The organism is Bradyrhizobium sp. CCBAU 11430 (assembly GCF_028128855.1).
GTDB lineage: Bacteria > Pseudomonadota > Alphaproteobacteria > Rhizobiales > Xanthobacteraceae > Bradyrhizobium > Bradyrhizobium ottawaense.
This window is the reverse complement of sequence record NZ_LBJV01000069.1, coordinates 112432-168375: the sequence shown is the minus strand read 5'-3', so window position 1 is coordinate 168375 and position 55944 is coordinate 112432. Positions and strand designations below refer to the sequence as shown.

At 64.7% G+C, this 55944-nt stretch carries 55 protein-coding genes (2 of these 55 cut by a window edge); 30 read left to right on the top strand and 25 right to left on the bottom strand.

Annotated features, from left to right (window positions below):
• Nucleotides 1-1104 carry the 5' portion of a molecular chaperone DnaJ gene (dnaJ, locus tag XI04_RS29175; protein WP_028139412.1) on the bottom strand. It extends 24 nt beyond the left edge of the window, so only the first 1104 of its 1128 coding nucleotides appear in the window; it begins with the start codon at nt 1102-1104; its stop codon lies beyond the left edge, outside the window.
• 245 nt (nt 1105-1349) lie between these two features.
• Nucleotides 1350-3251 carry a molecular chaperone DnaK gene (gene dnaK, locus XI04_RS29170; RefSeq protein WP_028139411.1) on the bottom strand — a complete coding sequence of 634 codons (1902 nt, stop codon included), beginning with the start codon at nt 3249-3251 and terminating at the stop codon, nt 1350-1352.
• Nucleotides 3252-3644: 393 nt separating this feature from the next.
• Here dnaK and XI04_RS29165 point away from each other — a divergent pair, with 393 nt between their 5' ends.
• Both XI04_RS29165 and pncA read left to right on the top strand, forming a co-directional pair.
• Nucleotides 3645-4586 (top strand): hypothetical protein, encoded by a 942-nt coding sequence (locus XI04_RS29165; RefSeq protein WP_028139410.1) that lies wholly within the window; start codon nt 3645-3647, stop codon nt 4584-4586.
• Nucleotides 4587-4891: 305 nt separating this feature from the next.
• Nucleotides 4892-5617: a bifunctional nicotinamidase/pyrazinamidase gene (gene pncA, locus XI04_RS29160; protein ID WP_028139409.1), complete on the top strand. Its 726-nt coding sequence runs from the start codon at nt 4892-4894 to the stop codon at nt 5615-5617.
• A gap of 116 nt (nt 5618-5733) precedes the next feature.
• Here the strand turns inward: pncA and grpE are convergent, their stop codons facing one another.
• The gene (grpE, locus tag XI04_RS29155) at nt 5734-6351 is read right to left on the bottom strand and encodes a nucleotide exchange factor GrpE (protein ID WP_038948645.1); all 618 of its coding nucleotides are present in this window, start codon (nt 6349-6351) and stop codon (nt 5734-5736) included.
• A gap of 96 nt (nt 6352-6447) precedes the next feature.
• Nucleotides 6448-7536, bottom strand: coding sequence for a heat-inducible transcriptional repressor HrcA (gene hrcA, locus XI04_RS29150; protein WP_028139407.1), 1089 nt, complete (start codon nt 7534-7536; stop codon nt 6448-6450).
• Between the two features lie 181 nt (nt 7537-7717).
• Here hrcA and rph point away from each other — a divergent pair, with 181 nt between their 5' ends.
• From rph to hemW, 3 genes are read left to right on the top strand one after another with little or no spacing between them, the layout of a single operon-like run.
• The gene (rph, locus tag XI04_RS29145; protein ID WP_018323503.1) at nt 7718-8431 is read left to right on the top strand and encodes a ribonuclease PH; all 714 of its coding nucleotides are present in this window, start codon (nt 7718-7720) and stop codon (nt 8429-8431) included.
• Between the two features lie 11 nt (nt 8432-8442).
• On the top strand, nt 8443-9078 hold the full coding sequence (gene rdgB / locus XI04_RS29140) for an RdgB/HAM1 family non-canonical purine NTP pyrophosphatase (RefSeq protein ID WP_028139406.1): 636 nt from the start codon (nt 8443-8445) through the stop codon (nt 9076-9078).
• Nucleotides 9065-10219 (top strand): radical SAM family heme chaperone HemW, encoded by a 1155-nt coding sequence (gene hemW / locus XI04_RS29135; protein ID WP_271610576.1) that lies wholly within the window; start codon nt 9065-9067, stop codon nt 10217-10219. Before rdgB ends, hemW begins: the two co-directional genes overlap by 14 nt.
• Before the next feature lie 119 nt (nt 10220-10338).
• Here hemW and XI04_RS29130 read toward each other — a convergent pair whose 3' ends face one another.
• Entirely contained in the window at nt 10339-11571 is a 1233-nt protein-coding gene (locus tag XI04_RS29130; protein ID WP_193374889.1) for a penicillin-binding protein activator, read from the bottom strand.
• A 339-nt stretch (nt 11572-11910) separates the two neighbouring features.
• On the opposite strand from XI04_RS29130, the gene rsmI reads away from it, so the two are divergent.
• The 7 genes from rsmI to XI04_RS29095 all read left to right on the top strand — a co-directional run bounded on the left by rsmI (nt 11911) and on the right by XI04_RS29095 (nt 19098).
• Entirely contained in the window at nt 11911-12861 is a 951-nt protein-coding gene (gene rsmI, locus XI04_RS29125) for a 16S rRNA (cytidine(1402)-2'-O)-methyltransferase (RefSeq protein ID WP_271596350.1), read from the top strand.
• Nucleotides 12848-13249, top strand: a complete 402-nt coding sequence (locus XI04_RS29120; RefSeq protein ID WP_028139402.1) for a YraN family protein — start codon at nt 12848-12850, stop codon at nt 13247-13249. The genes rsmI and XI04_RS29120 overlap by 14 nt, the downstream gene beginning before the upstream one ends.
• 10 nt (nt 13250-13259) lie before the next feature.
• Nucleotides 13260-14204 (top strand): glutathione synthase, encoded by a 945-nt coding sequence (gene gshB / locus XI04_RS29115; protein WP_212477311.1) that lies wholly within the window; start codon nt 13260-13262, stop codon nt 14202-14204.
• 465 nt (nt 14205-14669) lie between these two features.
• Nucleotides 14670-15491 (top strand): Flp pilus assembly protein CpaB, encoded by an 822-nt coding sequence (cpaB, locus tag XI04_RS29110; protein ID WP_038972285.1) that lies wholly within the window; start codon nt 14670-14672, stop codon nt 15489-15491.
• A gap of 13 nt (nt 15492-15504) precedes the next feature.
• Entirely contained in the window at nt 15505-17022 is a 1518-nt protein-coding gene (locus XI04_RS29105; protein WP_271610577.1) for a type II and III secretion system protein family protein, read from the top strand.
• A gap of 55 nt (nt 17023-17077) precedes the next feature.
• Entirely contained in the window at nt 17078-17812 is a 735-nt protein-coding gene (locus XI04_RS29100; protein WP_271610578.1) for a CpaD family pilus assembly protein, read from the top strand.
• Complete coding sequence (locus tag XI04_RS29095; protein WP_271610579.1) at nt 17809-19098, top strand: AAA family ATPase; 1290 nt, start codon at nt 17809-17811, stop codon at nt 19096-19098. Before XI04_RS29100 ends, XI04_RS29095 begins: the two co-directional genes overlap by 4 nt.
• A 21-nt stretch (nt 19099-19119) precedes the next feature.
• Here the strand turns inward: XI04_RS29095 and XI04_RS29090 are convergent, their stop codons facing one another.
• Together XI04_RS29090 and XI04_RS29085 are read right to left on the bottom strand one after the other, a co-directional pair.
• Entirely contained in the window at nt 19120-19905 is a 786-nt protein-coding gene (locus XI04_RS29090; RefSeq protein WP_095424558.1) for a tetratricopeptide repeat protein, read from the bottom strand.
• Between the two features lie 179 nt (nt 19906-20084).
• Nucleotides 20085-20330 (bottom strand): PilZ domain-containing protein, encoded by a 246-nt coding sequence (locus XI04_RS29085; protein WP_011083489.1) that lies wholly within the window; start codon nt 20328-20330, stop codon nt 20085-20087.
• Nucleotides 20331-20558: 228 nt separating this feature from the next.
• On the opposite strand from XI04_RS29085, the gene XI04_RS29080 reads away from it, so the two are divergent.
• The 5 genes from XI04_RS29080 to XI04_RS29060 all read left to right on the top strand — a co-directional run bounded on the left by XI04_RS29080 (nt 20559) and on the right by XI04_RS29060 (nt 27053).
• Nucleotides 20559-22097: a YifB family Mg chelatase-like AAA ATPase gene (locus tag XI04_RS29080; protein ID WP_271610580.1), complete on the top strand. Its 1539-nt coding sequence runs from the start codon at nt 20559-20561 to the stop codon at nt 22095-22097.
• A 96-nt stretch (nt 22098-22193) separates the two neighbouring features.
• Entirely contained in the window at nt 22194-22667 is a 474-nt protein-coding gene (locus tag XI04_RS29075; protein WP_028139394.1) for a hypothetical protein, read from the top strand.
• 126 nt (nt 22668-22793) lie between these two features.
• A complete protein-coding gene (locus XI04_RS29070) occupies nt 22794-25031 on the top strand; it encodes a PAS domain-containing hybrid sensor histidine kinase/response regulator (protein ID WP_271610581.1) in 2238 nt (745 codons plus the stop codon).
• Between the two features lie 104 nt (nt 25032-25135).
• On the top strand, nt 25136-25765 hold the full coding sequence (locus XI04_RS29065; RefSeq protein ID WP_271610582.1) for a histidine phosphatase family protein: 630 nt from the start codon (nt 25136-25138) through the stop codon (nt 25763-25765).
• A gap of 229 nt (nt 25766-25994) precedes the next feature.
• Nucleotides 25995-27053 carry an AI-2E family transporter gene (locus tag XI04_RS29060; RefSeq protein ID WP_028139391.1) on the top strand — a complete coding sequence of 353 codons (1059 nt, stop codon included), beginning with the start codon at nt 25995-25997 and terminating at the stop codon, nt 27051-27053.
• Between the two features lie 4 nt (nt 27054-27057).
• Here XI04_RS29060 and XI04_RS29055 read toward each other — a convergent pair whose 3' ends face one another.
• The 8 genes from XI04_RS29055 to hisB form a co-directional block, all read right to left on the bottom strand.
• A complete protein-coding gene (locus XI04_RS29055; RefSeq protein WP_028139390.1) occupies nt 27058-27297 on the bottom strand; it encodes a hypothetical protein in 240 nt (79 codons plus the stop codon).
• 99 nt (nt 27298-27396) lie between these two features.
• Nucleotides 27397-28353, bottom strand: coding sequence for a type I pantothenate kinase (gene coaA / locus XI04_RS29050; RefSeq protein WP_028139389.1), 957 nt, complete (start codon nt 28351-28353; stop codon nt 27397-27399).
• Between the two features lie 27 nt (nt 28354-28380).
• On the bottom strand, nt 28381-28701 hold the full coding sequence (locus XI04_RS29045; protein ID WP_018323522.1) for a phosphoribosyl-ATP diphosphatase: 321 nt from the start codon (nt 28699-28701) through the stop codon (nt 28381-28383).
• 90 nt (nt 28702-28791) lie between these two features.
• A complete protein-coding gene (gene hisF / locus XI04_RS29040) occupies nt 28792-29565 on the bottom strand; it encodes an imidazole glycerol phosphate synthase subunit HisF (protein WP_018323523.1) in 774 nt (257 codons plus the stop codon).
• Nucleotides 29566-29568: 3 nt separating this feature from the next.
• Nucleotides 29569-30312: a 1-(5-phosphoribosyl)-5-[(5-phosphoribosylamino)methylideneamino]imidazole-4-carboxamide isomerase gene (hisA, locus tag XI04_RS29035; protein WP_271610583.1), complete on the bottom strand. Its 744-nt coding sequence runs from the start codon at nt 30310-30312 to the stop codon at nt 29569-29571.
• Nucleotides 30309-30959, bottom strand: coding sequence for an imidazole glycerol phosphate synthase subunit HisH (gene hisH, locus XI04_RS29030; protein WP_028139387.1), 651 nt, complete (start codon nt 30957-30959; stop codon nt 30309-30311). The genes hisA and hisH overlap by 4 nt, the downstream gene beginning before the upstream one ends.
• Nucleotides 30956-31486, bottom strand: coding sequence for a DUF2628 domain-containing protein (locus tag XI04_RS29025; protein ID WP_028139386.1), 531 nt, complete (start codon nt 31484-31486; stop codon nt 30956-30958). The genes hisH and XI04_RS29025 overlap by 4 nt, the downstream gene beginning before the upstream one ends.
• A gap of 66 nt (nt 31487-31552) precedes the next feature.
• A complete protein-coding gene (hisB, locus tag XI04_RS29020; protein ID WP_018323527.1) occupies nt 31553-32146 on the bottom strand; it encodes an imidazoleglycerol-phosphate dehydratase HisB in 594 nt (197 codons plus the stop codon).
• 201 nt (nt 32147-32347) lie between these two features.
• Here hisB and hslV point away from each other — a divergent pair, with 201 nt between their 5' ends.
• The 5 genes from hslV (at nt 32348) to XI04_RS28995 (ending at nt 36679) form a co-directional block, all read left to right on the top strand.
• Complete coding sequence (hslV, locus tag XI04_RS29015) at nt 32348-32908, top strand: ATP-dependent protease subunit HslV (RefSeq protein WP_018323528.1); 561 nt, start codon at nt 32348-32350, stop codon at nt 32906-32908.
• A gap of 3 nt (nt 32909-32911) precedes the next feature.
• Entirely contained in the window at nt 32912-33394 is a 483-nt protein-coding gene (locus XI04_RS29010) for a GNAT family N-acetyltransferase (RefSeq protein WP_271610584.1), read from the top strand.
• Nucleotides 33391-34008 carry a DUF2585 domain-containing protein gene (locus XI04_RS29005; RefSeq protein WP_038972280.1) on the top strand — a complete coding sequence of 206 codons (618 nt, stop codon included), beginning with the start codon at nt 33391-33393 and terminating at the stop codon, nt 34006-34008. Before XI04_RS29010 ends, XI04_RS29005 begins: the two co-directional genes overlap by 4 nt.
• A 49-nt stretch (nt 34009-34057) precedes the next feature.
• A complete protein-coding gene (gene hslU / locus XI04_RS29000) occupies nt 34058-35362 on the top strand; it encodes an ATP-dependent protease ATPase subunit HslU (RefSeq protein ID WP_271610585.1) in 1305 nt (434 codons plus the stop codon).
• A gap of 192 nt (nt 35363-35554) precedes the next feature.
• Complete coding sequence (locus XI04_RS28995; RefSeq protein ID WP_271610586.1) at nt 35555-36679, top strand: hypothetical protein; 1125 nt, start codon at nt 35555-35557, stop codon at nt 36677-36679.
• Nucleotides 36680-36800: 121 nt separating this feature from the next.
• Here the strand turns inward: XI04_RS28995 and XI04_RS28990 are convergent, their stop codons facing one another.
• The 3 genes from XI04_RS28990 to XI04_RS28980 are packed head-to-tail and all read right to left on the bottom strand — an operon-like array spanning nt 36801 to nt 39611.
• Entirely contained in the window at nt 36801-37391 is a 591-nt protein-coding gene (locus XI04_RS28990) for a Smr/MutS family protein (protein ID WP_038948660.1), read from the bottom strand.
• Nucleotides 37388-38926: a murein transglycosylase A gene (gene mltA / locus XI04_RS28985; RefSeq protein ID WP_028139380.1), complete on the bottom strand. Its 1539-nt coding sequence runs from the start codon at nt 38924-38926 to the stop codon at nt 37388-37390. The genes XI04_RS28990 and mltA overlap by 4 nt, the downstream gene beginning before the upstream one ends.
• Nucleotides 38904-39611, bottom strand: coding sequence for a Tim44/TimA family putative adaptor protein (locus XI04_RS28980; RefSeq protein WP_028139379.1), 708 nt, complete (start codon nt 39609-39611; stop codon nt 38904-38906). Before XI04_RS28980 ends, mltA begins: the two co-directional genes overlap by 23 nt.
• A 410-nt stretch (nt 39612-40021) precedes the next feature.
• Here XI04_RS28980 and secB point away from each other — a divergent pair, with 410 nt between their 5' ends.
• The gene (gene secB / locus XI04_RS28975; protein WP_018323536.1) at nt 40022-40504 is read left to right on the top strand and encodes a protein-export chaperone SecB; all 483 of its coding nucleotides are present in this window, start codon (nt 40022-40024) and stop codon (nt 40502-40504) included.
• On the opposite strand, the gene dnaQ is transcribed toward secB, so the two are convergent.
• From dnaQ to XI04_RS28955, 4 genes are read right to left on the bottom strand one after another with little or no spacing between them, the layout of a single operon-like run.
• Complete coding sequence (gene dnaQ / locus XI04_RS28970) at nt 40501-41214, bottom strand: DNA polymerase III subunit epsilon (RefSeq protein WP_028139378.1); 714 nt, start codon at nt 41212-41214, stop codon at nt 40501-40503. The two genes, secB and dnaQ, sit on opposite strands and share 4 nt — an antisense overlap.
• Nucleotides 41215-41269: 55 nt before the next feature.
• The gene (gene coaE, locus XI04_RS28965) at nt 41270-41869 is read right to left on the bottom strand and encodes a dephospho-CoA kinase (RefSeq protein WP_028139377.1); all 600 of its coding nucleotides are present in this window, start codon (nt 41867-41869) and stop codon (nt 41270-41272) included.
• Between the two features lie 23 nt (nt 41870-41892).
• Nucleotides 41893-42501 carry a Maf family nucleotide pyrophosphatase gene (locus tag XI04_RS28960; RefSeq protein WP_271610587.1) on the bottom strand — a complete coding sequence of 203 codons (609 nt, stop codon included), beginning with the start codon at nt 42499-42501 and terminating at the stop codon, nt 41893-41895.
• Between the two features lie 8 nt (nt 42502-42509).
• Nucleotides 42510-43349 (bottom strand): pyruvate, water dikinase regulatory protein, encoded by an 840-nt coding sequence (locus XI04_RS28955; RefSeq protein ID WP_018323540.1) that lies wholly within the window; start codon nt 43347-43349, stop codon nt 42510-42512.
• Nucleotides 43350-43808: 459 nt separating this feature from the next.
• Between XI04_RS28955 and hemJ the strand changes: the two genes are divergently transcribed.
• From hemJ to XI04_RS28920, 7 genes are all read left to right on the top strand, one after another.
• Nucleotides 43809-44243, top strand: coding sequence for a protoporphyrinogen oxidase HemJ (hemJ, locus tag XI04_RS28950; protein WP_028139375.1), 435 nt, complete (start codon nt 43809-43811; stop codon nt 44241-44243).
• 247 nt (nt 44244-44490) lie between these two features.
• Nucleotides 44491-45756 (top strand): transcription termination factor Rho, encoded by a 1266-nt coding sequence (rho, locus tag XI04_RS28945; protein ID WP_008133567.1) that lies wholly within the window; start codon nt 44491-44493, stop codon nt 45754-45756.
• A gap of 314 nt (nt 45757-46070) precedes the next feature.
• A complete protein-coding gene (mnmE, locus tag XI04_RS28940; RefSeq protein WP_095424547.1) occupies nt 46071-47423 on the top strand; it encodes a tRNA uridine-5-carboxymethylaminomethyl(34) synthesis GTPase MnmE in 1353 nt (450 codons plus the stop codon).
• Between the two features lie 576 nt (nt 47424-47999).
• Entirely contained in the window at nt 48000-49880 is a 1881-nt protein-coding gene (gene mnmG / locus XI04_RS28935) for a tRNA uridine-5-carboxymethylaminomethyl(34) synthesis enzyme MnmG (protein ID WP_095424546.1), read from the top strand.
• Between the two features lie 153 nt (nt 49881-50033).
• Nucleotides 50034-50663 (top strand): 16S rRNA (guanine(527)-N(7))-methyltransferase RsmG, encoded by a 630-nt coding sequence (gene rsmG, locus XI04_RS28930; protein WP_370157267.1) that lies wholly within the window; start codon nt 50034-50036, stop codon nt 50661-50663.
• A gap of 29 nt (nt 50664-50692) precedes the next feature.
• Nucleotides 50693-51559 carry a ParA family protein gene (locus XI04_RS28925; protein ID WP_091965364.1) on the top strand — a complete coding sequence of 289 codons (867 nt, stop codon included), beginning with the start codon at nt 50693-50695 and terminating at the stop codon, nt 51557-51559.
• A gap of 149 nt (nt 51560-51708) precedes the next feature.
• The gene (locus XI04_RS28920) at nt 51709-52596 is read left to right on the top strand and encodes a ParB/RepB/Spo0J family partition protein (RefSeq protein ID WP_028139371.1); all 888 of its coding nucleotides are present in this window, start codon (nt 51709-51711) and stop codon (nt 52594-52596) included.
• A 150-nt stretch (nt 52597-52746) separates the two neighbouring features.
• Here the strand turns inward: XI04_RS28920 and holA are convergent, their stop codons facing one another.
• The 3 genes from holA to leuS all read right to left on the bottom strand — a co-directional run.
• Nucleotides 52747-53775: a DNA polymerase III subunit delta gene (gene holA, locus XI04_RS28915; RefSeq protein WP_028139370.1), complete on the bottom strand. Its 1029-nt coding sequence runs from the start codon at nt 53773-53775 to the stop codon at nt 52747-52749.
• Nucleotides 53776-53907: 132 nt separating this feature from the next.
• Nucleotides 53908-54459 (bottom strand): LPS assembly lipoprotein LptE, encoded by a 552-nt coding sequence (gene lptE / locus XI04_RS28910; RefSeq protein ID WP_018323549.1) that lies wholly within the window; start codon nt 54457-54459, stop codon nt 53908-53910.
• A protein-coding gene (gene leuS, locus XI04_RS28905; protein WP_271610588.1) for a leucine--tRNA ligase crosses the window boundary here: on the bottom strand, nt 54446-55944 show its 3' portion. Its footprint extends 1126 nt past the window's final position; the window shows 1499 of its 2625 coding nt (coding positions 1127-2625); its start codon lies off the right edge, out of view; its stop codon occupies nt 54446-54448. Before leuS ends, lptE begins: the two co-directional genes overlap by 14 nt.

Sequence of the window (55944 nt, the reverse complement as noted above, 5' to 3'; positions counted from 1 at the left end):
ATCCTTGACCTTGGCGAAGAAGCCCTCGGATTCCGGCTGGGTGTTGCCGGAGGACAGCTTTTCGAACTCGGCCAGCAATTCCTGCTGCTTCTTGGTGAGGTTCTGCGGGGTCTCGACCACGACCTGAACATACATGTCGCCCATCTGGCGCGACCGCAGCACCGGCATGCCTTTTGATGCAATGCGGAACCGGCGGTTGGACTGGGTCCCGGCCGGCACCTTCACCTTGGCCTTGCCCTTCTCGATGGTCGGCACCTCGAATTCGCCGCCGAGCGCGGCCGTCACCATCGAGATCGGCACACGGCAATGCAGATCGGCGCCGTCGCGCTGGAAGAACTGGTGCTGGGCCAGCGACAGGAAGATGTAGAGGTCGCCGGGCGGACCGCCGCGAACCCCTGCCTCGCCCTCGCCGGCGAGCCTGATCCTTGTGCCGTCCTCGACGCCCGGGGGAATGTTGACCGAAAGATTCCGCTCGCGGGTGACGCGGCCCTGGCCCGAGCACGACGGGCAGGCATCCTCGATCATCTGGCCGCGGCCCTGGCAGCCCGGACAGGTCCGCTCCAGCGTGAAGAAGCCCTGTGACTGCCGCACGCGGCCGGCGCCGCCGCAGCTCGAACAGGTCTTCGGCTTGGTTCCGGCCTTGGCGCCGATGCCCGAGCAGGCCTCGCAGGTGACCGAGACCGGAATCTCGATCTGCGCGGTCTTGCCGCCGAAGGCTTCCTCGAGCGTGATTTCCATGTTGTAGCGCAGGTCGGCGCCGCGCTCGCGGCCGCCGCGGCCGCGCTGCCCGGCCATGCCGAACAGATCTTCGAAAATGTCGGAGAAGGAAGAGGCGAAACCCGCGCCGAAGCCGGCGCCACCGCCGCCCTGCTCGAAGGCGGCATGGCCGTAGCGGTCATAGGCCGCGCGCTTGTCCTTGTCCTTGAGGACCTCGTAGGCCTCGTTGATTTCCTTGAACTTGACTTCGCTGGTGTCGTCCCCGGGATTGCGGTCCGGGTGGAACTTCATCGCCAGCTTGCGGAACGACGATTTCAGGACCGATTCGTCGGCATCGCGTTCGACTTCGAGAGTTTCGTAATAGCAGCGCTTGGTGGACGTGGACATGTGGGACTCGGTCTATCCAATCGCGATTCAAGTCGGAGCGAAACGACGTCGCCACACGACGATATAGGCAGCCTTCTGCCCGGCGGCAGAGGGTCGCTTGGCGGCGTTCAGCATAACGGCTGGGAATTGATCGATCGTAACGGGCGACCCGCCCGTCCGTCCCGACACGACGGCCTCCCCCGCGAAGGAGGAGGCCGGTAGAGCGTGTGGGGTCCAAGCCGTCCGCATCATGACCCTCTTGGGGTTCAGGCGGACTTCTTGTTGTTCTTGTCGTCGTCGACTTCGGTGAATTCCGCGTCGACGACGTCGTCCTTGGCCGCGTCCTTCTTGGCGTCGGCCTCGGCCTGCTGCTTGTACATGGCCTCGCCGAGCTTCATCGAAGCCTGGGCCAGCGTCTGGGTCTTGGCCTTGATCGCCTCGGCATCGTCGCCCTTCAGCGCTTCCTTGAGGTCGCCGACGGCATCCTCGATGGCGCGGCGCTCGGTCTCGCCGACCTTCGAACCGTGCTCGGCCAAAGCCTTCTCGGTCGAATGCACCAGACCATCCGCCTCGTTCTTGGCGGTCACGGCCTCGCGGCGCTTCTTGTCCGCCTCGGCATTGGCCTCGGCGTCCTTGACCATCTTCTCGATGTCGGCTTCCGACAGGCCGCCGGAGGCCTGGATGCGGATCTGCTGCTCCTTGCCGGTGGCCTTGTCCTTGGCCGAGACGTTGACGATACCGTTGGCGTCGATGTCGAAGGTCACCTCGATCTGCGGCATGCCGCGCGGAGCCGGCGGAATGCCCATCAGGTCGAACTGGCCGAGCATCTTGTTGTCGGCCGCCATTTCACGCTCGCCCTGGAAGACGCGGATGGTGACCGCGTTCTGGCTGTCCTCGGCGGTCGAGAATACCTGGCTCTTCTTGGTCGGGATCGTGGTGTTGCGGTCGATGATGCGGGTGAACACGCCGCCCAGCGTCTCGATGCCCAGCGACAGCGGGGTGACGTCGAGCAGCAGCACGTCCTTGACGTCGCCCTGGAGCACGCCGGCCTGGATCGCAGCGCCGATCGCCACGACTTCGTCCGGGTTGACGCCCTTGTGCGGCTCCTTGCCGAACAGCTGCTTCACCACTTCCTGGACCTTCGGCATGCGCGACATGCCGCCGACCAGAACCACTTCGCCGATCTCACCGGCGGTGACGCCGGCGTCCTTCAGCGCCTTTCGGCAAGGCTCGACGGTCTTCTGGACGAGGTCGTCGACCAGCGCCTCGAACTTGGCGCGGGTGAGCTTCATCGTCAGATGCTTCGGACCGGTCTGGTCCGCGGTGATGAAGGGCAGGTTGATCTCGGTCTGCGTCGTCGAGGACAGCTCGATCTTGGCCTTTTCAGCGGCTTCCTTCAGGCGCTGCAACGCGAGCTTGTCGTTGCGCAGGTTGATGCCCTGCTCCTTCTGGAATTCGTCGGCGAGATAGCCGACCAGGCGCATGTCGAAGTCTTCGCCGCCGAGGAAGGTGTCGCCGTTGGTCGACTTCACCTCGAACACGCCGTCGCCGATCTCGAGGATCGAGATATCGAACGTGCCGCCGCCGAGATCGTACACCGCGATCGTGCCGGTCTTGGTCTTGTCGAGGCCATAGGCGAGCGCGGCCGCGGTCGGCTCGTTGATGATGCGCAGCACTTCGAGGCCCGCGATCTTGCCGGCGTCCTTGGTCGCCTGGCGCTGGGCGTCGTTGAAGTAGGCGGGAACGGTGATGACGGCCTGATCGACCTTCTGGCCGAGATGGGCTTCCGCGGTCTCCTTCATCTTCTGCAAGATGAACGCCGAGACCTGCGAGGGCGAGTAGGTCTGGCCGTCGGCCTCGACCCAGGCGTCGCCGTTGGAAGCCTTCACGATCTTGTAGGGGACGAGCTTCTTGTCCTTCTCGACCATCGGGTCGTCGTAGCGGCGGCCGATGAGGCGCTTCACTGCGAAGAAGGTGCGCTCGGGATTGGTGACGGCCTGGCGCTTGGCCGGCTGGCCGACGAGGCGCTCACCGTCGTCCGTCACGGCGACGATCGAAGGCGTCGTGCGCATGCCTTCGGAATTCTCGATGACTTTGGCGTTCTTGCCATCCATCACGGCGACGCACGAATTCGTGGTGCCGAGGTCGATCCCAATGACCTTTCCCATGGTCCTGATATCCTTGTTTTTGCGGCAGGTTGGCTGGGCCCAGAAGGCACCCGACCGAAACCCCCTAAGATCAAACATCCGCGATATTGCGATGATTGAGGCTCATATAGGAGGGGGGGAGGGGCCCGCAAGGACCGAAGCTACGTTTCTGCCGTGAAAACATTGGGTTTTGGACGATGATATCCGGGCTTCACCGCCCTTGCGGGTGAGGAATTATTAACAGGTTCAGGCTTCAGCAAGCCCCCGCTACCGCAAGCCCGCCCACCCTGTTGCCGCAAGCCCAAACCCGGTAAAAGGCGGACCGGCCGGGCAGCCGCCACAGCTGCTTCGCGCGACAATGCGGCCCGGTGGCCGACCATCGAACGGCCTCAATGTGAACCAATCAGAGTGCCCATGAAGCTGATCCGCCCCCTCGCCGCGCTCGCCCTTCTGATCGCCTCCGCGTTTCCGGCCTTCGCCGCCGACGCCGTGTTTCCACCCGGCTTGCGCCTCGGCATGGTGCCGCTGGTCGGTCTCAGCACGGCAAAAACGTTTCCGGGATTCGAGAGCGAGGATGGCAGCGTCAAGGTGTTGATCACCGAGCTGCCGCCGGCAGCCTATGGCGAGGTCGTGAGCGCCTTCAATTCCAATCCGGCCGGCGCTGGCGGCGTCAAGCAGGACAAGATCGAGACGCCCGCGGGCCTCGCTTATTTCACCACCGAAAGCGGCAAGGCCGGCGACACCCCGGTGAAGCGCTATTCGATGATCGTGCCGGGCGCCGGCTTCTCCGGCTACGTCGCGGTGCAGGTCCCGGAGAATGCGACCAAGATCTACACGGATGAGGCGGTGCGGCAGATGTTTGCGACCGCCACTACCCGCAAGCAGGTCTCGGCCGAGGAGCAGATCGCGCTGATGCCGTTCAGGATCACCGATCTCGCCGAATTCAAGGACATCCGCACTCTGGCGCCGGGCTCGAGCATCATCCTGGCGGACGGCGACGAGAGCACCGGTTACGAGTCGAAGCCGTTCATGATCCTCGGCCTGATCGGCGCCACGCCGCAGCAGGCCGACGACCGCGCCCGCTTCGCCCAGGAGGCGGCGCTGCAGATTCCCGGCGTGCGCGAATCGCGCGTCACCATGTCCGAGCCGATCCGCATCAACGGCCAGCAAGGCTTCGAGACCCGGATCGACGGCATCAGCGGCAAGGACAAGGTCCCGGTGACCGTGGTGCAGTGGATCCGCTTCTCGAGCGGAGGCGCCTCGCTGCGCATCATCGCCAGCGCCCCGCGCGACCAGTGGCTGGCCGCCTTCACTCGCTTCCGCGCCGTGCGCGACGGCATCCAGCCGAAGGGGTAGGCCAGAGGCGCTCCAACACACTCGGTGTCGTCCCGGCCTAGCGCGCAATTGCGCGCGGGGGGCCGGGACCCATACCGCGTGATCTCGCGATTGCGGTCGGTCGCAGTACCCCCGAAGAGTCTTCGCCAAACTTCTCCCTGGGGGTATGGGTCCCGGATCTGCGCTGCGCTTGTCCGGGACGACAGCGGTGTTGAGGCTGCACGCCCAACCCCTCATCAAACCCGGCCGCATTTTCGGGCTTCTGTTCGTACACGAACGGAACTAGGCTTCGTCTCCGTTGAGTTCATCCGAAGGGGAGGCGAACGATGCTGGATCGGCGACAAGTCTTGGCAATGCTTGGGACGACGGCGCTTGCAACGCTGGCTCCAACCGCACTCCTTGCAGCGGCATCGATCAAGCCGGACGATGCCTCCGCGCTGCTCGTGATCGACGTGCAGAACTGCTTCCTGCCCGGCGGCAGCCTCGCGGTGAAAGAGGGCGAGCAGGTGGTGCCCGTCATCAACAAGATCTCGAGAGCATTTGCGAATGTGGTGATGACGCAGGACTGGCACACGCCGGGCCACATCTCGTTTGCGTCGGTGCATTCCGGCAAGAAGCCGTTCGAGACCGTCGACCTTCCCTATGGCAAGCAGGTGCTGTGGCCCGACCATTGCGTGCAGGGCACCGATGGCGCTTCGCTGTCGAAGGACCTTGCGATCCCGCACGCCGAGCTCATCATCCGCAAGGGCTTTCACAAGGACGTCGACAGCTATTCGGCCTTCCTCGAAGCCGACGGCAAGACCTCGACAGGACTTGCCGGCTATCTGAGGGGACGCAAGATCAAGCGCGTCTTCGTCGCAGGGCTCGCGACGGATTTCTGCGTCGCCTGGACCGCGCTCGACGCGCGCAAGGCTGGCTTCGAGGTCTATGTGGTGGAAGACGCCTGCCGCGGCATCGACACGCAGGGCTCGCTGGCAAAAGCCTGGGCCGATATGGCCAAGGCCGGCGTGAAGCGGATTCAGTCTGCGGATATCGCGAGCGCGCAGGGCTAGATGACTGTCATTCCGGGGCGATGCGAAGCATCGAACTATGGTGCGCCATTGCGCACCTCAGAATCCCGAGATTCCGGGTTTGGCTCTTCGAGCCGCCCCGGAATGACGCAAAAAAATCAGTTCGCCGCGCCGCTCGACTCGTTGTTGTTCGCCGCGGCCGCGGGCTTCGCGCCGCCCTTGGCGACACCGACCAAGGCCGGGCGCAGCACGCGCTCGCCGATGGTGTAGCCGGCCTGCATGATCTGCACCACGGTGCCCGACGGCACCGACGCATCGGGCACTTCGTACATCGCCTGGTGGAAGTTCGGGTCGAACTTCTGGCCCTGCGGATCGAGCTTCTTCACGCCGTGCTTTTCCAGCGCGTTGAGCAGCGAGCGCTCGGTAAGCTCGACGCCTTCGATCAGCGAGATCAGGCCGGGATCGGCCGTGGCGCGGGCCTCGGCCGGAACGGCATCGAGCGCGCGCTGAAGATTATCGGCGATGTCGAGCACGTCGCGGGCAAAGCCGGTGATGCCGTAGAGGCGGGCGTCGGCGACCTCCTTGGTGGTACGCTTGCGCAGATTCTCCATCTCGGCCAGCGTCCGCAGCATGCGGTCACGCGCCTCGGCGGCTTCCTTCTGCAACTGCTCGACCGAGCCGGGCTCGGGATCGTCGGGCATGATGTAGGGTTTTGACACCACGGGCTCGCCGGTCGCGGCAGTCGTGTCTTCGGGTTGCCGGTCTTGCTCGGTCATCGGCTCTAATCTCGAACTCGTTTCCAGGGATTGTTGGCCCGGATATCGTGCCTAGAGCGCCGAAAATCAAGCGCCCGTGATCGGCGGAAACGCCGATCAGCCTCCCAAAAGACGGCTGACGATGCGGGCCGCGTAGTCCACGGTCGGGATCACGCGGGCATAATTCAGCCGGGTTGGCCCGATCACGCCCAAAACACCGACAATATGGCCGGCGGCATCCCGATAGGGCGAGATGATCGTAGAGGAGCCGGACAAGGAAAACAGTTTGTTCTCGGAACCGATGAAGATACGCACGCCCTCAGCGGTCTCGGCACGCCCCAGCAGGTCGATCACGCCGCGCTTGGTCTCGAGATCGTCGAACAGCAGGCGCACCCGTTCCAGATCCTCCAGCGCATGCAGGTCTTCGAGCAGATTGGCGTGGCCGCGGACGATGAGCTGGCGATCCTCGTTCTCGCCGCCGGACCAGCTGGCGATGCCGGCGGAAATCACCTTCTGTGCGAGCTGATCGAGCTCGGCGCGGGCCTCTCCAAGTGCCGTCTCGAGCTCGAGCCGCGCCTCGGCCAGGGTGCGGCCGCGGATGCGCGCATTGAGGAAATTGCCGGCCTCGGTGATCGCCGAGGAGGGAACTCCGGGGGGCAGCGACAGCACGCGGTTTTCGACCTGGCCGTCCTCGCCGACCAGGATCACCAGCGCCTTTTCCGGTTCCAGACGGACGAATTCGATGTGTTTCAGCCGCGCATTGGATTTCGGCGTCAGCACCACCGCGGCGGCGCGGGTCAGGCCCGACAGCCGCGTCAGCGCCTGGTCCAGCGCCGCCTCGACCGATTGCGCCTGGCCGACGGTGGCAAGCTGGCTCTGGATCGACTGCCGCTCGGCCTCGTTGAGGTCGCCGACCTGCATCAGGGCATCGACGAAGAACCGCAGGCCGAGTTCCGTCGGCAGCCGACCGGCGGAGGTGTGCGGGGCGTAGATCAGGCCGAGCTGTTCCAGATCGGCCATGACGTTGCGGACCGAGGCCGGCGACAGCGGCATGGCGATGAGGCGCGAGATATTGCGCGAGCCCACGGGCTCACCGGTCGCGAGGTAACTTTCGACAATTTGACGAAAGATGTCGCGAGAACGCTCGTTGAGCTGGGCGAGGCCTGCGCGCGGCGCGATCAGATGGATCGGATCGTGATGGGCCACAGACGGTAACTCCTCTCAGATGCTCATAATTTGTCCATCCAGGAGGGTTCTGACAAGCGTCGCGTTTGCAGGGTGGAGAACCGGGGGTGAAAAAGCCTTGTCCTTTCCCCTTGCCGCATACCCTCACCCCACCTACAAGCACCGCGAATAGCCCTAACCTGCGAGTTTTGGAGGATTTCCCATGCGGCCAAGCCGCCGTGCGCCCGACGAATTGCGCCCCGTGACGCTGGAGCGCGGCGTGGTCAAATATGCGGAAGGCTCCTGCCTGGTGAAATTCGGCGACACCCATGTGTTGGTCACCGCCACGCTGGAAGATCGCCTGCCGCCGTGGCTGAAGGGCCAGGGCCGCGGCTGGGTCACCGCCGAATATGGCATGCTGCCGCGCGCGACCTCCGAACGCACCCGCCGCGAGGCCTCCGCCGGCAAGCAAAGTGGCCGCACCGTCGAGATCCAGCGCCTGATCGGCCGCTCGCTTCGCACCATCGTCGATCTCGAAGCGCTCGGTGAGCGCCAGATCACGGTCGATTGCGACGTGCTCCAGGCCGACGGCGGCACGCGCACGGCCTCGATCACCGGCGCCTGGGTCGCGCTCGCCGATTGCATCAACTGGATGAAGGCGCGCAACATGATCAAGGCCAATGTGATGCGCGACAACGTCGCTGCGATCTCCTGCGGCATCTACAACGGCACGCCCGTGCTCGATCTCGACTATGCCGAGGATTCGGAAGCCCAGACCGACGCCAATTTCGTCATGACCGGCGACGGCCGCATCATCGAGGTGCAGGGCACCGCGGAACGCGAGCCGTTCACGCAGGACGAGTTCCTGAAGCTGATCGCCCTGGCGCAAAAGGGCATCGCGCGTCTCGTGGACTTGCAGAAACTGGCTGTCGCGTAGTCAATAAGCCCATGCACCGCCGAATCACCGGAAAGCTGGTCATCGCCACCCATAATCCCGGCAAGCTCGCCGAGATGAAGGAGCTGCTCGCGCCGTACGGCATCGAGGCGGTGTCGGCCGGAGAGCTCGGCCTCGGCGAGCCCGACGAGACCGGCAACGATTTCCGCAGCAATGCCGCGATCAAGGCGATCGCGGCAGCGCGGGCGACCAAGCTTCCCGCCTTTGCCGACGATTCCGGCATCGTGGTCGACGCACTCGACGGCGCGCCGGGCATTTTCTCCGCGCGCTGGGCTGGACCTTCCAAGGATTTCGCCGCGGCGATGGCGCAGATCGAGCGCCTGTTGCAGGAGCGCGGCGCCACCACGCCGGACAAGCGCAAAGCGCATTTCGTCTCCGCGCTCTGCGTCGCCTGGCCCGACGATCATCTCGAAGAGGTCGAGGCGCGCGTCGACGGCACGCTGGTCTGGCCGCCGCGCGGCACCGCCGGCTTCGGCTACGACCCGATGTTCCTGCCGGACGGCCACAGCCGCACCTTCGGCGAGATGGACAGCATCGAGAAGCACGGCCTGCCGCCGCTCGGCCTTGGCCTATCGCATCGCGCCCGCGCCTTCGTGAAACTGGCGGAGATCTGCCTTGAGCCGCGCTAAGGAAGCCTTCGGCGTCTACGTGCACTGGCCGTTCTGCCTGTCGAAATGCCCGTATTGCGACTTCAACAGCCATGTCCGCCACGCTGCGATCGACGAGGCGCGCTTCGCCTCCGCCTTCGCGCGCGAGATCGCAGCCACCGCCGAGCGCTCGCCCGGCCGTGAGGTCACCTCGATCTTTCTCGGCGGCGGCACACCGTCGTTGATGCAGCCCTTAACGGTCGGCGCGGTGCTCGATGCGATCGGCAAGCACTGGACCGTCGCCGGCGATGTCGAGGTGACGCTGGAGGCGAATCCGACCAGCGTCGAAGCCACGCGCTTTGCCGGCTATCGCACCGCCGGCGTCAACCGCGTCTCGCTCGGCGTGCAGGCGCTCGACGATGCCTCGCTGAAAGCGCTGGGCCGCCTGCACAGCGCGCGCGAGGCGCTCGATGCCGTCGCCATAGCGCGCCGCTCGTTCGATCGCTATTCGTTCGATCTGATCTACGCCCGTCCCGACCAGACGCCGGCGATGTGGGCCGATGAGCTGCGTCTCGCCATCGACGAAGCGGCCGAGCATCTGTCGCTCTATCAATTGACGATCGAGGAAGGCACGCCGTTCTTCGGCCTGCACCAGGCCGGCAAATTGAAGACGCCGGACGAAGCGGTGGCGCGCGCGCTTTACGACGTCACGCAGGAGACCTGCGACAAGCTCGGGCTGCCCGCCTACGAGATCTCCAATCACGCACGGCGCGGCGCCGAGTGCCGGCACAATCTGGTCTATTGGCGCGGCGAGGAATATGCCGGCATCGGCCCCGGCGCGCATGGCCGGCTCGACATCGACGGCGTCAGGCACGCCACCGCCACCGAGAAGCGTCCCGAGGCCTGGCTGATGCGGGTCGAGACCAATGGCCATGGTGTCGTCACCGACGATCTGCTCAACAGCGAAGAGCGCGCCGACGAATTTTTGCTGATGGGACTGCGCCTCGCCGAAGGCATCGACCCCGAGCGCTACAAAGCCCTCTCCGGCCGCCCGCTCGATCCCAAGCGCATCGCGCTGCTGCGCGAGGAAGGCGCGATCACGGTGGATGCGACGGGCCGCTTGCGCGTGACGAGCAGCGGTTTTCCGGTGCTGGATGCAGTGGTCGCGGATCTCGCGGCATAACGCGCTGCCGTAGGGTGGGCAAAGCGAAGCGTGCCCACGAATTCCATGCGATTAGCTGAGAGATGGTGGGCACGGCGCGAAGCGCGCCTTTGCCCACCCTACGGCACTGTCGTCCCGAACTACGCCCCAAAACTCTTCGGCGAGCCCGCGACGGCAACGCCGCCACCCTGGGTCACCTTCATCACCGCAAGCCCGCGCTCGTTGGTGCCGTCCGCACGGAAACGAAACAGGCCGTCGATGCCGGCAAAGCCGGACGGATTGGTCAGTACGTCGGACGAGAAGCGCGTGGTGCCTTGCGTGCGCGCCAGCGCGGCGACGAGGGCGACCGCGTCATAGGCCAGCGTTGCCGTGCGAATCGGTTCGGCGCCGTATTTGGTGCGGTAGCGGCCGGAGAAGGCGCGGAAGCCGGCCGGATCGGGCGCGGCATAGAGGCCGCCTTGCAAGCTCGCATTCGCATAAACCCGCGGATTGTCCCACAGGCCGGTGCCGAGCAACTGGATGTTGCGTAAGTTCGCGCCCGCCGCGGTCATCGCATCTGCGACCGTCACCACGGCATCGCCGTCATCGGCAATGAACAACGCATCCGCGCTGCCGAGTTGCTGCGCCACGGTGCGCGCCGGCGTGGCACGATCGGCGCCGTATTTTTCGAACGCGACGATGCGCCCGCCGCGGCGTGGCACGGCCGCTTTCACCGCGGCCTCGACGACATTGCCATAGGCATTGTCGGGCACCAGCACGGCGACGGAGCGCTTTCCGATGCTGGCGGAATATTCGACGATGCGGTTGACGTCGGACTCCGGCAGGAAGGAGAGCAAATAGACGCCGCGGCCGGCGATGCTGGAATCGGTCGAGAACGCCATCACGGAAATGCCGCGCGTGCGCGCGACTTGCGCCACCGCCGGCACCGATTGCGCGAACAGCGGTCCCAAAATGATCTCGGCGCCTTCGTCGACGGCCTGCTGCGCGGCGCCCTGCGCGCCTTGCGGGCTGCCATTGTCATCCTTGATCAGCAGCTGGATGTTCGGGTTCTGGAACTCGGCCAGCGCCATCTCGGCGGCGTTGCGCATGGATTGCGCGGCCAAGCCGGCATTGCCGGCGGCCGAGAGCGGCAGAATCACGGCGACCTTCACGCCGCCGGTGCCGGCGGTCGTCGCCTGTTGCGGGGGACCTGCGGGCTGAGCCGGCGGCGTCGAGTTCGAGAAGGGGTTGGAAAACTGGCTCAGGCTCTGCTGCACGCCGGCGCAGGCCGACAGCAGTGGCGTGCCGAGCAACAGGCCGAGCGCGCTCCGGCGGGTCGCCCCTGACATCAGGGACCCCGGAACGGGAGATTTTGGATAACGCGGGCCCACCATTTCAGCTTCTCTTCTGACCCGTCGGCGCCGGCGGGTCACGACATTCTTTCCACGACACAAGCCACGGATTCAGGCATATTGTCGGCAAATAGTTAACCGAAACAAAAGGATAATAGCCGCTTAACGCGGCCGCCTTGCTGTCCCGGCAGCTGTTTGCCCTCGCTCATTCAGCATCAAGGCGGCGTTTCGGTCGCGAATATGGCGCGAGAGCCCTCACGCCCTCTCGGCGTGATCCTGGATCGATCACATTCCCGTCCGTTCCTCGCCCCTCACATCGGCGCGATCTTTTTCGGCGAACCGGTTCCCAGCCCTGCGGATCGTGCCTAAGTTGACTTCATTATGCGCGCAAAGCCGGTCCCGATAAATACGCCTGAAGCTCAAGACGCCGCCTCGCGCGGTTTCTGCATCGATGCCCATCGGCTTGCGGCGCCGAAGGCGGCACCGGGCCTCCATCTGGTCGCAACCCCCATCGGCAATCTCGGCGACATCACGCTGCGGGCGCTCCAGACCCTCGCCGGCGTCGATGTCATCGCCTGCGAGGACACCCGCATCACCCGGCGCCTGACCGAGCGCTACGCCATCGCCGCGCAGCTCAAGCAATATCACGAGCACAATGCGGAAGCCGCGCGCCCGAAAATCCTGGAGGCGCTGGGGCAGGGCGGCTCGATTGCGCTGGTCTCCGACGCCGGCACGCCGCTGATCTCCGATCCCGGCTTCAAGCTGGTGCGCGAGGTCTGCGCCGCCGGCCATGCGGTGTATGCCCTGCCCGGCCCGTCCTCGGTGCTGGCGGCGCTGTCGGTGGCGGCACTGCCAACCGACCGCTTCTTCTTCGAAGGCTTTTTGCCGGCGAAATCCGCCGCGCGAAAGGCGCGCTTGACCGAGCTCGCACGCATCGATGCGACGCTGGTGATGTTCGAATCCGGCAACCGCGTGCAGGACACGCTGGCCGAGCTCGCCGAGATCATGGGCACGCGCGAGGCCGCGATCTGCCGCGAGCTGACCAAGCTGCACGAGGAGATCTCGCGCGCTCCGTTGAGCCAGCTGGCGCGCGAGGCCGATACGCTGGAGACGCGCGGCGAGTTCGTGCTGGTGATCGCGCCGCCGGCGGCCGACGCCGAGATGCTGACGTCGGATGCGCTGGACGGTCTGTTGCGCGAACAGCTTGCCGCGCACAGCGTCAAGGATGCCGTGGCGCATGCGGTCGCGCTCTCCGGCCGCCCGCGCCGCGAGGTCTATGCCCGCGCGCTCGAGCTTGCAAAAGACTTAAGGGGCGGCGATGGCGAAGACTGAGGTCCCGGTGGAACCGAAGGTCGCCTCGCCCGAACGCGTCGCCGCGTTTCACACCGGCATCTCCGCGGAGAGCCGCGCAGCGGCCTATCTGATGGCCAAGGGCTACCGCATCCTCGCAAAGCGCTACCGCACCCCGCATGGCGAGATCGACATCGTGGCACGCCGCCGCAATCTGATCGCCTTCGTCGAGGTCAAGGCGCGGGCCACGCTGGATGACGCGGCCTTCGCCGTGACGCCGCGCCAGCAGCAGCGCATCATCGACGCCGCGCAAGGCTGGCTCGTGGCGCATCCCGAGCATGCCGAATTCGAATTGCGATTCGACGCCATGCTGATTGCGCCGCGCTCACTTCCGCGCCATGTGTTGGCGGCATTCGACGCCTCGACCTGAAAGGCAGACCATGAAACTTAACGTCGCCGTCCAGATGGACCCCATCGCCCGCATCAACATCAAGGGCGATTCCACCTTTGCGCTGCTTCTGGAGGCGCAGAAGCGCGGCCACGGCCTGTCCTATTATACGCCCGACAAGCTCTCGATGGTCGGCGAGGACATCGTGGCGCCGGTTCAGCTCCTGACCGTGCGCGACGAGCCCGGCGATCACTTCACGCTCGGCGAGCCCAGGCGCGAGGCGCTGAACGGCTTTGACGTGGTGCTGCTGCGCCAGGATCCGCCGTTCGACCTCGCCTACATCACCTCGACGCATCTTCTGGAGCGCATCCATCCGAAGACGCTGGTGGTCAACGATCCCGCTTCGGTGCGCAACGCGCCGGAAAAGCTGTTCGTGATGAAATTTCCGCAGCTGATGCCGCCGACGCTGATCTCGCGCGACTTAGATGAGATCAACGGCTTCCGCGACAAGCATGGTGCGGTCGTCATGAAGCCGCTGCATGGCCATGGCGGCGCGGCGGTGTTCCGCGTGATGCCGCAGGACATGAATTTCGGTTCGCTGTTCGACATGTTCTCGGTGACGTTCCGGGAGCCCTGGGTGATCCAGCAATTCATCCCCGAGGTGAGGCACGGCGACAAGCGCATCATCCTGGTCAACGGCGAGTTCGCCGGCGCCGTCAACCGCGTGCCGGCCGCCGACGACCTCCGCTCCAACATGGTGCGCGGCGGCGCGGCGCAGGAGACCGAGCTCACCCCGCGCGAGCGCGAGATCTGCGCCACGGTCGGACCGGCGCTGCGCGAGCGCGGCCTGTTGTTCGTCGGCATCGACGTCATCAACGGCAACCTCACCGAGATCAACGTCACCTCGCCGACGGGCATCCGCGCCATCGCGCGCCTCGGCGGCCCGGATGTTGCGGCGAAGGTCTGGGACGTGATCGAACAGAAGCGGGCGAAGTAGCACTCTGCAATGATGACGTTGCGGAGCGCGCGAACTCTCCTCAGCGTCGTCCCGGCGAACGCCGGGACCCATACCGCGGAATCTATCCGGGGAGCTTGGTCGCGGTACCGGGCGCTCAATCTTCGTCAAACTGCTCCCTGGGGTTATGGGTCCCGGCGTTCGCCGGGACGAGACCGATGTTGTGGAGCGCGCTGCGATCTCATTGGCATGATCGCACCCACACACCACTAACCACCCATTCACCATGACGCCGCGCATGTCATTCGAACGGACGTTCCGTACTGCGTGAATCTACGGGGCTGCTGGCCGACCGGATAACGCCGCGTTCACCATCTGCCGAAAACCAGCATCGAGGCCGGCCATCGCATTCGGCCTCGCAACACCCCTTATACTTTTACTCCCTACTCATCGACACGGGGAACCCGCCAGGTGCGGTTCGAGTGCCCCGCGTAAGAGTAGAAGCGTATGAATACCGCACGCATTGTCGTTCTCGTCATCGCGCTGGGCGCCGGTGGTGTCGCTGCGTATCTGGCGAGCGGCTTCGACAACAAGCCCGCGCCCGTCCTGCCCGTCGCCGAGAAGCTGCCGACCGTCGAGGTCCTCGTCGCCAAGTCCGACATCGGGCTCGGCCAGGCCGTGAAGCCCGAGGACCTGCAATGGCAGGCCTGGCCGGCAGCGACCGCGAGCAGCGCCTTCATCCGCCGCGACAGCAGGCCCGAGGCGCAGACGCAGATCGCCGGCTCGATCGCCCGCGTCCCCCTGATGCAGGGCGAGCCGATCCGGGAGCAGAAGCTGGTCAAGGCCGACGGCTCCGGCTTCATGGCCGCGATCCTGCCCGCCGGGATGCGCGCCGTTTCCACCGAGATTTCAGCCGAGACCGCCGCTGGCGGCTTCATCCTTCCGAATGACCGCGTCGACATCGTCCTGACTCGCCGTCTGAAGAACCCCGACGGCGCCAACAACAACGGTCCGACCGGCGGCAACGACCTCGTCCTGTCCGAGGTCATCCTGACCAACATCCGCGTGCTCGCGATCGACCAGGCGCCGAAGGAGAAGGACGGCCAGAACGCCGTCGTCGGCAAGACCGTCACGCTCGAGCTTCGGCCCGACCAGGTCGCAGTGCTCGCAGCCGCGCGCCAGGGCGGCACGCTCCAGCTCGCGCTGCGGAGCATCGTCGATGCCAACGCAGTCGACGGCACGCCCGAGGACCAGGGGATCAAGCGTGCGGGCGGCGTGAACGTGATCCGTTACGGGGTGCAGGCACGGCAATTGACGTCACAGAAGTGATGATGGGGAAAGCATGAACTACGGGGATGATCGGATGGGCCTGCGCCTTCGGGGGAAGCGCACGCGCTCGTTCTGGACGGGGACGACGCTGGTGCTGGGGCTGCTCGCAGCCCCCGACCTCGTCAGCGCGACGGATGCGCCGGTCGGCGACCAGGCGCCGATGCAGGCACCGGATCTCGGCGTGTCGTCGGTCGGGACCATCGCGTCGGCGAAGACGCGTTTTCTCTCGCTTGGCGTCGGCAAATCCGTCGTCATCGACCTGCCGCGCGAGGTCAAGGACGTGCTGGTGGCCGATCCCAAGATCGCCAATGCAGTGATCCGCTCGGCCCAGCGCGCCTATATCATCGGCGGCCAGGTCGGCCAGACCAACGTCGTGTTCTTCACCGCCGACGGCCAGCAGGTCGCCTCCTATGACATCGCAGTGAAGCGCGACCTCAACGGCATGCGCGCGGCCCTGCGCCAGTCGCTGCCGGGCGTCCAGATCGAAGGCGTCGGCGACAGCGTGATGCTGACCGGATCGGTGTCGAGCCCAGTCGAGGCCCAGCAGGCCGGCGAGGTCGCCGCAAAACTGGTCGGCGGCTCGGACAAGGTCGTCAACAGCATCGTCGTGCGCGGCCGCGACCAGGTGATGCTCAAGGTCGTCGTCGGCGAAGTGCGCCGCGACATCGTCAAGCAGCTCGGCGTCGATCTCAGCGCCAGCCTGAACGCCGGCACCGCGGTGGTGAATTTCAACAATTCCAACCCGTTCTCGGTCTCGGGCGGACCGATCGTCGGCAGCAACGGGCTCGGCGTCGCCGGCCTCGCCAAGGGCGTCGCCACCGTCAGCGCCACCATGCGCGCGATGGAAAGCGCCGGCGTCATGCGCACGCTCGCCGAACCGAGCCTGACCGCGATCTCGGGCGAATCCGCCACCTTCATCGCCGGCGGCGAATTCCCGATCCCGGCAGGCTATTCCTGCGATCCGGTCACCCACGTCTGTACCACCCAGGTCACCTACAAGAAGTTCGGCATCTCCCTGAACTTCACTCCCGTCGTGCTCAGCGAAGGTCGCATCAGCCTGCGCGTGATGACCGAGGTCTCGGAGCTGTCGAATACGAATTCGATCACGTTGACGCAGGCGGTGTCCTCGACCTCGAGCAACTCGATCACCATCCCCTCGATCCAGACTCGCCGCGCCGAGACGACGCTGGAAATTCCCTCGGGCGGCTCGATGGCGATGGCCGGCCTGATCCAGCAGCAGACCAAGCAGGCGATCAACGGCCTGCCCGGCGTCGACCAGGTGCCGATCATCGGCGCGCTGTTCCGCAGCCAGGACTTCGTCAACAACGAGACCGAGCTGATGGTGATCGTGACGCCCTATGTGGTGCGCGCGGTCGCCCAGAAGGAATTGGCGCGGCCCGACGACGGCTTCGCGCCGGCCTCGGACGCGCAGACCGCACTGCTCGGCCGCATGAACCGCCTCTATGGCATCGCGCGTCGCGTCGATCCGATCGCCGGCGCGCCCGGCGATTTCGGCTTCATCATCGACTGAGACGAACGGACGGCTGGGGAACGGGGCGGGAATCGGGGCAAGAGGGGACGAAGCGATGACGAAGACCACAGCCGATCGACGTCGCAATCTAGGCGCCGCGCTGGCACTGACGGGGCTCTCCGTCATGCTGGGCGCCTGCAACACCACCGGCGAGATCGTCACCCAGACGGTGCCGACCGACTATCGCCAGCGCCACCCGATCGCGGTGCAGGAAGGCAAGAAGTCGATCGTGATCTTCGTCGGCAAGGCGAGGGGCGGCCTGTCCGCCGCGCAGCATTCGGACGTCGCGGGCATCGCCCGGGACTGGGTGCGCGAAGGTACCGGCTCCGTCGTCGTCGACGTTCCCGTCGACGCTGCGAATTCGCGCGCGGCGGCTGCGACCTATCGGGAAATCCGTTCCGTGCTCGCATCCGGCGGCGTGCCGTCGCGTGCCATCGTCCAGCATCCCTATCGCCCTGAAGATCCCGGGCTGCTGCCCACCATCCGCCTGAGCTATTCGAAGATCGCCGCGGTCGCCGGCCCCTGCGGGCTGTGGCCGGAAGACCTCGGCCCCAACATCCTCGATCCCGGCTACAACGAGAACCGGCCCTACTTCAATCTGGGCTGCGCCAGCCAGCGCAATCTCGCCGCGATGATCGACAATCCGGCCGACCTCGAGCAGCCGCGATCCGAGACGCCGGCCTATACCGCGCGGCGCGACATCGCCTTTGATCGCTACCGCAAGGGCACTGCGATCTCGACTCCCAATTCCGAGGCCGACAGGGCCAAGCTCAGCGACACAGGCAAATGACGGGCATCCACGACGAAGAAGCGGACGATCCGCAGCACCCCGAGGAACACATTGCGCCGGTTCCCCGCATTTCGGTGCAGGCCTTTTGCGAGACCGAGAAGACGCTGGCCGCGGTAACCGCGGCCGGGCAGGACCGCCGGCTCGCCAAGGCGCACCTCACCGCCAAGGACGGTGGCCTTGCCGCGGCGATCGAAGTCTATGAATCGATGCCGACGCCGAACGTGATCGTGATCGAATCCGACGGCACGCGCGACATCCTCGAGGGACTGGACGACCTCGCCGGCGTCTGCGACCCCGGCACACGCGTGGTCGTGATCGGCAATCCCAACGACACCGCGCCCTATCGCGAGCTGGTGCGCCGCGGCGTCAACGATTATGTGGTGGGACCGGTCGAAACCCTCGACGTGGTCCGCTCCATCTGCAGCCTGTTCTCGGCCTCCGAGGCCATCATCACCGGCCGCGTCATCGCGGTGGTGGGCGCCAAGGGCGGCGTCGGCGCCTCCACCGTCGCGCACAATTTGGCCTGGACCATCGCCCGTGACCTCGCGCTCGATTCCGTCGTGATCGACCTCGACCTCGCCTTCGGCACCGCGGGCCTCGACTACAACCAGGACCCGGTGCAGGGTATCGCCAACGCGGTGCTGTCGCAGGACCGGCCGGACACGGCGCTGATGGAGCGCCTGCTCTCCAAATGCACCGAGCGCCTCAGCCTGCTCGCGGCGCCTGCCACCCTCGACCGCGTCTACGATTTCGGCGCCGAAGCTTTCGACGCCGTGTTCGACACGCTGCGCATGACCACGCCCTGCATCGTGCTCGACGTTCCCCACCAATGGTCCGGCTGGACGCGGCGCGCGCTGGTGAACGCCGACGACATCGTCATCGTGGCCGAGCCCGATCTCGCCAATTTGCGCAACACCAAGAACATGCTGAGCGTGCTGAAGGCGGCGCGGCCGAACGACCGGCCGCCGCTGTATTGCATCAACCAGGTCGGCATGCACAAGCGCGCGGAGATCGAGGTCAAGGCGTTCGCCAAGACCATGGAAAGCCAGCCGATCGCGATGATCCCGTTCGATTCAAAGCTGTTCTCCACCGCCGCCAATAACGGCCAGATGATCGCGGAGGTCTCCAAGAACCACCGCACCACCGAGCTGTTCCAGAACATGGCGAACCGCCTCGCCGGCCGCGGCGAGGTGAAGAAGCCGAAGCGCTCGCTGCTCGGACCGCTGCTGAAGAAGTTGAAGGGCAAGTCAAGCCGCAACTCGGCGCCGCATCGCAAGGCGTCGTAAGCGTACACCAAAAGGGGCGGACTACTTATCCGCCCGCTGCTGCTTCTTCGCCAGCAGCTGCCGCAGCGCCGCGACCTTGGCCGCGGCCTGGTCCGGCGGCAAATCTGCCTTCACGAGGATTTCGGCCTCGGCCTCGCGGCCCTGCAATCCCAGCACGAGCGCGAGATTGGCGCGGACCCGCGCATCGTTCTGATTGCGCTGATAAGCGCGGCCGAGCACCTGTTCGGCCTTCGGCAGATTGTTTTGCAGCATATAGGACAGGCCGAGATTGGACAGCACGGTCGGCTCGTCCGGCACGATCTTCAACGCCGCGGCATAATATTGCTGCGCCTCCTCGTTGCGGCCGAGCTGATCGAGCGCCGCACCTTGCGCCGACAGGATGCGCCAGTCCGGATCCTCCGGCGCATGCGCGCGGCTGAGGACGTCGAAGGCCTGCTGGAAATTGCCGCTGTCGGCGAGCGCGCGGCCATAGCCGGCGAGCAGCGCCTTGTTGCTGGGATGGGCGAGCACCGCCTGCTCCATGACCGCAACCGCCTGCGCGCGCTGGCCGGTCTCGCGCAGCGCCTTGCCGTAGGCGAGCGCAACGTTGGGATCACTGGGCTTGGCGCGATAGCGCTCGCGCAACGCATCCATGTCGGACCTGGCGTCAGCCTTGGCGTCGGCCTTGACAGCCGTTTCCGATCTAACGCCAAGCGCGCCGGTCACATCCTCGATGCCGGCGGTCTGGCAACCGCCGAGGACGAGCACCAGGAGTGCGGGAAGCAGCAATCTCGCCGGGGAAGAGGCGAGGGACGAACGCTTGGACATACTCTGATCACTCGGCAACTGATCAGAGATGCTTACCGATTAACGCTAAAGTCCCGTTAAGGACGCGGCCTGTGTGACCTCAAAGCATGATCCGGAAAGTGCGCAGCGGTTTTCCGGAAAGATCATGCTTAAATAACAACCTAAAGCGCGATGACGATTGGTCCTCATCGCATCGCGCTTTAGTCGGTGAACTCGGCACCGAATTCGCAGCCGATGCGCCAGCGCAGGCGGCATTGGCGGGAATAATCAGGTGCGAAAATGATGGTGAATTGCGGCGGCACTTCCAGGAATTCCGCCACCACCTTCACGCCGCCATCCGAAATATCGGTGATCGTGCAGTCCCGCGGCAGCGAGCCCGCGCCAAAATGGATCTTGGCGAGCCGGCTGCATACCCGACGTTCGCTTCTCCGGCGATTTGCAAGCATTTGAATTGTTCACCCGTTAGACCACGGCCCATCCCGCAGCCTCAGGAATAGCGGACATTCGTTGGAATGTGCTGAGGACAGAAGCCGGCATTCGAGGCTTAGTGTCGGCGTGGCGTTTACGATTGGTTAGGGCTTGCTCGCCCTCCGGGATCGTTCCCGTATTGTTCTTGCGGAGAAGGTCCGTCTCTGCTACCCCTAATTGTGCGAGAGGGGCAGGCTGGTTTGAGCATGGTTCAGCGGGTTTCCACCGTCGCCTTCGAGGGGATCGAGGCCCGTGCGGTCGACGTGCAGGTGCAGGTCGCGCCGGGCCTGCCGGCATTTGCCATCGTCGGCCTGCCGGACAAGGCGGTGTCGGAGGCGCGCGAGCGGGTGCGCTCGGCGCTGATCGCCTCAGGGTTGGCGCTGCCGGCGCGGCGGATCATCGTCAACCTGGCGCCGGCCGACCTCCCGAAGGAAGGCAGCCATTACGACCTGCCGATTGCACTCGGCTTGATGGCGGCGATCGGCGCGATCCCGCGGGATGCGCTGACCGGCTTCACCGTGCTCGGCGAGCTCGGCCTCGACGGCTCGATCGCGCCCGTGGCCGGCGTTCTTCCCGCCGCGTTCGGCGCCAATATGCGCGAGGAAGGGCTGATCTGCCCGGCCTCGTGCGGCTCCGAAGCGGCATGGGCGAGCCCGGACATCCAGATCATCGCGGCAAGCTCGCTGATCCAGATCGCCAACCACTTCAAGGGCACCCAGGTGCTGTCGCGGCCGTCACCGAAGGTGCATGAGCCCGCCGCCTCCACGCTCGACCTGCGCGACATCAAGGGCCAGGAAAGCGCCAAGCGCGCGCTGGAGATCGCGGCCGCCGGCGGGCATCATTTGCTCATGATCGGGGCGCCCGGCGCCGGCAAATCGATGCTGGCGGCGCGCCTGCCCTCGATCCTGCCGCCGCTGTCACCGAGCGAACTGCTCGAGGTCTCGATGATCGCCTCCGTTGCCGGCGAAATCGAGGGCGGCGCGCTGACGGCCAAGCGGCCGTTCCGCTCGCCGCATCATTCCGCGAGCATGGCCGCGCTCACCGGCGGCGGCATGCGCGCAAAGCCCGGCGAGATCTCGCTGGCACATCAGGGCGTGCTGTTCCTCGACGAATTGCCGGAGTTCGATCCGCGCGTGCTGGATTCGCTCCGGCAGCCGCTGGAGAACGGCGAGGTCGCGGTGTCGCGCGCCAATCATCGCCTCACTTACCCTGCCCGCTTCATGCTGGTCGCGGCGATGAATCCGTGCCGCTGCGGCAACGCGTTCGAGCCGGGCTATGCCTGCAAGCGCGGCCGCGTCGACCGCTGCACCGGCGACTACCAGGCGCGCATCTCCGGCCCGCTGATGGACCGTATCGACCTGCGCATCGAAGTTCCTGCCGTGACCGCAGCCGACTTGATCCTGCCGCCCCCGGCGGAAGGCTCCGCCGAAGTCGCCGCCCGCGTGGCGGCGGCGCGCGACATCCAGCTCGCGCGTTATGCCGATGCCGGCCTGCCCCGTGTCCGCACCAATGCCGAGGCTCCTGCCTCTGTGCTGGAGGAGATCGCAAAGCCGGACGCGCAGGGCCAGAAGCTGCTGCGCGACGCCGCCGAGACCATGCGGCTGTCGGCGCGCGGCTATCACCGCGTGCTGCGGGTGGCGCGCACGCTGGCGGACCTCGATCGCGCCGACAAGATCGGCCGGCTGCATCTCGCCGAAGCGCTGTCCTACCGCGCACTCGCGGAGGATGTGCGCCAGATGGCTTGATCATTCCGCGCATCAACCCGGCGGTAACGAGTTTCCTTTACGCTCTGCAAACCATAAGGCCCAATGAGTTCCCCGGGCCTCGGCGAGTAGAGTGTCATGTTGCGTTTCAAGATCCTGGCCTCGGTTGTTCCCTTGTTGGCGGCTGCGGTGTTCGCCCGCGCGGAGATCGGATCGGTCTCGCATCCCTGCATCGCCCTCGGCGAAACCTCGGTCGAGCTCACCTCCCTGTTCTGGACCGCCGGCGTCCATGTCGCCTTCACCGAGGATCCCGCCCGGGCCACGGTGCGGGTTCAGATCACCGACGATGCCGATACAGCGGACTTCGCCGTGGTCGACGACGGTCTCGGTTCCGAGCCGGATTCCTGTCAGGCCAATCCCTCGACGCGCCTCGTCTCGATTGCCGCTCAGCCCGTCGATGGCGGCCAGGTGATCTATCTCTCCACCGAAGGGCCGGCGGATTACCGCATCTATGTGCGCTCGAAGTCGTTCTCGCAGCGCGAGGCCGCGGCGCTGATCGTCGGCGCCCATGGCGGCCATCGCCCGCTCCCGCTCCAGGCCGCCTCGCTCTGAGCCGTTAACACCTGGTCAACCCTGTTTGGAGGCAGCGCCAAAGCCTCAAGCTGTTCGCAAGGTCGGCGCGACATCGTCGCAGACGGCGGGTGGCGGGATTTCGAAGAAGAGTCGGGGTCGGTGGCGATGGGTCGGACGTTCCGGATCAAGGTGCGCATGCGCCGCTTCAGGCGACAGCATCCCCGCATCGCTTTCGCGATCCGCTCTTTCATGATCTTCTCGGCGACCTTCGGCGGCGCCTATGGCTTCGTGTCCGGCAGCCGGTCCGAGAACTCCGGCTACGATCCCCACACCTTTGCGATCGGCGCGAGCTTCCTGTTCGCGCTCGCCTGCCTCGGCCTTGCGACGCTGAGCATGCGCCTGCGTTTCGTGGGCAAGCGGCTGCGTACGCTCGCCGCCCACAACGAGGCGCTGATCGATCGCAATTGGGAGCTGAAGGAGGCGGAAGAACGCGCCCGCAGCCTGTTCGAGCAGCAGGGCGACCTCATCGTGCTGCGCGCTACCGATGGCCGCATCACCTTTGCCAACGAAGCCTATTGCGCGCTCGCAGGACAGGCGCGCAGCGCGCTGGTCGGCACGCGCTTCGATTTCGACGTGCTGGAGCAGGGTGACAGCGCCCGCGAGAGCAGCGGCACACGCATCCACGACCAGAAGATCGCAACCCCGCTCGGCGCGCGCTGGATCGCCTGGCGCGAAGGCTATGTCCGCCTCGATGCCGGACAGCCCGCCGAATTGCAGAGCGTGGGACGCGACGTCACCGACCGCACCGAGACCGAACGCGCTCTGTCCGACGCGCGCGACCAGGCCGACGCCGCCAACCGCGCCAAATCGCGCTTCCTCGCGATGGCCTCGCACGAAATCCGCACCCCCCTGAACGGCATCATCGGCATGGGCGGCCTCCTGCTCGACACCAATCTGACGCCGGAGCAGGCGACCTATGCCAAGGCGGTGAAAACCTCGGGCGAAGCCTTGATGGCGCTGATCGAGGAGCTGCTCGACTATTCCAAGATAGAGGCTGGCAAGCTTGATCTGGAGCAGCGTCCCTTCGCGCTCTCGACCCTGGTCGAGGAGATCACCGAGCTGCTCGCGCCCCGCGCGCAGGCCAAGGCGCTCGAGATCGCCGCCTATGTCGACGAGCGCCTGCCGCTGGAGGTGGTCGGTGATGCCGCGCGGCTGCGCCAGGTGCTGCTCAACCTCGCCGGCAACGCCATCAAGTTCACCGCGAGCGGTGGCGTCGCGCTGATCGTCGAGCCCGGCATCTGGCCGAACGAGATCAGCTTCCTGGTCCGCGACACCGGCATCGGCATTGCGCCGGAGGCGCAGCAGCGCATCTTCCGCGAATTCGAGCAGGCCGACGAGCGCGTCGCCCGCACCTATGGCGGCACCGGGCTCGGCCTTTCCATCAGCGAGCGCATCGTCAAGCGCATGGGCGGCCGGATCACGCTCGCGAGCGAGCCGGGCAAAGGCTCGACCTTCGAGATCGCGGTGCCGCTTCCGCCGTCGCAAGCCAGCGCGGGACAGACGGCCTTTCCAAGTCCCGACCTCACCGGCAAGTCGATGCTCCTCGTCGCCGACGGCATCGAGGCCTCGCTGATCGCGCGGCGCCTCGAGCGCTGGGGTGGCCAGACCTGCATGATTACGGATGCCGCGGTCGCCGAAGCGCTGCTGCCGGAACGCTCATGGCACGCGGTGCTGATCGATCGTGCGATCGGCCCTGCCGCGGCCGACCAGCTGGGCGAAATGGCCCGCGCGCATGCGTTGCAGCGCCTCGTGCTGCTGACCTCTAGCTCGCGCCACGAAAAGCTGTCCCCGGCCTTCACCGGTTTTCTGGTGAAGCCACTGCGGGCGGCCTCGCTCGCCGCGCGCCTTGCGATGACACCGGAGGTGGCCTCGCCCGATCTGGCGCCGGAACCACCGGCGGAAGCTGCCGGCGCGACGCCGGCCAAAGGAGCGACCAAGGCCCTGTCGATCCTCGTCGCCGAGGACAACGAGATCAACGCGCTGTTGATGCGCTCGCTGCTGACGAAGCTCGGCCATCGCGTCGTCATCGCCGTCCACGGCGAGGCCGCGCTGGAGTCCTGGCTCGCCGCTTCATCGGCCGGCACGCCCTATGATCTCGTGCTGATGGACATCCAGATGCCGCAGCTCGACGGCATCGAGGCGACGAAGCGAATCCGAACGCATGAGGCGGCGACCGGCGGCCACCACACGCCGATCCTTGCGCTCACCGCCAATACGCTGGTGGAGGATCGCTATGCCTGCTTCGAAGCGGGCATGAACGGATTCCTGATCAAGCCGCTCGATCGCGACAAGCTGGACGAAGCGCTGGCAGGGCTGGCGGCGTCACGGCGGCTCGCAGTCTGATCCGAAAATCTCACGGGAACCTCATCCCATCTGGCAATCGATAATTGAAATCGACCGCGTTGCGCGTCACCATCCTCCGGGGGCATTGCAGGAGGGTTTCGCGCATGAACGTGCTGTGCCGCCTCGTACTCATTGTCCTTCTCGCTGGATTTTCCCGACACGCCGCGGCCGATACGCCGGAGCTCATCGCCTCGCTCAAGCAAGGCGGCTACGTGCTGATCTTTCGGCACACCGCCACCGATGACAGCCAAAAGGACGTCTACCCCTTCAAGTTCGACGACATGAGCGCCCAGCGTCAGCTCAGCGAAAAGGGCAGGGACATGGCGCTCCAGATCGGGGCAGCGGTCAAGGACCTCGCGATCCCGATCGGCGATGTCTACACCAGCCGGCTCAACCGTGCGATCGAGGCCGGCAAGCTGATCTCCGGCCGTGAGGTCAAGCCGGTCGACGCGTTGACGGACAGCAGCAACGCCAGCGCATCGGGAATGGCAAACCCCACCGGCGCCAATGCAAAGGCCGGGCAGGCCGTGCGCCAGCTCGTCGACGCGCCGCCGAAGGCAGGCAGCAACAATTTCCTGGTCACCCACAAGACGAACATCGCCGATGCCTTCGGCAAGGAGGCCGGCGACGTCGGGGAAGGCGAGGCCTTCGTTTACAAGGCCGGCAGCTCCGGCCCCGCCACCTTTGCCGGACGCCTCAAGCCTGCAGATTGGAGCGCCAAAGCCGGCAAGTGAAGCGCCCACATTCGACCCTGATCGCTGGCGTGATGGAGGGGCCGGATTTCCCCGGCCTCTCGACGAGCCGGCTCACGTGGAGGGTATCCGGCCAACGTCTGCGCAAACCGAGATTTGCCGAGACATTGCCGAAACGCCGCAGACAGATTGACCTTGTGCGACTTGCCCCCGCACGATCGACTTGTGATACCCACGTCTTGCGAGTTCCGACTGAAAGGCTGGCGAACACGTGAGAACATCGGAAGACCGCTCATTTCTCGTATTGCTTGCCGCGGTCACGCTAGCCTTTGGCTGGGTGCTCTGGCCTTTCTCCGGAGCATTGCTGTGGGCCACGCTGCTGGCCATCATCTTCGCCCCGCTCTATCGACGCTTCCTGGAAACCCTCCCGGGAAAGCGCAACCTTGTCGCATTCTCCACCGTCGTCATCGTGGTGGTAATCGTCTTGATCCCTGTCGCGATCGTCATCGCTTCGCTCATCGACCAGGGAGGGGAGCTGTATCAGCGCGTTCAGTCGGGGGAGATCAGCTTTGCACATCCGCTTCAGCAGCTGAAATCCGCGCTGCCCGACTGGGCTGGTCCCATGGCGGATCGGCTCGCCAGCATCGATTTTTCGGCCCTGAAGGAACGCCTGTCTGGTCTGCTCGTCCCGGCCGGCCAGCAGCTGGCCGGGCACGCGATCAACATCGGTCAGTTGACCCTCGAATTCGTCGCAAGCTTGCTCGTGATGTTGTACCTGCTGTTTTTTCTGCTGCGCGACGGTGACGAGCTGAACGCACGCATCCGCGACGCCCTGCCGCTGCGTGCGAGCCACAGCGCCGAGATTCTGCATGCGTTCACCCTGGCGGTTCGCGGGACCATCAAGGGAATCATCCTCGTTGCCCTGATTCAGGGCGCGCTTGGCGGGGTGATCTTCTGGCTGCTCGGACTGACGGCGCCGCTACTGGCGGGCGCGCTGATGGCGCTGCTCTCGCTTCTGCCCGTGCTCGGCTCCGCGCTGGTATGGCTTCCGGCCGGGCTCTATCTGCTCGTGGCAGGCTCGGTCACGAAGGGAATCATCCTGCTCGCTTTCGGCACCTTCGTGATCGGCCTCGCGGACAACTTTCTCCGCCCCATCCTGGTAGGACAGTCGATCCGGATGCCGAGCTACATTGTGTTGCTCGCCACCCTGGGCGGCCTTGCGGCTTTCGGAGCAAACGGCTTCGTCATCGGCCCACTCGTCGCGGCTATGTTCCTGACGGCCTGGCAGGTCTTCGTCCGCTCGAAAGAGCAACAGGAGGTCCGGAAATGACCTGCTACGCGGCGCAAGCTATGAAGCGCGGTGCGGAGAGCTTGTCGGGCGGCCCCGGGGTGCCCTTGAAGATGGTGTCGGTCTTTGCCGCACGCTTGCAATGCGGACATACGAAGAGATGCGCAATGACCGGAACCGGCTCGTCCGCGAGCAGTTCCGAGCGGTACCACCTCATCTCGACATGGCAATCCGGGCAGGTCGGTGCTTCGAGCTGTTCCGCAGCACTTCTGAGACGATCAACCATCGAGCCCTCGCGTTTTCGAAGGTCATAGCCCAATACCTCTTGCCGGTCTGCAACAAAAGACACGCTGCACGAACGCGCAGGATCCGCCGACCGCCGCGACTACAGTCGCCTGAGCGCCACGTTCTCCACGGTGTGGTCGGCGCCCTTCTTCAGGATCAGCGTCGCGCGAGGGCGGGTCGGCAGGATATTGTCCTCGAGATTGGCGAGGTTGGTGCGCTCCCAGATCGCGATCGCGGTGGCAGTGGCTTCCTCGTCCGACAGCAGCGCGTAGCGGTTGAAGTAGGACTTTGGATTGGTGAATGCGGTGTCACGCAGCGCCAGGAAGCGCTTGATGTACCATTGCCGCAACGGGGCTTCGTCGGCGTCGATATAGACCGAGAAATCGAAGAAGTCGGAAACCACAGGCACCGCCTTGCCGTCGCGCGGCAGCTTGCCGGTCTGCAGCACGTTGACGCCCTCGACGATCAGGATATCGGGCTGGTCGATCTCGGCCCACTGGTTCGGCACGATGTCGTAGGTCAGATGCGAATAGACCGGTGCACGCACATGGCGGCGGCCGGACTTGATATCGGAGAGGAAGCTGAGCAGCAGCGGCAGGTCGTAGCTTTCCGGAAAGCCCTTCTTCTGCATGATGCCCTGCCGGTCGAGCACGGCGTTCGGATAGAGGAATCCGTCGGTGGTGATGAGTTCGACCTTCGGGCGCGGCGACCAGCGCGCCAGCAGGGCCTGGAGCACGCGGGCCGTGGTGGATTTTCCGACCGCGACCGAGCCGGCGACGCCGATGATGTAGGGCACCTTGCGGTCGCGGATATTGAGGAACTGGCGCTCCGCATAATACAGGCGCTGCATCGCATCGACATAGATCGAGAGCAGGCGCGACAACGGAAGATAAATGTCCTCGACTTCCTTGAGATCGAGGCGATCGTGCAGCGAGCGCAGCCGGTCGAACTCGCCCGGCTCCAGCGTCATCGGCGTATCGTCGCGCAGACGCGCCCACTCCTCGCGCGAATAGATGCGGTACGGATTATACTGCTGCTCGGGTGCGCGGATGTCCATAACGCGACCTTTCCCTTGGGGCTTATACTAGCCCTTACGCGACGCTTTCTCTTCCAGCCCTGACATATTCGTACGCTTGTCGAGCGCCGCTTCCACCTCTTCCAGCTTTACGCCGCGGGCCTTCAGCAAGACAAGGAAGTGATAGAGCAGGTCGGCACTCTCGGCGATCAGATGCGCGCGATCGTTTTCGACTGCTGCGATTACGGTTTCGACTGCTTCCTCACCGAACTTCTTGGCGCAATGCTCTGCGCCCTTGTCGAGGAGCTTGCGGGTATAGGACGCTTCGCCGCCGGCCGCCGCGCGGGCGTCGATGGTCTCGGCCAGATCGTGGATCGTGAAACGCGGCATCGGAATTACTCGGAAACACGCTTGGCAACACACTTGGCCACGGAGGCCATTCCCCGCTACCTCATGTAGCACTTTTACGAACGGGAGTCGTCAGGCATCGAGGCGCATGGCCAGTCCGCGCCGGGCCATGTGCTCCTTGGCTTCGCGGATGGTGAATTCCCCGAAATGGAAGATCGAGGCGGCCAGCACGGCCGTGGCGTGGCCGTCGCGGATACCGTCGACGAGGTGGTCGAGATTACCGACGCCGCCTGAGGCTATCACGGGCACGGCAACGCTGTCGGCGATCGCCCGGGTCAGCGGGATGTCGAAGCCCTGCCTCGTGCCGTCGCGATCCATCGAGGTCAGCAGGATCTCACCGGCGCCGAGCGAGACCACTTCCTGGGCATATTCGATGGCGTCGATGCCGGTCGAATTGCGACCGCCATGGGTGAAGATCTCCCAACGGTCGCCGCCGGGGCGCTTGACGCGCTTGGCATCGATCGCAACCACGACGCATTGCTCGCCGAATTTCTCGGCCGCTTCCTTGACGAACTCACGCCGGGATACTGCGGCGCTGTTGATCGAGACCTTGTCGGCGCCGGCTCGCAGCAGCGTCTTGATGTCGTTGACCTCCCGCACGCCGCCGCCGACGGTCACAGGCATGAAGCAGGCCTCCGCCGTGCGCCGGACCACGTCCAGCATGATGCCGCGATTCTCATGGGTCGCGGTGATGTCGAGGAAGGTGAGTTCGTCTGCGCCGGCGGCGTCATAGGCGATCGCGGCTTCGACGGGGTCGCCGGCATCTCTGAGATCAACGAAGTTGACGCCCTTGACGACCCGTCCGTCCTTGACGTCGAGGCAGGGGATCACGCGCACCTTGAACATGTGTCAGCTCCCAGGCGCGCGCGCATTGCGGATCAAGGTGAGGGCGGCGGCGGGATCGAGCCGGCCGTCATAGAGCGCGCGGCCGGCAATCGCGCCGGCGAGCTTTTTCGCGCGCGGTGTCAGCATGGCTTTCACATCTTCGATCGAGGCGAGGCCGCCTGAGGCGATCACGGGAATCGAGATGGCGTCGGCCAGCGCGATGGTCGCATCGAGGTTCAGGCCCTTGAGCAGGCCGTCGCGCGCGATGTCGGTGAAGATGATGGCGGCAACGCCGGCATCCTCGAAGCGCTTTGCGATCTCCAGCACCGTGACCTGCGAGGTCTCGGCCCAGCCTTCGACCGCGACGTTGCCGTCGCGGGCGTCGAGCCCGACCGCGACGCGGCCGGGGAATTTTTTCGCCGCAGCCTTCACCAGCTCCGGATCGCGCACCGCAGCGGTGCCGATGATGACGCGGGTGATGCCCTTGTCGAGCCAGCCTTCAACGGTCGCGAGATCGCGAATGCCACCACCGAGCTGCACCGGAATCTTGATCGTCTTCAGCATCGCCTCGACGGCCTCGGCATTCACCGGCTTGCCGGCAAAGGCGCCATCGAGATCGACGACATGGAGATACTCAAAGCCCTGCTCGACGAAGCTCTGCGCCTGCGCCGCCGGATTGAGGTTGAACACCGTCGCGCGCGCCATGTCGCCTTGCTCGAGCCGCACGCATTGGCCGTTCTTGAGATCGATCGCGGGAAAGAGGATCACGGTTTCCATCGCAAAAAGTTCGAGATCAGAGCGAGGCCAAAGCGCTGGCTCTTCTCGGGGTGGAATTGGGTGCCGATCGCGGTGTCCTTGCCGACGATCGCGGTGACAGGCCCGCCGTAATCGGCGCGCGCGAGCACGTCCGCCTCGTTGGCGGCATTGAGGTGGTAGGAGTGCACGAAATAAGCGTGCTGGCCTTTCGGGCCGAGCGGCAGCCTGTTCAGCACCGGATGTTCCTGCAGTACGTCGAGCGTGTTCCAGCCCATGTGCGGGATCTTCAGGCTCTCGTCGCGCGGCGTGATCTTCTCGACGTCGCCGCCGATCCAGTTCAGGCCATCGGTCGTGACGTGCTCCTTGCCGCGGGTCGCCATCAGCTGCATGCCGACGCAGATGCCGAAGAACGGCCGCGCCTTGACCCGCACCGCTTCGGTGATCGCCTCGACCATGCCATTGACGGCATCGAGCCCGCGCCGGCAATCGGCGAAGGCGCCGACGCCCGGCAGCACCAGACGGTCAGCCTCGTAGGCCTGATCGGGATCGCTGGTGACGAAAACCTTTTGCGGATTTTCGAGGCTGCGCGCGGCGCGCTCGAACGCCTTGGCGGCGGAATGCAGATTGCCAGAACCGTAATCGATGATGGCGACGCTCATCTTGACCCTCCCGGTTCTGGAAACAACCCGATGATGCCGCCGGCCGGAATCGGCGGCGGATTCGAGAATGGCTGACCCGGCACGCTGCGGGTCGGCGGCGGGCCGCCGCGATCGACGGCCCATTGATCGTTGACGATGCCGTGCTGCTTCTGGCTCCAGCGCTCGAAGAAGCGACGCTCGGCGGTGTCCTCGTCATCGCCAACCACCACGTCGAGCTGCCGCCATTTGCCGCGCGACAGCGTCCAGCGGCGCAGGCTCGAGGCCTCGAAGCCCATCAGCAGCGCGACGATGAGATCGGCGAAGAAGATCGAGCCCCGTCCGACGCCGAGGCTCGACAGTCCGGCGTTGAACGCTGCGACGAAAACCACCCAGCCGATCAGCGCCAGCCACAGCCGATTCCACAGCAGCCAGAACGGACCGAGGATCATCGCCCAGAAATGGAATCCGTCGCGCACGAACACGAACTTGTCGGTCGCGCGCAGATCGGCTCCGGCAGGGGAGGGAGCATGAACTGTGTAGACAGGCATGGTGATGCCCCGTTCCTAGGAATTCAGTGATGCCGCAAGCGGCGCGCAGCCGCTGGCCGAAAGACGTTAGCCGCCGAGCGAGCCCTTGGTGGACGGGATTTCTCCCGCCGCTTTCGGATCGATCGCGACCGCTGTGCGCAGCGCCCGCGCCAGGCCCTTGAAGCAGGACTCGGCGATATGGTGGCTGTTATCGCCATATAGGGTCTCGACGTGGAGAGTCACGCCGGCATTCATGGCGAAGGCCTGGAACCACTCGCGCACCAGCTCGGTGTCGAACTCGCCGATCTTGTCGCGGGGGAAGTCGGCCTTGAACACCAGGAAAGGGCGGCCCGAGATGTCGATGACCACACGCGAGAGCGTCTCGTCCATCGGCATGTGCACGCCGGCATAGCGGGTGATGCCCGCCATGTTGCCGAGCGCCTGCTTGACCGCCTGGCCGAGCGCGATGCCGGTGTCTTCGGTGGTATGGTGGTAATCAATGTGCAGATCCCCCACCGCCTTGACCGTGAGGTCGATGCGGGAATGGCGGGCGAGGAGATCGAGCATATGGTCGAAAAAGCCGATGCCGGTCGCGATATTGGCCACGCCGGTGCCATCGAGGTTCACGGAGACCTCGATGTCGGTTTCCTTGGTCTTGCGCTTGATCGTCGCGGTGCGCATTGAAACTAGCTCTCATCCTGGCTCGGGGGCCGAAAACGCCGGTCTTTTAACAGCCAAATGACGCCTTCGCTACCGCGGGATCGCCTTGGCAGGCCGGCACTTCCACCTATGGTGAGCAAATTGGGGCCGGAGCGGCCCGTTGTGCCCTGGTTGTCCCCTTGCCCCCGACCGCCTAAATCAGGCCGGACAACGAGGTACTTCATGCAGGATTCCCAGAACAGCTCGCCGGGCTGGCACGGCACCACGATTTTGACGGTGCGCAAGGGCGGCAAAGTGGTGGTCGGCGGCGATGGCCAGGTCTCGATCGGCCAGACCGTGATCAAGTCCAACGCTAAAAAGGTCCGCAAGCTCGGCAAGGGCGATGTGATCGGCGGCTTTGCCGGCGCGACCGCCGACGCCTTCACGCTGTTTGAGCGGTTGGAAGCCAAACTCGAGCAATATCCGGGGCAGCTGACCCGGGCCGCGGTCGAGCTGGCCAAGGACTGGCGCACCGACCGTTATTTGCGGCGGCTGGAGGCCATGATGATCGTGGCCGACAAGGACGTCTCCCTGGTGCTGACCGGCACCGGCGACGTGCTCGAACCCGAGGCCGGCGTCATGGCGATCGGCTCCGGCGGCAATTACGCGCTGGCGGCGGCACGGGCCCTGCTCGACACCGACAAGGACGCCGAGACCATCGTCCGCCGCTCCCTCGACATCGCCGCCGACATCTGCGTCTACACCAACCGGAATTTGACGATCGAGAGCCTGGCAGCGGGATAGGCCATGGCGCCCGCCTACACCTTCCGCCCGATGGCCGAGGCCGATCTGCCGATGATCCGGCGCTGGCTGGACGCGCCGCATGTCGCCGAATGGTGGCATGATCCGGAGACGCTCGAGTTCGTCAGCGGCGACCTCGAGCATCCTGACTTGGCGCAGTTCATCGTCAGCCTTGACGGTCGGTCTTTCGCCTATCTGCAGTGCTACCAGATCGGCGATTGGCATGTCAGCTTCGGCTCGCAGCCCGCGGGCACCCGCGGCCTCGATCAATTCATCGGCGAGGCCGACATGGTCGGATGCGGCCACGGCTCGGCTTTCATTCGCGCTTTCATCGATCAGCTCTTTGCCCGCGGCGTGCCGCGCATCGTGATCGACCCCAGCCCCGCCAATCCGCGCGCAATTCGTGCCTATGAGAAAGCTGGATTCGTGCCGCAGCACGAGATCGTTACGCCCGATGGTCCCGCACTCCTGATGATCCGAGACCCATGACGCTTGCCGCGACTTCCACCGCCAAGACGGCGTTTCCGCCGCTCGCCTGGGCGGGCATCGCGCTGTTGCTGCTGGCGCTGCAGGCTGCGATCCTGTTCGGCATGGGGCGGGTGCCGATCTGCACCTGCGGCTATGTCAAGCTGTGGCACGGCGTGGTGAACAGCTCGGAGAACTCCCAGCACATCGCCGACTGGTACACCTTTTCCCATGTTCTGCACGGCTTCCTGTTCTATGGCCTGACCTGGCTGCTGTTCGCGCGATTGCCGTTGCTGTCTCTATCCTGGCCGGCTCGACTGATCATCGCCATGCTGATCGAAGGCGCCTGGGAGATCGTCGAGAACTCGCCCTTCATCATCGAGCGCTACCGCGCCGGCACGATCTCGCTGGATTATTTCGGCGACAGCATCGTCAATTCGGTCTCCGACAATCTGGCCATGATGCTCGGGTTCCTCGTCGCACGCGTTCTGCCCGTATCAGCGACGATCCTGATCGGCCTCGCCTTCGAGATCATGCTGGCGCTGCACATTCGCGACAATCTGACGCTCAATATCCTGATGCTGATCCATCCGATCGAGGCGGTGAAGGAATGGCAATCCGGCCCGCCCATCATCTGACCTAAAAAGCGACTTGTCCTTGACCGCCTCCCGCCCTAGCTAGACAGACATGACAGACTTCTCTCCCCGTGAAATCGTTTCCGAACTCGACCGTTTCATCGTCGGCCAAGCCGACGCCAAGCGCGCCGTCTCGATCGCGCTGCGCAACCGCTGGCGCCGGCAGCAGCTCGAAGGCTCGCTGCGCGAAGAGGTGCTGCCGAAGAACATCCTGATGATCGGCCCCACCGGCGTCGGCAAGACGGAAATCGCGCGGCGGCTCGCCAAGCTCGCGAATGCGCCGTTCCTGAAGGTGGAAGCGACCAAATTCACCGAGGTCGGTTATGTCGGCCGCGACGTCGAGCAGATCGTGCGCGATCTCGTCGAGGTCGCAATCGCCCAGATCCGCGAGAAGAAGCGCAAGGACGTGCACGCCCGCGCGCAGCTCGCCGCCGAGGAGCGCGTGCTCGATGCGCTGGTCGGCGCCAATGCCAGCGCGGCGACGCGTGAATCCTTCCGCAAGAAGCTGCGTGCCGGCGAGCTCAACGACAAGGAAATCGAGATCGAGACGCAAGGCGGCGGCAGCGGCATGCCGATGTTCGAGATCCCGGGCATGCCGGGCGCGCAGATGGGCGCGATCTCGATCGGCGACATCTTCGGCAAGTTAGGGGGCCGCAGCAAGACGCGGCGGCTGACGGTCGAAGGCTCGCACGAGATCCTCGTCAACGAGGAGTCCGACAAGCTGCTGGACACCGATCAGCTGACGCTGGAGGCGATCAACGCGGTCGAGAACAACGGCATCGTGTTTCTCGACGAGATCGACAAGATCTGCGCGCGCGAAGGCCGTGCCGCCGGCGACGTCTCGCGCGAGGGCGTGCAGCGCGATCTGCTGCCCTTGATCGAGGGCACCACGGTCTCGACCAAGCACGGCGCGGTCAAGACCGACCACATCCTGTTCATCGCCTCCGGCGCCTTCCACGTCGCAAAGCCGTCGGACCTGCTGCCGGAATTGCAGGGCCGCCTGCCGATCCGCGTCGAATTGCAGGCGCTGACCCGCGACGACATGCGCCGCATCCTGACCGAGCCCGAGGCCTCGCTGATCAAGCAATATGTCGCCTTGATGCAGACCGAGGGCGTGACGCTCGACATCACCGACGGCGCCATCGACGCGCTCGCCGACGTCGCGGTCGCCGTCAATTCCACCGTCGAGAACATCGGCGCGCGGCGGCTGCAGACCGTGATGGAGCGGGTGCTGGACGAGATCTCCTTCACCGCCCCCGACCGCAGCGGCGAGACCGTCAAGGTGGATGCGGATTTCGTGCAGAAGCACGTGGGTGATCTCGCCAAGAACGCCGATCTGAGCCGGTTCATTTTGTAATTCTGGGCGGTCACGCTATCAATCGGTTGTCGTCCCTGCGAAAGCAGGGACCCATAACCACCAGCGGTCCTTGTTGAAACAGATAGTAGCTCCAGCCCTGCCTCAAATAACCTCCTGTGGTTATGGGTCCCGGGTCGCGCTTCGCTTGCCCGGGACGACGGCGGAGGTCGATCGCGCCAGCCCGGGTGCTGCGTGATCGCTCCGATCCAGAACAACCCCTGGCGACTCCTGCTCGCGATCAACGCGGCGGTCATCGTCGGCGTGTTCATTCACAAGATCCAGCTGCCGCCTTACGTCCCCTACATCCATCTCCTGGTCGACTACCATTTCGGCTTCATCAAGCGCGCGCTGATCGGTGCCACCGTCGCGCTGTTCACGGACAAGGTGCCGGTCTGGTCGGTGTTCGCGATCGGCGGGGTGACGTGGCTGGTGACGCTGGCCCTGTACGCAAGGCTGTTTCAGAAGAGCTTTGGCTTCACCGCGAAAACGCTGCCGCTGTTCGTCTTCATTGCGGGCTCGCCGTTCTTCCTCAAGAACCTCATGCACACGCTCGGCCATTTCGACATCTATGGCTGTGCGCTGGCGCTCGTTCTGCTGCTGATGCCGGCGGGGTCGCTGCTGTTCGTGGCTTTGGCCGCGATGTTCTCGATCGTTCTCGTGCTGATCCACCACATTCATCTGCTGATGTATGTGCCGACGATCGTCACCATCGTCGTGATCAGGCACTATCTCGCCTGCGGGCTCAATCGCGGCAATATCGCCTTCGGCATCGTCGCCCTGATCATTGTCGCGGCGCTGTTCTTTGCGGCACAATTTTTGGGAACGATGCCGATCCCCGAAGCGGATTTCGTCGCCTATCTGAAGAGCCGGATGGCCGATCCCTCGCGAACCGATCTGCTGCAATTTGCCTACATCTGGTACCAGCCGCTGTCCAAGGAGGTCTCGGACACCTGGGGGCGCCTGCCGCACAACGTCCTCGGCGTGCCCGTGTTCGCGCTGCTGATCTGGCTGCACACGCCGCTGTGGCGTTTCTTCGCGAAGCTCATCGGCGCGCTCGCAAGCGAGACGCACCGCCGCCTCGTGCTCGCGGCACTGATCGGAATCAGCCTCGCCTATCTCGTGATGTTTGCGATGGTGTTCGACTATTCGCGCTGGATCTCGAACTGGGCGGTCTGCATGTTCCTGCTCCTGCATGCCGTGAAGATGCTGCCGGCCGCGCAGGAGACAGCGCTGATCCCGACGGAGGATCAGAAAACGAATATCTTCGGCCTGATCCTCACGCTGATCCCGCGCGTTGGAATCATCCGGCCGTTCTAGAGCACTGGTTGAAGTCAAATCGCGTATGGCCAACAGCGATGCTCTCTCCGTTCCCTCCCCCCTTGTGGGGGAGGGAACGCACTTTCGCCGGAGCGCGTGTCGAGTCTCATCGTTTCAGGTTTTAAAACCTCGCCCGCCTGATCCGCACATACAGCGCGCCCTCGCCGCCATGGCCGATATGCGCCGTCTCGAAGCCGACGACGAAGGCGCGGAATTCCGGCAGGCTCAGCCATTCCGGCACCAGGCGGCGCAGCACGCCGCTTTCGCCGCCGCTGCGGCCCTTGCCGGTGATGACGAGGACGAAGGTCAGGCCGTCGTGATGGGCGCGGTGCAGGAAGCCGGTCAGGGCGCGATGCGCGCGCGTCTGGGTCATGCCGTGCAGATCGAGCCGCGCCTCGATCTCGCTGCGGCCGCGCGACAGCTTTGTGCGCTCGCGCTTGCCGAGCGGCGCCAAGGGCGGGACGGCCGGTTTTGCGGCGCGCGGCGCCGGTGCAGCGGCGACCGGCCGTGGCGATGACGCAGGCCGCGTGACGGGTGCTGCGGGCAAAGGCTCGGTGCGCGGAGCGGCATGCGCCTTCGCCGCGCGGTGCTTCCTCAGCGGCTTGACCTGTTTGGCAACGACTTCCCACAGCTCGCGCTCCTCCTCGCTCAGCGCGCGGCGGCGCGGCGAGGGGCGAGGCTCCAGCACGGGCGGACGGGACGATCGCTTCATTGCTGCCGATGGGGCCGTTTCTTCACTGGCCGCTGGGGTTCGGAAGCGGGCTCGATCACGGGACGCGGCGCCGGCAGCGGGACTGGACCCGCGATGGCGACGGTGTCGCTCTTGGTTTCCGCGGGGCCTGCGGCAGCGGCCGGCTTCGCCGTCCCCTTCCCGGGGTCGGTTTGCGGAAACAGCTTGGCGATCTTCTCCGAGGGGCGCGGATCAGGCAGCGGCAGCCGGGCGCCGCGTGCCGAGGGATCGAGGCCCTTCGGCACCAGCATCACGAAATGCATGGGATGGCGCAGTCGCCCCGAGATGCGGCCGGCCTCCTGGCCTGCGCCGAAAAACAGATCGGCGCGCGCGGGACCGATGATGGCCGAGCCGGTATCCTGCGCGATCATCAGCCGATGGAACGGTGTCTTCGAGCGTTCGGACTCGATCGGCAGCTCGCCCTCAATGAAGAACGGCGTGCCGTAGACATGCAGCGCCTTGTCCACCGCGATCGAGCGTCCCGCCGTCAGCGGGATACCCTGCGCGCCCACCGCCTCATCCTTGTCGGAGAGGTTGACCTCTCGGAAGAAAATATAGGCGCGGTTCTGGCGGCGCAGATCCTTGGCACCGTCAGGATTTTGCGCCATCCACTCCCTGATCTTCTGCATCGACATCTCTTCCTTCGGAATGATGCCGCGCTCGATCAGGACGCGCCCGACGGCAGTGTAGGGATAGCCGTTATAGGCGTCGTAATTCAGCCGGACCGTGCCGCCGTCGTCGAACTTGATCCGCGCCGAGCCCTGGATCTGCGCGAACAGCAGATCGGTCGGATCCTTCAGCCAGGCGATCTCCAGCCCGCGGCCGGCGATCTTGCCGTCCTCGATCTCGCCGCGGTCGTAATAGGGCACCAGCTTGCGGCGGCCGATCTTGCGATAGACCGGGCCCTTGTTGGGCAGGCTGACCGAATCCTGCTTGTAGCCGCGCACGAACAGATTCGAGGGACGCCGGTAGACCGGAACGTTGTAGACGTCGGTCTGCGTGCGCGATCCCTCCAGCACCGGCTCGTAATAGCCGGTGACGAAACCGTCGGGCTCGCCGAGGCGGGAGATCCGCAGCGGCGCGAAATTCTCCTCGAAGAAGGTCTTTGCTTTGGCGTCGTCGATGAGATCGAGCGATTTCGCCGCCCGGCAAGGTTCGCTCAGCGAACCTCCCAAGGCTTTCGGCTCGGCCGCGCCGGTTTGTGCATTGATCGGCTTGCAGCTGGCGCGGAACGTCTTGTACGCCGCGAGATGATTGTCATCGCTCCAGCCCTTCACGTCCGCCCAGGCCAGCGGCAGATATTGCGCGCCCGGAATTTCGAACGGCAGCGGGAGCTGCGGATAGGGCAAGGCCCGCGGCGGAGCCGCAGGCAATTGCGGGGGATGATGGTGATGGCTGCGATAGTGGCGCCGCGCGGCCTCGGCGCCGAGCGAAAACGACGACAGCACGACGACACCTGCGCAAAGCGCCGTCGCGCCGGTCTTCAGATAGACCTTAATTCGCGCTTCCGGTGCCAACCAGCTTCCAGTTCGGATCGCGAGAGGTGACGTCGCGGGCGAAAGTCCAGATGTCGGTGATGTCGGCGACCGTGTCGGCGCTGCCGTCGACGATATTGCCGGCCTTGTCTCGGGTGGCCGAGATCATCTGCGAGACGAAGCGAATCGTGAGCTGGGCGGTACGGTCGCGCAGCTCGGCGCCGACGAGTTCGGCCTTGTCGATCGAGACGAAGCGGGTCTCGGTCTTCTGCTCGTTCTTCTCGCGTTCCTTGATCGCGGCCTCGAAGCTGTCATAGACGTCCGAGGACAACAGGTCGCGCAGCGCGCGGCGGTCGCCATTGGCAAAGGCCAGCACGATCATCTCGTAGGCACCGCGGGCGCCCGAGATGAAATGGCGCGGGTCGAACGTGGCATCCTTGTCGACGATGGCATCCAGGCCCTGCGCAAGCGCGGTGCCCGGCTCGGTCAGGCCCTTCCAGCGATCGGAGGGCGGGGTCGGCTCGGCCGTCGGCGCCAGCGGGGCCTGGTCGATCACCTTGCCCGGCATGGTCACGACGTTGTTGTCCTGGGCACCCCCGAGCGCATTGCGAGCGGCGGTCCGATCGAACGGCGGCCGCTCGTTGCCGGTACGCTGCCCGAGCACGCTGCGCAGCCGCAGAAAGATGAAGACCGCCAGCGCCAGGAAGATGATGGTGTAGATGTCCACGTCGGATTCGCTTTCTGGTCTTTGCTCTGGGTCTTCGCTTTGGGGTCGTCGCCGGGAAAATCAATCCGGCCAGTAGACCGTTCCATACGGGAACGGCAAGTCTACATCACCATTTTAGGTCCACGTCAGGTCCGTGGGATGTAGGCACGAAATCTTGCCCGGCCAATGGCGCCTTTTGGCACAGCACCGAGTGTAGCGCGTTTTATGCTTAAGGGGAAACCCGATCCTGCCCGGAAATCGCGCATCTTCAATCATTTAAGGCGCAGTTTTGCGGAAAAGGCGGGATGAACGCGGCGGTTGCGACGCGGCCGGAATCCGCCTCCGGGACCGTTCGTCCTTGTGGAATGAGGCGGCCCTATGTTAGCCAACCGCCGCGAAATTCAGCCCAAATCGGGTAAGGAGAGACTCTCATGACCAATGGTAACGGCACCCCTCCCGAGGCGGCCCAGGCTCCCCAGCTCAACGTGCTGGCGCAATATACCAAGGACCTTTCGTTCGAAAATCCGAACGCGCCCAGCTCGCTCCAGCAGCAGAGCCAGCCTCCCCAGATCAACATCCAGATCAATGTCAGCGCCAACAATCTCAGCGAACAGGAGTTCGAGGTGACGTTGTCGGTCGAAGGCAAGGCCGAGACCGCGGGCAAGATCATGTTCTCGTTCGAGCTCGCCTATGCCGGCGTGTTCCGCATCGCCAACGTGCCGAAGGAGAATCTGCATCCGCTGGTCATGATCGAGTGCCCGCGCCTGCTGTTCCCGTTCGCCCGCGAGATCATCGCGACCGCGGTGCGCGACGGCGGGTTCCCGCCCCTGATGCTGGATCCGGTCGACTTCGTCGGTCTCTACCGCCAGAACATGGAGCGGCAAATGGCCGCTCAGCCGAGCGGCCAGGCCTAACCAGCCGGAGGAGCTGGAGCGGGCAAAAACTCGTTCCAGATCGCCTTGTCGCCGAGCGTTGCGATGAAGGCCTTGTGGGCCTCACGCTCGGCATCGGAAACCCGCGGCGCGAGCGGCACCAGCCGCTGCCGCCGCGGCGCATCGCCAGCCGCATTGACCCGAATCTCCTGAGCGTCCGACGCCAGAAGCAGCTGCGACTGCCGCGCCCCGACCAGATCGACATAGACCTCGGCCAGCAGCTCGGCATCCAGCAGCGCGCCGTGCTTGGTGCGGTGTGAATTGTCGATCGCATAGCGCGAGCAGAGGTCATCGAGCCGGTTGGACACGCCGGGATGCTTGCGCCGCGCCAGCAGCAGCGTATCGACCAGCCGTTCGCGCGGGATCGCCGCGCGCTTGATCTTGTCGAGCTCGGCATTGATGAAGCCGATGTCGAACGAGGCGTTGTGGATCACCAGCGGCGCATCGCCGATGAACTCCAGAAACGCATCGACGACCTCGTGGAACAGCGGCTTGGTCGACAGAAATTCGGCCGACAAACCATGCACCGCAAAAGCTTCCGCCGGCATGTCCCGTTCGGGATTGATATAGACGTGATACGTCTGCCCCGTCGGCATGCGGTTGAGCATCTCGACGCAGCCGATTTCGACCAGACGATCGCCGCGCAGCGGATCGAGGCCGGTGGTTTCGGTGTCGAGAACGATTTCGCGCATGTCTTGAGATCAGTAGCTTGAGAGCAGCGTCTTGAGAACCGTGTGAGGCAGCGAATCAGGCTCGCCGCTGCGGCATCTTAACGACCTCCGCCAGGATGTGGGCGATTTGCGCGCGCACCGGGTCAAGTCCGTGTGACGTATCCACCACGAAATCGGCCCGCTTGCGCTTCTCGGCGTCCGGCGTCTGCTTGGCAATGATCGCGTCGAGCTTGGCTTCGTCCATGGTACCGCGCGCCAGCACCCGCTCGCGCTGGAGTTCCGGCGAGGTCGAAACCACGACCACGGCATCGACCCGCTTCTCGCCACCGGTCTCGAACAGCAGCGGGATGTCCAGCACCACGACCGGCGCCTTGGCGGCTTCCGCCTCGGCAAAAAACTTTTGCCGGGAGGCGCCGAGCATCGGATGGACGATTTGCTCGAGCTGCTTGATGGCCGCGGGGTCGTGCACGACGCGCGCCGACAGTTTTGGCCGGTCCACCTTGCCGTTCACAGTGGTGCCGGGAAAGGCGGCCTCGATGGCGGGCGCCGCTTCGCCTTCATAAAGCTGATGCACGGCGGCATCGGCGTCGTAGACGGGCACGCCGGCCTCCGCGAACAGTTTCGCAGTGGTGGATTTCCCCATCCCGATCGAGCCGGTCAGTCCCAGGATCCGCATCAGCGCTCAGCCCTGTCTGTCATTCACACCGCAACTAGCCGTTCGCGTCGCAGGAACGCAAGCAGCGGCAGCAGCGGCAGGCCGAGAATGGTGAAATGATCGCCCTCGATCCGCTCGAACAGATGGATGCCCAGGCTTTCAAGCTGATAGGCCCCGACGCTGGTGGTGACGGCGTCGCCGGCAGCGTCCAGATAGGCTGAAAGCTCGTCCTCGGTCATCTCGCGCATGGTCATACGTGCGACCGCGACGTCTTCGAAAACAATCTTGCTGTCATGCGCCACGGCCACGGCGGAATTCAGCTCATGGCTGTTGCCGGCGAGATCGCGCAATTGCGCCAATGCCTGCGGACGGCCTGCGGGCTTGTTGAAAAGACGGTTGCCAAGAGCCAGTGTCTGATCGGCCCCGATCACGTAGCTTCCGGGATGATTGGCCGAGATCGCCTTGGCCTTTTCGCGCGCCAGCAGCAGTGCGATCTCGCGCGGATTTGAAAGCGCCGAAGCTAATTGAATACCGCGCTCGTCGATATCGGCGGTAATAGCCTTGAACTCCAGCCCGGCATTGGCCAGCAGCATTTTTCGGGCACTGCTCTGCGAGGCCAGAATCAACGGATGTTTGCCGAGCCACAGACCCATCGCGAAAGCTATCCGGAAGGCCGGTTGCGCTGGCGATCGCTGTAGAGCTTCATGATCGCCGCCGCGGTTTCCTCGATCGAGCGTCGCGTGACATCCAGCAGCGGCCAATCATGCTTGGCACTGAGCTTGCGCGCAAACGCAACTTCCTCGGTGACCGACTGCCTGTCGGTATAGGTGTCGTTGCCGGAGTCGGTCCCCATCGAAAGCAGGCGATTCTGACGGATCTGGATCAGGCGTTCCGGCGTCGCGTGCAGGCTGACGACCAGCGGCCGCGTCAGCGTCTCCAGTTGCGAAGGCACCGGAATGCCGGGAACCAGCGGCACGTTGGCGGTGCGGATGCCGCGATTGGCCAGATAAATCGACGTCGGCGTCTTGGAAGTGCGGGACACACCAACCAGCACCACGTCGGCATCGTCGAGACCTTCGACATGCTGACCATCGTCATGGATCATGGTGTAGTTCAGCGCATCGATGCGCTTGAAATATTCCGCGTTGAGGACGTGCTGGGCGCCGACGCGGCCGGTGGTCGCAGCCCCGAGATAGGCTTCGAACAGCTGCATCACCGGGCCGATAATCGACAGGCTCGGAACATTGATCTCCTTGCACTTGTCCTCGAGCCTGGAGACCAGATCCTTCTCCAGCAGCGTGAACAGCACGATCCCCGGCGCTTCCTCGATCTCGTCGAGCACGCGGTCGAGCTGCTTCTGGCTGCGCACCAGCGGATAGACATGCTCGACCGGGGTGACGTTGGCGTATTGGGCCGCAACCGCGCGTGCCACGGTGATCAGCGTCTCGCCGGTGGAGTCGGACACGAGGTGCAGATGGAAATAATTGTTCGAGGTTGGCACAAAATCTCTTTGTATGGAGTCGGTGTGGATTGTGGATTTCTGTGGAGCTTAACCCCTCGGAAAGGGTTGCGCGACACCAGGGGCGGGACAAGTGCCAATTTTCTTCACACCGCTGCCCGTCAGGACAAGTCCGGCGCCCTCGCTGCGGGGAAACGGGATTGCGCGGACAACCCCCTTGATAAGCTGCCGACAGAAAGGCGCAAGCCTTTGAAGCTGGCCGACTTATCGTAAATCGCCGCAGCGATCAGGGATATGTTGATGGATGTGAACAAGCGCGCGTGAACGTGCGGACGGAATTGTGTGAGTCCAATCCACGGTCACATAGACTCAAACCTTAAGAATCTAAGATTCTAGATTTGAGGAAGGCGCTACGGACGGATATGTGTGCAGGCAAGACCTTAACGAGTTCTTACTATCCCCAGCGTTCCCTCGGCTGGCTCAGAAATCCGGACGCAGAAAATGTTTGAAGACGTCTATCTCTGGATCAAGGCGCTGCACGTGATCGCCGTCATCTCCTGGATGGCGGGCATGCTCTATCTGCCGCGGCTGTTCGTTTATCACAGCGAGGCCGAAATCGGCTCGAAGCAGTCGGAAACGTTCAAGGTGATGGAACGTCGGCTGCTCAAGGCCATCATCAACCCGGCCATGATCGTCACCTGGCTCGCCGGGCTCTATCTCGCCTGGTCCGGCCACTGGTTCTCGTTTGGCTGGCTGCACGTAAAACTGGCATTGGTCCTGGCGATGTCCGCGGTCCACGGCTTTTTTTCTCGCTGGCTGAAGGATTTCGCCGCGGACCGACGCCCCCGGACCCAGAAATTCTATAGAATTATCAACGAGGTGCCGACCGTCCTGATGATTCTCATCGTCATCATGGTGATCGTGAAGCCGTTCTAGGCAAGGCGCGCGACGATTAGCTCAGCGCTTCGGCTTGCGGAGAAGGGAGCGATTTTCTATATTATCGATATCCCACCCAACGCAGGCGGATGTGGTTGTGTCTGAGCTTTCCAGAGGCCGGACACCGCATCAGGTTTGAAGCCTCATCGGCACTTAACCTTGCCAGACCTGCGGACCTTATCTTCTCACGTCCGCATTTCAGAGCCTCCTCGCACCCCTCCCAAGGTTACCCCACAGGACCACCCCAATGCGGGAAATTAAACTCGAAGACCTCAAGTCAAAAACTCCGGCCGAGCTCGTCTCGTTCGCGGAGGAGAACGGGGTCGAGAATGCCAGCACCATGCGCAAGCAGGAGCTGCTGTTCGCCATCCTCAAGCAGCTCGCGCTCGCCGAGACCGATATTGTCGGCCAGGGCGTCGTCGAGGTTCTCTCCGACGGCTTCGGCTTCCTCCGCTCGCCCGATGCGAATTATCTGCCGGGCCCGGACGACATCTACGTTTCGCCGTCGCAGATCCGCCGTTTCGGCCTGCGCACCGGCGACACCATCGAAGGCCACATCCGCAGCCCGAAAGAGGGCGAACGCTATTTCGCGCTGCTGAAGGTCAACACGCTCAATTTCGAGGATCCGGAAAAGGCCAAGCACAAGGTCAATTTCGACAACCTCACGCCGCTGTTTCCGAATCAGCGTTTCCGCATGGAGATCGACGATCCGACGCGGAAAGACCTTTCTGCACGCGTGATCGACATCGTCGCGCCGATCGGCAAGGGCCAGCGTGCATTGATCGTCGCGCCGCCGCGCACGGGTAAAACCGTGCTGATGCAGAACATCGCGCACTCGATCACGCACAATCACCCCGAATGCTATCTGATCGTGCTGTTGATCGACGAGCGTCCGGAAGAAGTCACGGACATGCAGCGCTCGGTGAAGGGCGAGGTCGTGTCGTCGACCTTCGACGAACCCGCGGTGCGTCACGTCCAGGTCGCCGAGATGGTGATCGAAAAAGCCAAGCGTCTGGTCGAGCACGGCCGCGACGTCGTGATCCTGCTCGATTCGATCACGCGTTTGGGCCGCGCCTACAACACCGTGGTGCCGTCATCCGGCAAGGTGCTGACCGGCGGTGTCGACGCCAATGCGCTGCAGCGCCCGAAGCGCTTCTTTGGTGCCGCCCGCAACATCGAGGAGGGCGGCTCGCTGACCATCATTGCGACCGCGCTGGTCGATACCGGCAGCCGAATGGACGAAGTCATTTTCGAAGAGTTCAAGGGCACCGGTAACTCGGAACTGATCCTGGATCGCAAGGTCTCGGACAAGCGCACCTTCCCGGCGATCGACATCTCGCGCTCCGGCACCCGCAAGGAGGAGCTCATCACCGATCCGCAGGTGCTCAAGAAGATGTACGTGCTTCGCCGCATCCTCAACCCGATGGGCACGATGGACGCGATCGACTTCCTGCTCGACAAGCTGCGCTCGACCAAGAGCAATTCGGAGTTCTTCGACTCCATGAACACCTGAGCATGGTGCAGCAAGAAATTAGAGGGCGCCTTCGGGCGCCCTTTTTCGTTGTGCGGCTCTGCTGCGGCGTAGATGCAGCATGGAGCTGTGTCGACGCGCAGATCCAGATTTCTCAGAAGATGTTGATATACCTACAGAATGCTTGACATCGGCTGGCGGACCTTTGCCAAACGGCGAGGTTTTTGCAGCGAATTTCCGGGTCTCTATTGCGATGCAACATGATCTTTGCTGCGGCAAAGGCGCAGCAAAACGGACCCGCCGCGGTCCTGGGAGCGGCCCATTTGCCTTTTCGTCCCGAGCCGGACAAATAGGCCATGCATCCGCGAGACCAGACCATCTTTGCGCTCTCGTCCGGCCGGGCGCCGAGTGCGATCGCCGTGGTGCGCGTCTCGGGTCCGCAAGCCGGTCTGGCGCTGACGACCTTGGCGGGGAAGCTGCCGGCGCCGAGGCAGGCCAGCCGCCGGCTGCTTCGTGACGGCGCGGGCCAGCCGATCGACGATGCGGTCGTGCTGTGGTTTCCGGGGCCGGCCAGCGCGACCGGCGAGGACGTCGCCGAATTCCACGTTCATGGCGGCCGCGCCGTGCTCTCGGTACTGGTCGCCGCAATTTCGATAATTCCGAATATGCGAGCCGCCGAGCCGGGCGAGTTCACGCGGCGCGCGTTCGAGAACGGCAAGCTCGACCTGACCGAAGCCGAGGGTCTCGACGATCTCATCCATGCCGACACCGACCGCCAGCGGCGCCAGGCGCTGCGCCAGTTGCAGGGCCTGCTCGGTGACCGCGCGCGCGACTGGCGCGAGCGCATCATCGAGGCCTCGGCGCTGATCGAGGCCGGCATCGATTTTTCCGACGAGGGCGATGTGCCGGCGGAATTGAGGTCGCCGGCGGTGAAAGCGATCAAGGCCCTGCACGACGAAATCACAAAAGTCCTTGCGGCACAGGGACATTCTGAACGGCTGCGTGAGGGCCTGGTGGTTGCGATCGCGGGCGAGCCGAATGTCGGCAAGTCGACGCTGATGAATCAGCTCGCGCGCCGCGAGGTCGCGATCGTCTCGCCGCATGCCGGCACGACGCGCGACGTGATCGAGGTCCAGCTCGATCTCGATGGCTATCCCGTCACGGTGATCGACACCGCCGGCATCCGCGAGACCGATGATCCGGTCGAGCAGGAGGGCGTGCGCCGCGCGCGAGCGCGGGCCGAGGACGCCGACCTCGTGCTGTGGCTGGTGGAGGGGGAGCAAGCCGTCAATCCGGACGCGCTGCGTTCCCTTCGGAAATCCGAAGGCGGCGATCGGTCGGAGGGGTCCGTCTGGATCGTCCGCAACAAGATCGATCTCGGGGGCCGGGCTAGCAAGTTGAGCAGCGAGTTCGGGATCTCGGCGAGACAGGGTGATGGCATCCCCGAGCTGGTCGATGCGCTGGTGAAATTCGCTTCCGAGTTTTTCGGAACCACCGAGGGCGCGCTGGTGACCCGGGCTCGCCAAAGGGAACTGTTGGTCCGGACGTCGGAGAGCTTGCGCCGGAGTCTGGACCTTGTAGAAGACGGCGAGGAGCTTGCAGCCGAAGAGCTGCGCGCCGCCGCTTACGCCTTGGGCCGATTGCTGGGCCGGGTAGATGTCGAAGACGTCCTCGGAGCGATCTTCCAAAAGTTCTGTATCGGAAAATAAAGCTAGTTCTTCATTGTAGAACTAGCGCTTGTTCCATTCCTTCTGTCTCACGTTATCCCGCTCGCTTTAAGCTCGATATCGATCGGGAACCCGCTTCGGAATCGGGGTGACGTGAAGCGTGAATTGGGGCCTTTGGCTCCTTCGCCTCATCCGGTCCGGTCTGTGCCCGGATGTTTCACGTGAAACACTGGTTGGGTGAGAGTAAGGCCGGGCGAATTGGAGTTCCTCTCTTCAAGCGAGTCCCCAGGACCATTCCAGGGCCTCTATTTTCGCCTCTTATTGCGAAGAGCCCCTGCGACGAAGCAATCCACGCTGCCTCCGAGAAAGGGATTCTGGATTGCTTTGCTCGCAATGCCTGTGGCCATCATCGGATCCAACATCCACCCAGTCGTCACCTTGCCGGGTGGAATGCCGATTTCGTTTCACGTGAAACACGAAACAATTCAATGGCCATTCTACTGTGCATGGGGTTGTTTTGGTGAAATCGCTTTCGGCCCCCTGGTCCGTGTTTCACGTGAAACATGCCTCGCCAGTTTCTTCTTCCGGCTTTCCCGACACTGAGCTAGAAGTCCGGACATGCGAACAGAGCGAGAGAGCTTCGACGTCATCGTGATTGGCGGCGGCCACGCCGGCTGTGAAGCCGCGGCTGCGTCTGCCCGGATGGGCGCAACGACCGCACTGGTGACGCATCGTTTCTCTACCATCGGTGCGATGTCCTGCAATCCCGCGATCGGCGGCCTCGGCAAGGGGCATCTGGTTCGTGAAGTCGATGCGCTGGACGGTCTGATGGGTCGCGTCGGCGATGCCGGCGGCATCCAGTTTCGCGTGCTCAATCGCCGCAAAGGTCCCGCCGTCCGTGGTCCTCGGGCCCAAGCCGACCGGAAGCTTTATGCCGCTGCGATGCAGGCCGCGATCCGGGAAACTGAGGGTCTTTCCGTCATCCAAGGCGAGGCTGACGAGCTGATCGTGGTCGATAACCGCGTCACCGGACTGCGCCTGGCGGATGGCCGGGAGCTTCGGGCAGGGGCTGTTGTCGTCACCACCGGTACCTTCCTCCGTGGTCTCATTCATCTCGGAGAGAAGAACTGGCCGGCCGGCCGGGTCGGAGAGGCGCCCGCGATGGGTCTTTCCGGCTCCTTCGAGCGCGCCGGCTTCACCCTTGGACGGCTCAAGACCGGCACTCCGCCGCGTCTCGACGGCACCACGATCGACTGGTTCGCAGTCGAAATGCAGCCCGGAGACGAGCCGCCGGAGCCGTTTTCGGTGATGACCGAGCGGATCACCACCCCGCAGATCCAGTGCGGGATCACCCGGACCACATCCGCGACCCATGAGGTGATCCGGGCCAATGTCCATCGCTCCCCGATGTACTCCGGCCAGATCAAGAGCTCTGGTCCCCGCTATTGCCCCTCCATCGAGGACAAGATCGTCCGCTTCGGCGATCGTGACGGTCATCAGATCTTCCTGGAGCCGGAAGGCCTCGACGACAGCACCGTCTATCCCAACGGCATCTCGACCTCGCTGCCGGAGGAGGTCCAGCTCGCGATCCTCGCCAGCATCCCCGGCCTTGAGCGAGTGAAGATGGTCCGGCCGGGCTATGCCATCGAATACGACCACATCGATCCCCGCGAGCTCGATCCGACCCTGCAGACCAAGCGCCTCCGCGGCCTGTTCCTGGCCGGACAGATCAACGGCACCACCGGATACGAAGAGGCTGCCGGGCAGGGCATCGTGGCCGGCCTGAACGCGGCACTGGCTGCGAGCGGGGCCGCATTGACGGTGTTCGACCGTGCCGACGGCTATCTCGGTGTGATGATCGACGACCTCGTCACCCGCGGGATCAGCGAGCCCTATCGGATGTTCACTTCCAGGGCCGAGTATCGCCTGACCTTGCGGGCGGACAATGCCGATCAGCGTTTGACCGAGAAGGGGATCGCTTTGGGGTGCGTCGGCAGTGCCCGGACCCAGCATCATCGTGCCAAGATGGACGCCCTGAACGCGGCCAGGGCGCTGTCGAAGTCGCTGGCGATCACCCCGAACGAAGCGATCAAGCACGGGCTGTCCCTGAACCGGGACGGCCAGCGCCGGTCGGCGTTCTCCCTGATGGCCTATCCGGATATCGGCTGGAGCCAGGTCCGCGCGATCTGGCCGGAGCTGTCCGCCATCGATCCCGTCATCGCTACCCATCTCGAGATCGACGCCAAGTACGATGTCTACCTCGAGCGCCAGAGCGCCGACGTCGAGGCCTTCCGGCGCGACGAGGGGCTGGTGCTGTCTGAGGTCGATTACCAGCAGGTGCCCGGGCTCTCCAACGAGGTGCGTGCCAAGCTGGAGAAGGCACGGCCGTTCACCGTCGGGCAGGCTGGCCGGATCGACGGCATGACGCCGGCAGCGCTCGGCATTCTCGCGGCCTATCTCCGGCGTGAGGCACGCAAATCCACCAAGGCAATCGCATAGGCGTTTCACGTGAAACAGCGCGGACCGGGCGGGGACAGACCGCTAACGCGACGACCAGGGACAGGTGAGGGCGCGCATCGTCGATCTGACCCGGGACCGGCCAAGCCGAAGATCGACAAAGCCAGTGCCAACGATCAGGCGCTCGATTCCGTCATCGCTGCCGACAAGCGTGAGGCGCTCAAGCTCGCGCCCGTTTCACATGAAACGGAAGCCCGGCTCGATCGCTACATCGCGCTGCTGCGGGAGTGGCAGGCCAAGACCAATCTGGTCGCGCCCTCGACCCTGCCAAACCTCTGGACCCGGCACATCGCCGACTCGCTCCAGCTCGTCGATCTCGCGCCCGCTGCAAAGCGCTGGGCCGACCTCGGCAGTGGCGGCGGCTTCCCCGGCGTCGTCCTGGCCTGCGCCATGGCCGGGACGCCGGGTGCGAGCATTCATCTCGTCGAGCGAATCGCCAAGAAGGCGGCGTTCCTGCGCGAAGCGGTTCGCGTCACCACATCTCCGGGAGTCGTACATCTCGCTGAGATCGGGGATAATGTGGATAGAATCACCGGCCCCGTCGATTGCGTCACCGCCCGTGCGCTGGCTCCGCTACATCAACTCATCGGCTTTGCGGAGCCGCTGATGCGCCAAGGCGCAAAGGCGTTATTTCTCAAGGGTCAAGATGTAGAGGCTGAATTGACCGAAGCCGCTAAATATTGGAATATCGAGCCTCGACTCCACCAAAGCCGCACGGGTGACGGCTGGATCGTGGAGCTCGATGCCGCCGAACGGCGCAGCTGAGGCGCTCAGGGGTTGAGTGGGGAAATTCGATGACCGTGATTGACGAGCCGCAGCAAGAGCAGACCCAAGAACCGACCAGCGAGGTGCCGCATGGCCATCCGCGCATCCTGGCGCTGGCGAATCAGAAGGGCGGTGTGGGGAAAACAACCACAGCGATTAATCTTGGCACCGCACTCGCCGCGATCGGCGAGCGTGTCCTGATCGTCGATCTCGATCCGCAGGGCAACGCCTCGACCGGCCTCGGCATCGATCGCCGCAACCGCTCATGCTCGACCTATGACGTGCTGATTGGTGAAGCCCCGCTGCGCGAGGCCGTGGTCTCGACCGCGGTGCCGCGGCTGCACATCGCGCCCTCGACCATGGATCTCTCCGGCCTCGAGCTCGAGCTCGGCACCACGCCTGGCCGCGCCTTCAAGCTGCGCGACGCCATCGGTGCGCTCAACAACAACGTCTCGCCGGATGCCGACTACACCTATGTGCTGATCGACTGCCCGCCCTCGCTCAACCTGCTCACGGTGAACGCGATGGCGGCGTCGGACGCGATCCTGGTGCCGCTGCAGTGCGAGTTCTTCGCGCTCGAAGGTCTGTCGCAATTGCTGCAGACCGTGGAGCAGGTGCGCTCGACGCTCAATCCGAACCTGTCGATCCACGGCATCGTGCTGACCATGTTCGACTCGCGCAACAACCTCTCCAACCAGGTCGTCGCCGACGTCCGGCAGTTCATGGGCGAGAAGGTCTACAAGACCATGATCCCGCGCAACGTGCGCATCTCGGAAGCGCCGTCCTACGGCAAGCCGGTGCTGGTCTACGATCTCAAATGCGTCGGCAGCGAAGCCTATTTGCGGCTCGCCACCGAAGTGATTCAGCGCGAGCGCGAGCTGCGCGTCACGCATTGACGAGGCCGTAGGGTGGGCAAAGGCGTCTTCGCCGTGCCCACCGTCTTCCACACACGATCGGTGGGCACGCTTCGCTTTGCCCACCCCAAGATTCTACGATTCGAAATTCAGTTCTGGAGTGCTGCACCGTGAATCCAAGGGAGCTGGCGATGGCCGACGAAGCGCGTTCGCGATTGGGCCGGGGTCTTGCAAGTCTGATCGGTGACGTCGGCGGCGAGGCTCAGCATGTCGATCGGCCGCGCGCGCAGCGCAAGGTGCCGATCGAGTTCATCAAGGCCAATCCGCGCAATCCGCGCCGCACCTTTTCGGACACCGAGCTGAAGGAGCTCAGCGAGTCGATCAGGCAGCACGGCGTGATCCAGCCGATCGTGGTGCGTCCGGTGAAGGGCGCACAGGACCGCTTTGAGATCATCGCCGGCGAACGGCGCTGGCGCGCCTCGCAGATGGCCGGCCTGCACGAAGTGCCGATCGTCCCGGTCGACATCAGCGACAGCGACGCGCTGGAGTTCGCGATCGTCGAGAACGTGCAGCGCGAGGACCTCAACCCGATGGAAGAGGCGCAGGGCTATCATGCGCTCGCCAACGAGTTCAAACGCAGCCAGGACGACATCGCAAAGGTCGTCGGCAAGAGCCGCAGCCACGTCGCCAACATGATGCGGCTGACGAAGCTGCCGGCCGAGGTGCAGGCCTTCATCGCGACCGGTGAGCTGACCGCAGGCCACGCCCGCGCGCTGATCGGCGTGCCCGATCCGCTCGCCGCCGCCAAGCGCATCGTCGAGGAGGGCCTCAACGTCCGCCAGGCCGAAGCGCTCGCGCATGAAGAGGGCGTACCGGAGCGCAAGCCGCAAAAGGCGCGCGCCACCGGCGGCAAGGAAAAGGACCCCGACACGATCGATCTCGAAAAGCGCGTCAGCGACGCGCTCGGCCTCAAGGTCACCGTCAATCACCGCGACCCCGGCGGCTCGGTCCAGATCAGCTACAGCAACCTCGATCAGCTCGACGAAGTGATGAAGCGGCTGGCGAAGGGCGTGCTGTAGGCCAAGCCCTCGCTGTCATCCCCGCGAACGCGGGGACCCATACCGCGTGATTTATCGATCGGACCGGGCGCGCAGTACCGGACCGCAAGTCTTCGCCAAACGACTTCCTGTGGTTATGGATCCCCGCGTTCGCGGGGATGACAGCGTGGCTCAGCCCCGCCGCTTCGCGTTCGCGGCGATCGCCATCAATGTCCGCTGGGCGATGGCGGCGGCTAGCGTGGATTGCTTGCGGGTGTCGAGCGCCGCGGTCGCGAGCTGCTCGATGATGGCGGCGAGCCGCGCCACGCTGAAATTTCGCAGCGCCGTTTCGACCGCGGGCTTACGTGAAAAATGCAGGCGCGGATAGCCGCCGTCGAGCACGGCGGAGGCAGGCTGGCCGTCGGCGATTGCGAGCGCCGATTTGTGCAGCCACGCAGCCTGACGCTGCGCGGCGGAGATGATCACGCCGGGATAGGTGCCGGCGATCATGGCCTTTGCGAATTCGGTCTCGACGATGTCGGGCCGTCCGGCAAAGGCCCCGTCGACGATCGGGTCGAGCTTGAGCTCGGACGCATCAGCGACCACGGCCATCACGTCGTCCAGCGTGACCTCGCCTTTGCCGTGGGCGTAGAGCGTCAGCTTGCGCAGCTCGTTGCGCGAGGCCTGGCGGTCGCCGCCGAGGAACGACATCAGCGCCGCGCGGGCGTCCTGCGCGATGCGCAAATTTGCGATGCGCAATTCGTCATCCATCAGCTTGGCAAGGTCGCGCTCGGTGTCGGGATAGCAGCCGATCGCTACCGCGGCCTTGGCCTTCTCGCAGGCTTTTCGCAGCGGCGATTCCGGGCGCAGCTCGCCGGCCTCGATTACGACGCGGCAATCTTTCACCGACATCTCCGCCAGCGTATCGATGCCGCTGGCAAAGCTGCGCGAGCCGGCGCGAATGCGGATGGCGCGGCGACCGCCGAACAGCGGCACCGTCATGGCCTCGTCGACGAGGCGCGAGGGCTCGGCGGAGAGCTCGTCACCGTCGAGCCTGACTAGCGAGAACGGATCGTTGGGATCATCGACGGCAGAGGCGATCAGCGCATCGGCGCGCTCGCGCACCAGGCCGGCATCGGGACCGTAGAGCAGGATGATCGGGCGGCCCGCATCGGGGCGGGCGAGGAAGGCGTCGATCTCTTTTCCACGCAGCGCGACCATGTTGCCTGTTACCTTGTCATTCCGGGGCGCGCGAAGCGCGAACCCGGAATCCAGAGGTTGGGAATCGAGATTCTCAGGTGCGCAATTGCGCACCGTAGTTCTCGCTTCGCGAGCCCCGAATGACGGGAATAATCAGGTGCCTGCGGTGAAGAACGAGGCGAGGCGGGTGGTGATGTTCTCAGCGATCTCGTTGGCGGCACGATCCTCCGCGTCGCGCACGGCGCGGGTGCGGGAGAAGCGCTGATAGGACCCTGGCATGTCATAGGACACGCGCGAGAACGTGGTGCCGGTCATCACCGACTTACCGGTCGCGACCTCGATCAGATTGTACTGGGCGTCGATGCCGAGGTTTTCGCTGGTCGGCAATCCCGTCGTGGCGCTGACGATCAGCGAAGAACGGCTGGAGGTGAAGCGGATGTCCAGCCGATGGGTCGGCGGCATTCCCGTCGCGGTGCCGTAGAGCTTGAAGGCGAGAGCATTGCGGACTTCGACACCGACACGGGCCTCGCGGGAGGCATTGGGCTTGGCGATCGGCGGGAGCTCGACCCCCATCAGTTTCTCGCGCAGGCCGGGGGTGCCGTCGCCACGCTCGGCATACATCGGCTGGAAGCAACCAGCCGTCAGCGCCGCCAATGCGGCGACCGCCAGCAAGCGGGCTGCGATGCGGATCCTAGCCGACAACATTTACGATCCTCTTGGGGACGATGATCACCTTGCGGACGGGCTTGCCGTCCAGGGCCAGTTTTACCGCATCGAGAGCCAAAACGGCAGCCTCGATTTCCGGATTCTGGGCCGCTGTTGCAACTGTGACGTCACCCCGCTTCTTGCCGTTGACCTGGACCACGAGGGTCACGCTGTCTTCAACCAGCAAATCGCGTTCGATTTGCGGCCAATGGGCCTCGGAAACCAGCCCGCTCTGGCCCAGAGCCTGCCAGCACTCTTCGGCAAGGTGCGGCATCATCGGGGAGAACAGCTGGACCAGGATCTGACCGGCTTCGCGGATCGCCCAGGTCAAATCAGGGGCGGGCTGGCCGGGTCGCTGCAAGATCTCCGAGAAGGTATTGGCGAATTCGCGGATATGGGCCAGGCAGACGTTGAAGTGCAGCCGTTCGATTCCGGTGGTGACCTTGTCGAGCGCACCATGGGCGGCCTTGCGCAAGGCGGTCGCGTCCGGGCCGAAGCTGGCCGGCCGGGCCGCCGGCGCGGCTTTGCCGAGTTCGATGGAATCGTTCACCAGCCGCCACAGCCGCTGCACGAAGCGCGAGGCACCCTGGACGCGCTCGTCGCTCCAGATCACGTCGCGGTCGGGCGGTGAATCCGACAGCATGAACCAGCGGGCGACATCGGCGCCGTAGGTCTCGATGATGTCGTCGGGATCGACCGTGTTCTTCTTCGATTTCGACATCTTCTCGATCGGGCCGATCTGGATGTCTTCGCCCGACGTCAGCAGCGTCGCGCGCCGGCCGTTGCCGCCGACCTCGACCTTGACCTCGGCCGGCTGCACATAGGTGCCGTCGGCCTTCTGGTAGGTCTCGTGCACCACCATGCCTTGCGTGAACATGCCGGCGAACGGCTCGTCCAGCGCGATGTGCCCGGTCGCCTTCATCGCGCGGGTGAAGAAGCGGCTGTAGAGCAGATGCAGGATCGCGTGCTCGACGCCACCGATATATTGGTCGACCGGCAGCATCCGGTTGGCGACGGCAGGCGTCGTCGGAGCGGTCTCGTTCCAGGGATCGGTGAAGCGCGCAAAGTACCAGGACGAATCCACGAAGGTGTCCATGGTGTCGGTTTCGCGCTGAGCCTTGGCCCCGCATTTGGGGCAGGTGACATGCTTCCAGGTCGGGTGATGGTCGAGCGCGTTGCCCGGCTTGTCGAAGGTCGCATCGTCAGGCAGCGTCACCGGCAAATCGGCATCCGGGACCGGCACCACATCGCATTTCGGGCAGTGGATGACGGGAATCGGGCAGCCCCAATAGCGCTGGCGCGAAATGCCCCAGTCGCGCAGGCGGAAATTCACCTGGCGCTCGCCGACCGGCGCGTTGCCGCGCTGCTCGCTTTCCAGACGTTTTGCGACCTCGTCCTTGGCCTGCTCGATGGTCATGCCGTCGAGGAAGCGCGAATTGATCATGCGGCCGTCACCGTCATAGGCGGTGTCGGTGATGACGAACG

What these genes read in the sequence shown, in the direction of transcription:
- gshB (WP_212477311.1), top strand. Translation starts at nt 13,260, where the DNA reads ATGAAACTTAACGTCGCCGTCCAGATGGACCCCATCGCCCGCATCAAC.
- hslV (WP_018323528.1), top strand. Translation starts at nt 32,348, where the DNA reads ATGCAGGATTCCCAGAACAGCTCGCCGGGCTGGCACGGCACCACGATT.
- XI04_RS29085 (WP_011083489.1), bottom strand. Translation starts at nt 20,330, where the DNA reads ATGCTTGCAAATCGCCGGAGAAGCGAACGTCGGGTATGCAGCCGGCTC.
- hisH (WP_028139387.1), bottom strand. Translation starts at nt 30,959, where the DNA reads ATGAGCGTCGCCATCATCGATTACGGTTCTGGCAATCTGCATTCCGCC.
- XI04_RS29095 (WP_271610579.1), top strand. Translation starts at nt 17,809, where the DNA reads ATGACGGGCATCCACGACGAAGAAGCGGACGATCCGCAGCACCCCGAG.
- grpE (WP_038948645.1), bottom strand. Translation starts at nt 6,351, where the DNA reads ATGACCGAGCAAGACCGGCAACCCGAAGACACGACTGCCGCGACCGGC.
- XI04_RS28960 (WP_271610587.1), bottom strand. Translation starts at nt 42,501, where the DNA reads ATGGGTCTGTGGCTCGGCAAACATCCGTTGATTCTGGCCTCGCAGAGC.
- coaE (WP_028139377.1), bottom strand. Translation starts at nt 41,869, where the DNA reads ATGCGGATCCTGGGACTGACCGGCTCGATCGGGATGGGGAAATCCACC.
- mnmE (WP_095424547.1), top strand. Translation starts at nt 46,071, where the DNA reads ATGCATCCGCGAGACCAGACCATCTTTGCGCTCTCGTCCGGCCGGGCG.
- XI04_RS29120 (WP_028139402.1), top strand. Translation starts at nt 12,848, where the DNA reads ATGGCGAAGACTGAGGTCCCGGTGGAACCGAAGGTCGCCTCGCCCGAA.
- XI04_RS29105 (WP_271610577.1), top strand. Translation starts at nt 15,505, where the DNA reads ATGAACTACGGGGATGATCGGATGGGCCTGCGCCTTCGGGGGAAGCGC.
- rph (WP_018323503.1), top strand. Translation starts at nt 7,718, where the DNA reads ATGCGGCCAAGCCGCCGTGCGCCCGACGAATTGCGCCCCGTGACGCTG.
- XI04_RS29010 (WP_271610584.1), top strand. Translation starts at nt 32,912, where the DNA reads ATGGCGCCCGCCTACACCTTCCGCCCGATGGCCGAGGCCGATCTGCCG.
- XI04_RS29165 (WP_028139410.1), top strand. Translation starts at nt 3,645, where the DNA reads ATGAAGCTGATCCGCCCCCTCGCCGCGCTCGCCCTTCTGATCGCCTCC.
- mnmG (WP_095424546.1), top strand. Translation starts at nt 48,000, where the DNA reads ATGCGAACAGAGCGAGAGAGCTTCGACGTCATCGTGATTGGCGGCGGC.
- hemJ (WP_028139375.1), top strand. Translation starts at nt 43,809, where the DNA reads ATGTTTGAAGACGTCTATCTCTGGATCAAGGCGCTGCACGTGATCGCC.
- hisB (WP_018323527.1), bottom strand. Translation starts at nt 32,146, where the DNA reads ATGCGCACCGCGACGATCAAGCGCAAGACCAAGGAAACCGACATCGAG.
- XI04_RS29065 (WP_271610582.1), top strand. Translation starts at nt 25,136, where the DNA reads ATGAACGTGCTGTGCCGCCTCGTACTCATTGTCCTTCTCGCTGGATTT.
- XI04_RS29070 (WP_271610581.1), top strand. Translation starts at nt 22,794, where the DNA reads ATGGGTCGGACGTTCCGGATCAAGGTGCGCATGCGCCGCTTCAGGCGA.
- lptE (WP_018323549.1), bottom strand. Translation starts at nt 54,459, where the DNA reads ATGTTGTCGGCTAGGATCCGCATCGCAGCCCGCTTGCTGGCGGTCGCC.
- dnaQ (WP_028139378.1), bottom strand. Translation starts at nt 41,214, where the DNA reads ATGCGCGAAATCGTTCTCGACACCGAAACCACCGGCCTCGATCCGCTG.
- coaA (WP_028139389.1), bottom strand. Translation starts at nt 28,353, where the DNA reads ATGGACATCCGCGCACCCGAGCAGCAGTATAATCCGTACCGCATCTAT.
- hslU (WP_271610585.1), top strand. Translation starts at nt 34,058, where the DNA reads ATGACAGACTTCTCTCCCCGTGAAATCGTTTCCGAACTCGACCGTTTC.
- XI04_RS28990 (WP_038948660.1), bottom strand. Translation starts at nt 37,391, where the DNA reads ATGAAGCGATCGTCCCGTCCGCCCGTGCTGGAGCCTCGCCCCTCGCCG.
- XI04_RS29005 (WP_038972280.1), top strand. Translation starts at nt 33,391, where the DNA reads ATGACGCTTGCCGCGACTTCCACCGCCAAGACGGCGTTTCCGCCGCTC.
- XI04_RS29080 (WP_271610580.1), top strand. Translation starts at nt 20,559, where the DNA reads ATGGTTCAGCGGGTTTCCACCGTCGCCTTCGAGGGGATCGAGGCCCGT.
- XI04_RS29075 (WP_028139394.1), top strand. Translation starts at nt 22,194, where the DNA reads ATGTTGCGTTTCAAGATCCTGGCCTCGGTTGTTCCCTTGTTGGCGGCT.
- hisF (WP_018323523.1), bottom strand. Translation starts at nt 29,565, where the DNA reads ATGTTCAAGGTGCGCGTGATCCCCTGCCTCGACGTCAAGGACGGACGG.
- rdgB (WP_028139406.1), top strand. Translation starts at nt 8,443, where the DNA reads ATGCACCGCCGAATCACCGGAAAGCTGGTCATCGCCACCCATAATCCC.
- XI04_RS29100 (WP_271610578.1), top strand. Translation starts at nt 17,078, where the DNA reads ATGACGAAGACCACAGCCGATCGACGTCGCAATCTAGGCGCCGCGCTG.
- holA (WP_028139370.1), bottom strand. Translation starts at nt 53,775, where the DNA reads ATGGTCGCGCTGCGTGGAAAAGAGATCGACGCCTTCCTCGCCCGCCCC.
- XI04_RS29055 (WP_028139390.1), bottom strand. Translation starts at nt 27,297, where the DNA reads ATGGTTGATCGTCTCAGAAGTGCTGCGGAACAGCTCGAAGCACCGACC.
- XI04_RS29090 (WP_095424558.1), bottom strand. Translation starts at nt 19,905, where the DNA reads ATGTCCAAGCGTTCGTCCCTCGCCTCTTCCCCGGCGAGATTGCTGCTT.
- rsmI (WP_271596350.1), top strand. Translation starts at nt 11,911, where the DNA reads ATGCGCGCAAAGCCGGTCCCGATAAATACGCCTGAAGCTCAAGACGCC.
- XI04_RS29045 (WP_018323522.1), bottom strand. Translation starts at nt 28,701, where the DNA reads ATGCCGCGTTTCACGATCCACGATCTGGCCGAGACCATCGACGCCCGC.
- XI04_RS28920 (WP_028139371.1), top strand. Translation starts at nt 51,709, where the DNA reads ATGGCCGACGAAGCGCGTTCGCGATTGGGCCGGGGTCTTGCAAGTCTG.
- pncA (WP_028139409.1), top strand. Translation starts at nt 4,892, where the DNA reads ATGCTGGATCGGCGACAAGTCTTGGCAATGCTTGGGACGACGGCGCTT.
- cpaB (WP_038972285.1), top strand. Translation starts at nt 14,670, where the DNA reads ATGAATACCGCACGCATTGTCGTTCTCGTCATCGCGCTGGGCGCCGGT.
- XI04_RS28925 (WP_091965364.1), top strand. Translation starts at nt 50,693, where the DNA reads ATGACCGTGATTGACGAGCCGCAGCAAGAGCAGACCCAAGAACCGACC.
- secB (WP_018323536.1), top strand. Translation starts at nt 40,022, where the DNA reads ATGACCAATGGTAACGGCACCCCTCCCGAGGCGGCCCAGGCTCCCCAG.
- XI04_RS29025 (WP_028139386.1), bottom strand. Translation starts at nt 31,486, where the DNA reads ATGCCTGTCTACACAGTTCATGCTCCCTCCCCTGCCGGAGCCGATCTG.
- dnaK (WP_028139411.1), bottom strand. Translation starts at nt 3,251, where the DNA reads ATGGGAAAGGTCATTGGGATCGACCTCGGCACCACGAATTCGTGCGTC.
- rho (WP_008133567.1), top strand. Translation starts at nt 44,491, where the DNA reads ATGCGGGAAATTAAACTCGAAGACCTCAAGTCAAAAACTCCGGCCGAG.
- XI04_RS29130 (WP_193374889.1), bottom strand. Translation starts at nt 11,571, where the DNA reads ATGGTGGGCCCGCGTTATCCAAAATCTCCCGTTCCGGGGTCCCTGATG.